52 protein-coding genes, 1 tRNA gene and 1 pseudogene (1 of these 54 running past the window's edge) are annotated in these 57671 nt (G+C 42.5%); 33 read left to right on the top strand and 21 right to left on the bottom strand.

Features of this window, described 5'->3' with window-relative positions; translation table 11 throughout:
- Nucleotides 1-156: 156 nt before the first annotated feature.
- On the top strand, nt 157-1659 hold the full coding sequence (locus tag IT970_RS14820; RefSeq protein ID WP_118844718.1) for a S41 family peptidase: 1503 nt from the start codon (nt 157-159) through the stop codon (nt 1657-1659).
- Between the two features lie 65 nt (nt 1660-1724).
- On the opposite strand, the gene groL is transcribed toward IT970_RS14820, so the two are convergent.
- From groL to IT970_RS14805, 3 genes are all read right to left on the bottom strand, one after another.
- Complete coding sequence (groL, locus tag IT970_RS14815; RefSeq protein WP_075594292.1) at nt 1725-3371, bottom strand: chaperonin GroEL; 1647 nt, start codon at nt 3369-3371, stop codon at nt 1725-1727.
- 51 nt (nt 3372-3422) lie between these two features.
- On the bottom strand, nt 3423-3710 hold the full coding sequence (locus IT970_RS14810) for a co-chaperone GroES (protein WP_036973362.1): 288 nt from the start codon (nt 3708-3710) through the stop codon (nt 3423-3425).
- A 143-nt stretch (nt 3711-3853) separates the two neighbouring features.
- Nucleotides 3854-4330, bottom strand: coding sequence for an FxsA family protein (locus IT970_RS14805; protein WP_036973751.1), 477 nt, complete (start codon nt 4328-4330; stop codon nt 3854-3856).
- 161 nt (nt 4331-4491) lie between these two features.
- Here IT970_RS14805 and cutA point away from each other — a divergent pair, with 161 nt between their 5' ends.
- The 15 genes from cutA to IT970_RS14730 all read left to right on the top strand — a co-directional run bounded on the left by cutA (nt 4492) and on the right by IT970_RS14730 (nt 20158).
- Entirely contained in the window at nt 4492-4812 is a 321-nt protein-coding gene (gene cutA, locus IT970_RS14800) for a divalent-cation tolerance protein CutA (protein ID WP_036973361.1), read from the top strand.
- On the top strand, nt 4812-6653 hold the full coding sequence (locus tag IT970_RS14795; RefSeq protein ID WP_118844717.1) for a protein-disulfide reductase DsbD: 1842 nt from the start codon (nt 4812-4814) through the stop codon (nt 6651-6653). The genes cutA and IT970_RS14795 overlap by 1 nt, the downstream gene beginning before the upstream one ends.
- 350 nt (nt 6654-7003) lie before the next feature.
- Nucleotides 7004-7456, top strand: coding sequence for a type II 3-dehydroquinate dehydratase (aroQ, locus tag IT970_RS14790; RefSeq protein WP_036973359.1), 453 nt, complete (start codon nt 7004-7006; stop codon nt 7454-7456).
- Between the two features lie 30 nt (nt 7457-7486).
- Nucleotides 7487-7948: an acetyl-CoA carboxylase biotin carboxyl carrier protein gene (gene accB / locus IT970_RS14785; protein WP_036973358.1), complete on the top strand. Its 462-nt coding sequence runs from the start codon at nt 7487-7489 to the stop codon at nt 7946-7948.
- A 23-nt stretch (nt 7949-7971) separates the two neighbouring features.
- Complete coding sequence (accC, locus tag IT970_RS14780) at nt 7972-9312, top strand: acetyl-CoA carboxylase biotin carboxylase subunit (RefSeq protein WP_036973357.1); 1341 nt, start codon at nt 7972-7974, stop codon at nt 9310-9312.
- A 143-nt stretch (nt 9313-9455) separates the two neighbouring features.
- On the top strand, nt 9456-9926 hold the full coding sequence (gene tsaE, locus IT970_RS14775) for a tRNA (adenosine(37)-N6)-threonylcarbamoyltransferase complex ATPase subunit type 1 TsaE (protein ID WP_196857463.1): 471 nt from the start codon (nt 9456-9458) through the stop codon (nt 9924-9926).
- Nucleotides 9927-9961: 35 nt separating this feature from the next.
- Nucleotides 9962-11305: an N-acetylmuramoyl-L-alanine amidase gene (locus IT970_RS14770; RefSeq protein ID WP_196857462.1), complete on the top strand. Its 1344-nt coding sequence runs from the start codon at nt 9962-9964 to the stop codon at nt 11303-11305.
- A 23-nt stretch (nt 11306-11328) separates the two neighbouring features.
- A complete protein-coding gene (gene mutL, locus IT970_RS14765) occupies nt 11329-13182 on the top strand; it encodes a DNA mismatch repair endonuclease MutL (protein WP_196857461.1) in 1854 nt (617 codons plus the stop codon).
- Between the two features lie 6 nt (nt 13183-13188).
- The gene (gene miaA, locus IT970_RS14760; protein WP_036973353.1) at nt 13189-14106 is read left to right on the top strand and encodes a tRNA (adenosine(37)-N6)-dimethylallyltransferase MiaA; all 918 of its coding nucleotides are present in this window, start codon (nt 13189-13191) and stop codon (nt 14104-14106) included.
- Between the two features lie 80 nt (nt 14107-14186).
- Nucleotides 14187-14450, top strand: coding sequence for an RNA chaperone Hfq (hfq, locus tag IT970_RS14755; protein ID WP_036973352.1), 264 nt, complete (start codon nt 14187-14189; stop codon nt 14448-14450).
- Between the two features lie 17 nt (nt 14451-14467).
- The gene (gene hflX / locus IT970_RS14750; protein ID WP_196857460.1) at nt 14468-15757 is read left to right on the top strand and encodes a ribosome rescue GTPase HflX; all 1290 of its coding nucleotides are present in this window, start codon (nt 14468-14470) and stop codon (nt 15755-15757) included.
- 91 nt (nt 15758-15848) lie between these two features.
- Complete coding sequence (gene hflK / locus IT970_RS14745; protein WP_036973350.1) at nt 15849-17015, top strand: FtsH protease activity modulator HflK; 1167 nt, start codon at nt 15849-15851, stop codon at nt 17013-17015.
- A gap of 5 nt (nt 17016-17020) precedes the next feature.
- Nucleotides 17021-17899 carry a protease modulator HflC gene (hflC, locus tag IT970_RS14740; protein ID WP_036973349.1) on the top strand — a complete coding sequence of 293 codons (879 nt, stop codon included), beginning with the start codon at nt 17021-17023 and terminating at the stop codon, nt 17897-17899.
- 225 nt (nt 17900-18124) lie between these two features.
- Nucleotides 18125-19438, top strand: coding sequence for an adenylosuccinate synthase (locus IT970_RS14735; protein ID WP_036973348.1), 1314 nt, complete (start codon nt 18125-18127; stop codon nt 19436-19438).
- 111 nt (nt 19439-19549) lie between these two features.
- On the top strand, nt 19550-20158 hold the full coding sequence (locus IT970_RS14730) for a tetratricopeptide repeat protein (RefSeq protein WP_036973347.1): 609 nt from the start codon (nt 19550-19552) through the stop codon (nt 20156-20158).
- A gap of 35 nt (nt 20159-20193) precedes the next feature.
- Here the strand turns inward: IT970_RS14730 and IT970_RS14725 are convergent, their stop codons facing one another.
- Nucleotides 20194-22050, bottom strand: coding sequence for a cation:proton antiporter (locus IT970_RS14725; protein ID WP_036973346.1), 1857 nt, complete (start codon nt 22048-22050; stop codon nt 20194-20196).
- 921 nt (nt 22051-22971) lie between these two features.
- On the opposite strand from IT970_RS14725, the pseudogene proB reads away from it, so the two are divergent.
- Both proB and IT970_RS14715 read left to right on the top strand, forming a co-directional pair.
- A pseudogene (proB, locus tag IT970_RS14720) lies at nt 22972-24079 on the top strand (glutamate 5-kinase).
- Complete coding sequence (locus IT970_RS14715; protein WP_036973344.1) at nt 24076-25323, top strand: glutamate-5-semialdehyde dehydrogenase; 1248 nt, start codon at nt 24076-24078, stop codon at nt 25321-25323. Before proB ends, IT970_RS14715 begins: the two are co-directional and overlap by 4 nt.
- 155 nt (nt 25324-25478) lie before the next feature.
- On the opposite strand, the gene IT970_RS14710 is transcribed toward IT970_RS14715, so the two are convergent.
- A tRNA-Ala gene (locus IT970_RS14710) sits at nt 25479-25554 on the bottom strand.
- Between the two features lie 165 nt (nt 25555-25719).
- Between IT970_RS14710 and IT970_RS14705 the strand changes: the two genes are divergently transcribed.
- Together IT970_RS14705 and IT970_RS14700 are read left to right on the top strand one after the other, a co-directional pair.
- Nucleotides 25720-26106: a hypothetical protein gene (locus IT970_RS14705; protein WP_036973343.1), complete on the top strand. Its 387-nt coding sequence runs from the start codon at nt 25720-25722 to the stop codon at nt 26104-26106.
- On the top strand, nt 26107-26607 hold the full coding sequence (locus IT970_RS14700) for a prolyl-tRNA synthetase associated domain-containing protein (RefSeq protein WP_036973342.1): 501 nt from the start codon (nt 26107-26109) through the stop codon (nt 26605-26607).
- Here IT970_RS14700 and IT970_RS14695 read toward each other — a convergent pair.
- Nucleotides 26574-27710, bottom strand: a complete 1137-nt coding sequence (locus IT970_RS14695) for an MFS transporter (RefSeq protein WP_036973341.1) — start codon at nt 27708-27710, stop codon at nt 26574-26576. The two genes, IT970_RS14700 and IT970_RS14695, sit on opposite strands and share 34 nt — an antisense overlap.
- Before the next feature lie 233 nt (nt 27711-27943).
- Here IT970_RS14695 and IT970_RS14690 point away from each other — a divergent pair, with 233 nt between their 5' ends.
- From IT970_RS14690 to IT970_RS14675, 4 genes are all read left to right on the top strand, one after another.
- A complete protein-coding gene (locus IT970_RS14690; protein ID WP_036973340.1) occupies nt 27944-28483 on the top strand; it encodes a DUF2058 domain-containing protein in 540 nt (179 codons plus the stop codon).
- A gap of 127 nt (nt 28484-28610) precedes the next feature.
- Complete coding sequence (locus tag IT970_RS14685; protein ID WP_196857459.1) at nt 28611-28934, top strand: c-type cytochrome; 324 nt, start codon at nt 28611-28613, stop codon at nt 28932-28934.
- A 129-nt stretch (nt 28935-29063) separates the two neighbouring features.
- Nucleotides 29064-29831: a class II aldolase/adducin family protein gene (locus IT970_RS14680; protein WP_036973338.1), complete on the top strand. Its 768-nt coding sequence runs from the start codon at nt 29064-29066 to the stop codon at nt 29829-29831.
- Between the two features lie 9 nt (nt 29832-29840).
- Nucleotides 29841-31016: a mandelate racemase/muconate lactonizing enzyme family protein gene (locus IT970_RS14675; protein WP_036973337.1), complete on the top strand. Its 1176-nt coding sequence runs from the start codon at nt 29841-29843 to the stop codon at nt 31014-31016.
- 64 nt (nt 31017-31080) lie between these two features.
- On the opposite strand, the gene IT970_RS14670 is transcribed toward IT970_RS14675, so the two are convergent.
- From IT970_RS14670 to zapB, 9 genes are all read right to left on the bottom strand, one after another.
- Entirely contained in the window at nt 31081-31455 is a 375-nt protein-coding gene (locus tag IT970_RS14670; RefSeq protein WP_036973335.1) for a hypothetical protein, read from the bottom strand.
- Nucleotides 31456-31463: 8 nt separating this feature from the next.
- Nucleotides 31464-33011: a S41 family peptidase gene (locus IT970_RS14665; RefSeq protein WP_036973334.1), complete on the bottom strand. Its 1548-nt coding sequence runs from the start codon at nt 33009-33011 to the stop codon at nt 31464-31466.
- 46 nt (nt 33012-33057) lie between these two features.
- Nucleotides 33058-33900 carry an amidohydrolase family protein gene (locus tag IT970_RS14660; RefSeq protein ID WP_036973333.1) on the bottom strand — a complete coding sequence of 281 codons (843 nt, stop codon included), beginning with the start codon at nt 33898-33900 and terminating at the stop codon, nt 33058-33060.
- Nucleotides 33897-34622: an SDR family NAD(P)-dependent oxidoreductase gene (locus IT970_RS14655; RefSeq protein WP_036973332.1), complete on the bottom strand. Its 726-nt coding sequence runs from the start codon at nt 34620-34622 to the stop codon at nt 33897-33899. The genes IT970_RS14660 and IT970_RS14655 overlap by 4 nt, the downstream gene beginning before the upstream one ends.
- Nucleotides 34623-34631: 9 nt before the next feature.
- On the bottom strand, nt 34632-35120 hold the full coding sequence (locus IT970_RS14650; protein ID WP_036973331.1) for an FKBP-type peptidyl-prolyl cis-trans isomerase: 489 nt from the start codon (nt 35118-35120) through the stop codon (nt 34632-34634).
- Between the two features lie 64 nt (nt 35121-35184).
- Nucleotides 35185-36684 (bottom strand): transglycosylase SLT domain-containing protein, encoded by a 1500-nt coding sequence (locus IT970_RS14645; protein WP_178387099.1) that lies wholly within the window; start codon nt 36682-36684, stop codon nt 35185-35187.
- A gap of 28 nt (nt 36685-36712) precedes the next feature.
- A complete protein-coding gene (locus tag IT970_RS14640; protein WP_143474511.1) occupies nt 36713-37714 on the bottom strand; it encodes an MBL fold metallo-hydrolase in 1002 nt (333 codons plus the stop codon).
- Between the two features lie 92 nt (nt 37715-37806).
- A complete protein-coding gene (locus IT970_RS14635) occupies nt 37807-38106 on the bottom strand; it encodes a cell division protein ZapA (protein WP_065979385.1) in 300 nt (99 codons plus the stop codon).
- Nucleotides 38106-38336: a cell division protein ZapB gene (zapB, locus tag IT970_RS14630; protein WP_036973328.1), complete on the bottom strand. Its 231-nt coding sequence runs from the start codon at nt 38334-38336 to the stop codon at nt 38106-38108. The genes IT970_RS14635 and zapB overlap by 1 nt, the downstream gene beginning before the upstream one ends.
- Nucleotides 38337-38576: 240 nt before the next feature.
- On the opposite strand from zapB, the gene IT970_RS14625 reads away from it, so the two are divergent.
- Complete coding sequence (locus tag IT970_RS14625; RefSeq protein ID WP_065979384.1) at nt 38577-39416, top strand: 23S rRNA (adenine(2030)-N(6))-methyltransferase RlmJ; 840 nt, start codon at nt 38577-38579, stop codon at nt 39414-39416.
- An 82-nt stretch (nt 39417-39498) separates the two neighbouring features.
- Here IT970_RS14625 and IT970_RS14620 read toward each other — a convergent pair whose 3' ends face one another.
- From IT970_RS14620 to IT970_RS14610, 3 genes are all read right to left on the bottom strand, one after another.
- Nucleotides 39499-40308 (bottom strand): META domain-containing protein, encoded by an 810-nt coding sequence (locus IT970_RS14620; RefSeq protein ID WP_074989216.1) that lies wholly within the window; start codon nt 40306-40308, stop codon nt 39499-39501.
- 120 nt (nt 40309-40428) lie between these two features.
- Nucleotides 40429-40995, bottom strand: coding sequence for a PhnA domain-containing protein (locus tag IT970_RS14615; RefSeq protein WP_036973325.1), 567 nt, complete (start codon nt 40993-40995; stop codon nt 40429-40431).
- A 75-nt stretch (nt 40996-41070) separates the two neighbouring features.
- Nucleotides 41071-41841, bottom strand: a complete 771-nt coding sequence (locus IT970_RS14610; protein ID WP_065979580.1) for a substrate-binding periplasmic protein — start codon at nt 41839-41841, stop codon at nt 41071-41073.
- A 103-nt stretch (nt 41842-41944) separates the two neighbouring features.
- On the opposite strand from IT970_RS14610, the gene IT970_RS14605 reads away from it, so the two are divergent.
- The 7 genes from IT970_RS14605 (at nt 41945) to IT970_RS14575 (ending at nt 50860) form a co-directional block, all read left to right on the top strand.
- On the top strand, nt 41945-43222 hold the full coding sequence (locus tag IT970_RS14605; protein ID WP_065979574.1) for an EAL and HDOD domain-containing protein: 1278 nt from the start codon (nt 41945-41947) through the stop codon (nt 43220-43222).
- Between the two features lie 54 nt (nt 43223-43276).
- Nucleotides 43277-43882: a paraquat-inducible protein A gene (locus IT970_RS14600; protein WP_074989218.1), complete on the top strand. Its 606-nt coding sequence runs from the start codon at nt 43277-43279 to the stop codon at nt 43880-43882.
- Between the two features lie 52 nt (nt 43883-43934).
- On the top strand, nt 43935-44288 hold the full coding sequence (locus IT970_RS14595) for a hypothetical protein (RefSeq protein ID WP_196857458.1): 354 nt from the start codon (nt 43935-43937) through the stop codon (nt 44286-44288).
- Between the two features lie 163 nt (nt 44289-44451).
- Nucleotides 44452-45714: a TolC family protein gene (locus IT970_RS14590; RefSeq protein ID WP_405127518.1), complete on the top strand. Its 1263-nt coding sequence runs from the start codon at nt 44452-44454 to the stop codon at nt 45712-45714.
- A complete protein-coding gene (locus IT970_RS14585) occupies nt 45707-47161 on the top strand; it encodes an efflux RND transporter periplasmic adaptor subunit (protein WP_196857457.1) in 1455 nt (484 codons plus the stop codon). Before IT970_RS14590 ends, IT970_RS14585 begins: the two co-directional genes overlap by 8 nt.
- The gene (locus IT970_RS14580) at nt 47158-50262 is read left to right on the top strand and encodes an efflux RND transporter permease subunit (protein ID WP_196857456.1); all 3105 of its coding nucleotides are present in this window, start codon (nt 47158-47160) and stop codon (nt 50260-50262) included. The genes IT970_RS14585 and IT970_RS14580 overlap by 4 nt, the downstream gene beginning before the upstream one ends.
- Before the next feature lie 142 nt (nt 50263-50404).
- Nucleotides 50405-50860 (top strand): hypothetical protein, encoded by a 456-nt coding sequence (locus tag IT970_RS14575; protein WP_036973319.1) that lies wholly within the window; start codon nt 50405-50407, stop codon nt 50858-50860.
- Between the two features lie 212 nt (nt 50861-51072).
- Here the strand turns inward: IT970_RS14575 and ppx are convergent, their stop codons facing one another.
- The 3 genes from ppx to IT970_RS14560 all read right to left on the bottom strand — a co-directional run bounded on the left by ppx (nt 51073) and on the right by IT970_RS14560 (nt 55273).
- A complete protein-coding gene (ppx, locus tag IT970_RS14570) occupies nt 51073-52560 on the bottom strand; it encodes an exopolyphosphatase (RefSeq protein WP_196857455.1) in 1488 nt (495 codons plus the stop codon).
- Nucleotides 52553-54640: a polyphosphate kinase 1 gene (ppk1, locus tag IT970_RS14565; protein ID WP_075594511.1), complete on the bottom strand. Its 2088-nt coding sequence runs from the start codon at nt 54638-54640 to the stop codon at nt 52553-52555. The genes ppx and ppk1 overlap by 8 nt, the downstream gene beginning before the upstream one ends.
- A 126-nt stretch (nt 54641-54766) precedes the next feature.
- A complete protein-coding gene (locus tag IT970_RS14560) occupies nt 54767-55273 on the bottom strand; it encodes a glycine cleavage system protein R (RefSeq protein ID WP_036973316.1) in 507 nt (168 codons plus the stop codon).
- Between the two features lie 346 nt (nt 55274-55619).
- On the opposite strand from IT970_RS14560, the gene IT970_RS14555 reads away from it, so the two are divergent.
- Nucleotides 55620-57671 carry the 5' portion of an ABC transporter permease subunit gene (locus IT970_RS14555; protein ID WP_065979566.1) on the top strand. 183 nt of this gene lie beyond the right edge of the window, so only the first 2052 of its 2235 coding nucleotides appear in the window; its start codon is at nt 55620-55622; the stop codon falls past the right edge of the window.

Below are 57671 nucleotides of genomic sequence, written 5' to 3'. Positions count from 1 at the left end.
TCAGAGTGTTTCAAAATGATGGGCTCTTGTGTCGACAGTGTGGGTTTTATTTTTTAGTCATTAGTTATAAATTAAACAATATGTAGCACGGTTAATAGTCGCGTTGCTATTACATGTATACCCACTGTTTGGATTAAAATAATTAAAAGGATTTATATGAATAAAGCGGTTAATTTATACTTGCCTCTACTCGTGAGTGGCATAGCCTTAGTCACTGCAAGTGTGAGTGTGCAAGCTGACAGCTCTCACCCAGTACAACACTTTCCAAAAACAGCAACCCAGTGGAAAGCCACTACACAAAAAGATATTGAAGCTGCTTATCAGCAATCAGTCGATAATCACCCCGGCATGTTTGATAGCGATAACCCAGGGTTTCCACAATTACTGTTTAATGCCAAGCAACACGCTTTAATGCTTGCCGACCAAGTAGAAAATGCACAAGGTTACGCAGCCGCAATTGCACGTTTTAATTCGGTTTTGCAAGATGGTCACGCTGGGGCAGTTGCACTGTTACCTGACGACGTTAAGTTGCCACGACGCTGGCCCGGATTTTCTGCAGTATGGCGTGGTGATGGCTTAAAAGTGTATTACAGCGAGCATGATAAAGTAACGAAAGGGGATAAAATAGTGCGCTGTAATAACACGCCTATTGAACCCTTAATGCGCGATACCCTGTTTAAATTTTATGGTGAAGTTGATCAACCCGGTCATTGGTGGAACCAAGGATGGCGATTATTAGTGGATGATGGAAACCCATTTCTAACCCCCTTTAAAAGTTGTGATTTTGTGAAAGTCAGTGGCGCGACGTATAGCGTTAGACTTGAATGGTCTGAGCGACCAAAAAATGTTCGCCAGCACTTAGTAAATGCTTACAATGGTGATGAGCTCGAGGTAGGCCTACACTGGGCAACTCAAGAGATTGCTTGGGTAGCAATGCCTTCATTTTCACCAAATGAAGAACAAAAAGCACGTTACCGACAACTCTTCACTGATTTAGCCGAGCAGCGTGAACAGTTGCTAACGGCTAAAGCGGTGATATTAGATCTTCGCCATAATCAAGGCGGCTCAACATATTGGAGTATGAAAATTGCTGAGCAACTTTGGGGGCCGCAGCATGTGACATCGCGAAGAGAGCAGTTAGCTAAAAATACACGCGTTTGGTGGCGAGCATCCAAAGATAATACGCAATACCTTGAGTCATTAAAAACAAAAGTGCAAGACCAGCCCGAGGTCTTCGCTATAGTAAAACAAGTCTCAGCAGGTATGCAGACGGCGTTAGATATGGGTGAACCTTTTTATATTGAGAAGAAGCCAGCAACGACACCGGTCTTAGATGAAATATCTGAAAGCGATTTTAACACTAAAGCCATCGTTATAGTGCCCGGACAATGTGCCAGTGCGTGTCTAGATGCAATCGATACTTTTAAGTTATTTTCAAATACAGTGTTATTTGGTGCGCCGAGCAGTGCTGATTCAACCTATATGGATGTTCGATTTGTTGATACTCCCTCAGGATTAAGCAAAGTGATAATCCCTAACAAAGTTTATGTAAACAGAGCGCGCGGTAAGGGGGATTTTTACTGGCCTGATATTCCATACCATGGCGTTGACTGGACAACAGAGGTTTTATTAGAACACATTGAGCGTGTTATAAAGTAAAGTGATCTGTAGAGATAAAAAACCCAGCCGAAGCTGGGTTTTTTAAGCGAAGTGCTTGGAGTGGACTACATCATGCCGCCCATTCCACCCATGCCGCCCATGCCACCCATATCAGGGGCACCAGCGTCATCTTTTGGGATTTCAGCAACCATTGCTTCAGTTGTGATCATAAGACCCGCGATTGAAGCAGCGTACTGTAGTGCAGAACGCGTTACTTTAGTTGGGTCTAGGATACCCATTTCGATCATGTCGTTGTATTCGCCAGACGCTGCGTTATAACCGTAGTTACCTTCACCGCCTTTCACATTGTTAACAACAACAGATGCTTCGTCGCCTGCGTTTGTAACGATTTGACGCAGTGGTGCTTCCATCGCACGAAGTGCAACTTTAATACCGTGACTTTGGTCTTCATTGTCACCAATTAAGTCTACCAGCTTGTTTGCAGCGCGCACTAATGCAACACCACCACCCGGTACAACACCTTCTTCAACCGCTGCGCGAGTTGCGTGTAATGCATCTTCTACGCGGTCTTTCTTCTCTTTCATTTCGATTTCAGTTGCTGCGCCAACTTTGATTACTGCAACACCGCCAGCTAGTTTAGCCATACGCTCTTGTAGTTTTTCTTTATCGTAGTCAGACGTTGCTTCTTCGATTTGTGCTTTGATTTGTGCAACACGGCCATTGATACCGTCTTCTTCACCTGCGCCATCGATGATTGTTGTGTCATCTTTAGTGATCACAACGCGCTTCGCTGTACCGAGGTCTTCAACTGTTGCTTTTTCAAGTTCTAAACCGATTTCTTCAGAAATTACAGTACCACCCGTTAAGACTGCGATGTCTTGTAGCATTGCTTTACGACGGTCGCCAAAACCAGGTGCTTTAACTGCAGATACTTTAACGATACCGCGCATGTTGTTCACAACAAGCGTTGCAAGTGCTTCACCTTCAAGGTCTTCAGCAATAATTAATAAAGGCTTGCTTGCTTTAGCAACCGCTTCTAATGTAGGTAGTAACTCACGGATGTTAGATACTTTTTTATCTACAAGTAGAATGAATGGGTTATCAAGCTCTACAGCGCCTTTTTCTGCGTTGTTGATGAAGTAAGGAGACAGGTAACCGCGGTCAAACTGCATACCTTCAACAACGTCTAATTCGTTTTCTAGTGACTGACCTTCTTCAACAGTGATAACACCTGAATCACGACCCACTTTTTCCATTGCTTCAGCAATAATGTTACCAATTTCGCTATCAGAGTTAGCAGAAATAGTACCTACTTGGGCAATCGCTTTTGTGTCAGCACAAGGAACAGACAATGCTTTAAGCTCTTCAACAGCTGCTGTAACCGCTTTGTCGATACCGCGCTTAAGATCCATTGGGTTCATGCCTGCAGCAACTGCTTTTAAGCCTTCGTTTACGATAGCTTGCGCTAATACGGTTGCAGTTGTTGTACCGTCACCTGCAGCGTCATTCGCTTTTGACGCTACTTCTTTAACCATTTGTGCGCCCATGTTCTCGAACTTGTCTTCAAGCTCGATTTCTTTTGCAACAGACACACCATCTTTAGTGATGACTGGCGCACCGAATGATTTGTCTAAAACAACATTACGGCCTTTAGGGCCTAAAGTTACTCTTACTGCGTTTGCTAAAATATTTACGCCTGTTAGCATTTTGCCACGTGCGTCACTTGCAAAAAGTACTTCTTTTGCTGCCATGATTTAATTCCTCTTAAATTCTGTAAACGGGTTGCTAAACGAAAAGTAGGATTAACCTACAATGCCTAGAATGTTATCTTCACGCATGATCAGGTACTCTTGACCTTCGATCTTTTCAGCTTTTTCAACATAAGAGCCAAACAGCACAGTGTCACCGGCTTTTACTTCTAATGCTCTTACCTCACCGTTGTCTAATACACGGCCATTACCAACAGCGATAACTTCTCCGCGCGTTGATTTTTCAGCTGCAGAGCCAGTTAAAACAATACCGCCAGCAGACTTAGTTTCTTCTTCTAGACGCTTAACGATGACGCGATCATGTAAAGGACGAATGTTCATTTATTTAGTTCTCCTAACAGTTTCTGAACAGTACAGAAAAAATCTTGTGTTATGCAGGGGAGTGCTAAAGCCACCCGTTGCGTTTCATTGCCTTCAATAATGGGGGTGGCTTAAAAAAATCCAAGTATAAAAATTAAAAATTTTTAATCTTTTCGCTCAAATTCGCCATCAATGGTTGTTGGCTGGTGAGTTGGCTCTTCATGTTGGCTGGTTTTACTATGATATTGAAAGTGTGCAGCGCCTTGATTCATTTGTGAGCTCATACGCACAGTCGCTTGACTGGCAAGGCCTGCCGCCAATTTATTGCGCACTACTGGCGTTAATAATAAAAAGCCAAACACGTCGGTCATAATACCAGGGGTCATCAGTAAGACACCGGCGATAATCACACACAGACCGGTAAATAACTCTTTTGCAGGCATTTGCCCTTGCGCCATTTGCAGTTGTACGTTTTGAATAGCACCGATACCTTGCTGCTTTACAAGTTTTGCACCGACAATCGCGGTGACAATGACAAGCGCTATGGTTGCAAAGCCGCCAATGACTTCACTCACTTGAATGAGCAGTGCAATCTCAACAATCGGCACTAAAATAAATAATAAAAACAAAAATCTAAACATAACGCTCTCTAAAAATGTCGCTCTTTTTTGAGTCAGTGAAATATAAATATGGGTGATCAGGTCTTTTTTCAAGGTAGAACCAAGGATCATTGAGGCCGCTACACATTGTAGTGACTATCGGCTACTATGGTGCGACTCATGTAATCAAATAAAGGTTCCTTATGACTACGCATTTTCGACTAATTTTTACTACCTGTGCAAATGAGAATGAAGCGCGTCTGCTGGCTCAGCACCTAGTTAAAGAAAAGCTAGCGGCCTGTGTGAACATTTTGCCGACCATTGAATCTATTTACATGTGGGAAGGTGAAGTGACTCAAGCCAAAGAGAGTAAGTTACTGATCAAAACAAAATCAGAAAAAATGAATGAGGTGATCCAAACTATCAAGAAGTTGCATAGTTATGAGGTGCCAGAAATTCAGGTCGTTGATGTCGCAACAGGCAATTTAGCCTATTTTAATTGGATGGATGAGGTACTTAATTAATGCGATCGTTCTTTTTATTACTCTGCGCACTGTGGTTATTGCCAGCCAGTGCAAGTAATAGCAATTTACTCGGAAATTTACTGCAACAACCAGCAGAACACACTTTTCTTCCTGTGGATCAGGCCTTTGTTTTTGATTTTGATCAGCAAGGTAACACCCTCTTCATTGGCTGGGACATAGCGCCAGACTATTACTTATATAAAAAGAAAGTCGAAATAATTGCCAAAGGAGCTGATATTGAAATTCCAGACCTTGGCAAAGGTGAAATAATCGAAGATGAGTTTTTTGGCAGAACCGAGGTTTTTTTTGATTCCTTAAGTATCATCTCAAAATTAAGCAACGTGACAGAAGATGCCGTTGTAAAAGTGCGATTTCAGGGCTGTGCAGAGGCTGGCTTATGTTATCCGCCAGAAGTTAGAACCATCCCTCTTTCAGTCATCGCCGGTGAGCAGGTTACCGACAGTGCATCTGCGGGTAATGCATTAGCGGCATTAACAGCCAATACTGAGTCTTTAGAAAATGTAGAGCCTTCGAAAACAGAACAAAAAAATACATCTGCAGCTCCCAAGGGGGAGCAGTCTTATACAGATAAATTAGCCTCACAGGGATTACTGACTAATTTAGTGATTTTCTTCTTGGTGGGTGTGGGTCTGGCCTTTACGCCGTGTGTTTTTCCGATGTTTCCAATTTTATCGAGCTTAATAGCAGGCCAGCAAAACCTTTCAACGAAAAAAGCATTTTCATTATCTTTTGTCTATGTACAAGGTATGGCGGTGACATATGCTGCGTTAGGTTTGGTGGTTGCTTCACTGGGTGGACAAGTTCAAGGGTATTTACAGCACCCAACCGTACTGATTAGCTTTAGTATTTTGTTTGTATTGCTGGCCATGTCGATGTTTGGTTGGTACGAAATTAAATTGCCAAGCGGCATGATGAATAAGCTCACTCAGGTGAGTAACCAGCAAAAAGGCGGCAACTATGTTGGCGTGTTTATGATGGGGGTGTTGTCGGGTTTAATCGCGTCACCTTGTACCACGGCACCGTTATCAGCAGCCCTGCTTTATGTTGCACAAAGTGGCGACTACTTGGTAGGCGGCTTGACGCTTTATGTACTCAGCTTAGGTATGGGCTTACCGTTATTATTACTTGGCACGTCAGGTGGTAAATTACTTCCTAAAGCTGGCGGTTGGATGGAACAGGTTAAAATCTTGTTCGGCTTTATTATGTTGGTTGTGCCACTCATTTTATTAGAGCGAATTGTTGATATTGAAATCATTTGGTTGATGGCCGGTTTACTTGCACTTGCAACCGCGTTGTATTTACACCATTGGCAAAGTGGTCAGTCGCAAAGTAAGCTAAAAACGGTTTTATGGTTTGCGGCAACGTTATTAGTCATTACAGGGGCTTCGTTAACGAAAAACTACTTTTGGCCGACTAAAGCAGTGGTTACTAATGTGGCAGAGCAAAACCACGGCTTTACACAAGTGGCTAACCTAGCAGAGCTTAAAGATAAAATTAGTGATGCAAATAGCCAAGGCCGTTTAGTGATGGTGGACCTGTATGCCGATTGGTGTGTTGCGTGTAAAGAATTTGAGCATTACACCTTTCCAGATGCCAATGTGCAAAGTGAGTTTGCTCATTTTGAGTTAATTCAAATTGATTTAACCGAAAGTGATGCAAAAACCATTGAGTTAATGGAAGAGTACACGGTGTTTGGTTTACCAAGTATTTTGTTTTTTGATACCCAAGGTAACGAGTTAGCCGAGCAACGAGTCACGGGCTTTTTAAATGCGAAAGACTTTGCCGAACATTTAGCAAAAGTACGAAATAACGCAAAATAAACGGTTAATTGCATCGAACAAGCTGAACGCCACTCAATTGAGTGGCGTTTTTATTTTTAAAAGAGCACTTCATGTAAAATCTAATACATTAGGTTTAATTTTAAACGGTTTGAATAATTAATCACCCTAATAAAACAACAAGGATAACTTGTCGCAGCTCCTTGTCACACGTACGATGCGCCTTGTTTAAGAGTGATTAGACCAGTATTTTGCTGCTATTTACGTCGAAATATCTATAATAGGTGGTTAACGTGAGAAATAGTTGCTATTTTACATTTACCCTCTTAAGTTAAGCAGGGGTTTATGTTGAATATGTTTAAACTAGTTACTTAAAGGATATATCGCGTATTATGGCTGCAAAATTCAGACTTTTAGTTATAAATGGGCCAAATTTAAACATGCTTGGCAAGCGTGAACCTGAAAAGTATGGCACACAATCTCTTGACGAGATTATGGCTGAACTAAGCACGGTCGCGACGCGTTACCATGTTGATTTAACGCATTTTCAAAGTAACAGTGAAGCGGCGCTTATTGAGCGAATTCATGCAGCGTGGCAAGCGGTTGATTGTATTATTATCAACCCTGCAGCATTTACACATACAAGCGTTGCCTTACGAGATGCATTACTCAGTGTAAACATTCCCTTTTACGAGGTGCATTTAAGTAATGTACATGCACGTGAAGCATTTCGTCATCATTCGTATTTTTCGGATGTGGCACAAGGCGTTATCGTTGGATTAGGAGCAATGGGTTATAAAGTAGCACTTGAAGCTGCGGTTAATCGGTTGCAAAACACACATTAATTTTAAATAAACTAACAGGCGGGTCGTTTAATGGATATTCGCAAGATCAAAAAACTTATCGAACTAGTAGAAGAATCTGGTATTGCTGAATTAGAAATCACTGAAGGTGAAGAATCAGTACGCATTAACCGTAATAATATGAGTGCAGGTCCTGCAATGCATTATGCACCTCAACATTTTGCGGCACCAGCGCCGGCAGCAGCACCTGCTCCAGTTGCTGAAGCACCAGCGGCAGAAGCAGCACCAGCAGCACCAACCGGTCATCAAGTTAAATCACCAATGGTAGGTTCTTTCTACTCAGCAGCATCACCAGAAGCAGCGCCGTACGTAGAAGTAGGTTCAAAAGTAAATGTTGGCGATACACTGTGTATCGTTGAAGCAATGAAAATGATGAACCAAATCGAATCAGACAAAGCGGGCACAGTAAAAGCTATCTTAGTTGAAAACGGCGAGCCAGTAGAATTCGATCAACCTTTATTCATCATTGAATAATAGCGCAACAAAAGGCCAACTCTATGTTAGATAAAGTAGTCATTGCAAACCGAGGTGAAATTGCACTTCGTGTATTGCGCGCCTGCAAAGAGCTTGGGATCAAAACTGTTGCTGTGCACTCAACGGCAGACCGTGATCTTAAGCACGTGTTACTGGCAGACGAAACAATTTGTATTGGTAAACCTGCTGCGTCTGAAAGTTACTTAGATATTCCGCGCATTATTGCGGCGGCAGAAGTAACGGATGCGGTGGCGATTCACCCAGGTTATGGTTTTCTTTCTGAGAATGCAGACTTTGCTGATCAAGTAGAGCAAAGCGGCTTTGTATTTATCGGTCCAAGAGGCGACACAATTCGTCTAATGGGCGACAAAGTATCTGCAATTGAAGCAATGCGTAAAGCTGGCGTACCATGTGTACCAGGTTCTGATGGTCCATTAACGGCTGATAATGAACGCAATATTCAAATCGCTAAGCGCATTGGTTACCCTGTAATCATTAAAGCAGCAGGCGGCGGCGGTGGTCGTGGTATGCGTGTTGTGCGTAGCGAAAAAGAGTTAGTAGATTCAATCGCATTAACACAACAAGAAGCGAAGCAGTTCTTCGGTAATGGTATGGTTTACATGGAAAAATTCCTAGAAAACCCACGTCATATCGAAGTACAAGTATTAGCTGACGGCCAAGGTAACGCTGTTCACCTTGGTGAGCGTGACTGTTCAATGCAACGTCGTCACCAAAAAGTGGTTGAAGAAGCACCCGCACCGGGCATTACAGCTGAAATGCGTAAGTTCATCGGTGATCGCTGTACACGTGCATGTATCGAAATCGGTTATCGCGGTGCAGGTACTTTTGAGTTCTTATACGAAAACGGTGAGTTCTACTTCATTGAAATGAACACCCGTATTCAAGTTGAGCACCCTGTAACAGAGATGGTAACAGGTGTTGACTTAATTAAAGAACAGCTAAAAATTGCTGCGGGTCAACCATTATCATTCACACAAGAAGATGTGGTTATTCGTGGTCACGCCATTGAGTGTCGTATTAACGCAGAAGACCCTGAAACCTTCATTCCTTCACCGGGTAAAATCACACGATTCCACCCAGCTGGCGGTTTAGGTATTCGTTGGGACAGCCACATTTATGCTGATTACACTGTACCACCTCATTACGATTCAATGATTGGTAAGTTGATCTGTTACGGTGAAAACCGTGATGTAGCGATTGCGCGTTCACGTAATGCGTTAAACGAATTAGTTATCGACGGCATTAAGACCAACACCCCACTGCACAAGAAAATCTTGGCAGATGAAAACTTCCAAAACGGTGGTACTAATATCCACTACCTTGAGAAGAAACTCGGTCTTTAAACATAATAATGTTTACCTAAAACAAACCGGCAACTTTGCCGGTTTTTTTGTGTCAAATTCAAGGCATGGCTGATTCTCGCCTTACATAAATAATCTGGTATGATTAACAAAGTAGTGTGTTTTTAGTTTTTCATGAGGTAATAATGACCGACAGTGTTGGTTTTTCACTGGCTGATGAAGCTGCAACGGTAAACATGGGTAAGCAACTTGCGGCGTTAATGGAGCAAGGCGCGGTAATTTATTTGCACGGCGACTTAGGAGCCGGCAAAACGACTTTAACGCGTGGTATTGTTCAAGGTTTTGGTCATCAAGGTAAGGTTAAGAGTCCGACGTATACATTAGTAGAGCCTTATCAATTAACGAAAGCAGATGTCTATCACTTTGATTTATATCGTTTAGGTGACCCTGAAGAACTTGAGTATATGGGAATTCGTGACTATTTTTCACCACAGGCAATTTGTGTGGTTGAATGGCCCGAGAAAGGGGGCGAGTTTATCCCTACGCCCGATTTAGATGTCACGTTACGCTATGAAGGTGAGGCACGTGCTATTGAAATAAAGAGTTTAACTGAGCGTGGTCAGTCTATAGTTAGACAATTAAAGAGCGCGCAATAATAAAATAAATAACAATAAAAGGTGTGTTATCAAAAATGGGTCGTTGTACATTTAAACTATTAATTTTTTGGATGCTTTTGATTGTTAGTGACGTTGCGCTGGCACAAAATTCCATTAATAGCGTGCGTGTGTGGCCCTCTCCAGACAGTACTCGGGTTGTGTTTGATTTAAACGACAAACCCGATTACAGCTACTTTATGCTGAAAAATCCATCGCGTTTAGTGATTGATCTCAAAGACACCGATAAGTTAGATACACTGCCAAGTATTCCAAATAAACACCAAATAGTTTCTAAGCTGCGTTATTCGAAACCAAAAGACAGCAAAAGTGTGCGCTTTGTCTTTGAATTAACCCGAGCGACGAAGCCCGTGGTATTTGCATTATTACCTACTGACCCTTATAAGCATCGTTTAGTTGTTGACCTTGTTGATAAAACACCAAAAGCGGAGCCGATAGCGAGTACGAATAGCAGTGTCAAAAAGCGCGAGCTTAATCAAGAACGTGATATTGTGATTGCGATTGATGCAGGGCACGGTGGTGAAGACCCCGGTTCAATAGGGCCATCAGGCACCTATGAAAAAGACATCACGTTGCAAATCGCTAAACGCTTGGAGCGAATGATTGATGCTGAGCGCGGGATGATTTCACGTATGATCCGCCGCAGTGATTATTTTGTAAACCTGAATACGCGTACCAATATTGCACGCGAGAAAAAAGCAGACTTTTTTGTGTCTATTCATGCTGACGCCTTCACCAGTCCGCAACCGAATGGAGCCTCTGTGTGGGTGTTGTCGCTGCGCCGTGCAAACTCAGAAATTGGTAAATGGATTGAGGATAAAGAAAAGCATTCGGAGCTTTTAGGCGGTGCAGCTGGGGTGTTAAAAGACACCGCTAGTGAAAAGTATTTAGCGCAAGCATTGCTTGATATGTCGATGGACCACTCAATGAAAACGGGTTTTAACGTCGCTGAAGAGGTGGTTAGAGAGCTGAAAAAAGTGGCTAAATTACATAAAAAAGAACCACAAGCAGCGAGCCTTGCAGTGCTTAAATCGCCAGATATTCCTTCTATTTTGGTCGAAACAGGGTTTATCTCGAATCCGCGTGAAGAACGTTTACTAAAAACAGCCAATCACCAAGAGCGATTAGCTAAAGCAATCTTTAAATCAATTAAAAGCTATTATTTACAAAATCCACCTGATGACTCTTTATTTGCTAAATTAAAAGCGCAATACCCAACCAAGCATAAGGTACGCCCGGGTGAATCGCTAAGCATGTTGGCGAGTCGTTATGGCACATCTGTGAGCAAGCTTAAAACGGTAAATAACCTAAAATCGAACACTTTGTTTATCGGGCAAGAGCTTGATATTCCCCAAATCTAGTCAATTAGCGTGTTAGGAACACTATGAGTATAGAAATATTACCCGCGCGACTGGCTAACCAAATTGCAGCGGGTGAAGTGGTTGAGCGTCCCGCGTCAGTCGTTAAAGAGCTGGTTGAAAATAGTTTGGATGCCGGTGCGACGCGAATCCAAATAGATATTGAACGTGGCGGTCATAAGCTTATTCGAATTCGAGATAATGGCTCGGGTATTAATAAAGACGAGCTCACGTTGGCATTATCTCGCCACGCAACCAGTAAGTTAAAGTCACTCGATGATCTGGAGAATATTTGTTCGCTAGGTTTTCGTGGTGAAGCGTTGGCCTCGATCAGCTCAGTATCACGTTTGACATTGAGCTCGAAGCCAAAAGAGCAAGAGGCTGCATGGCAAGCGTTTGCTGAAGGCCGTGATATGGCGGTGCAAGTCAAGCCAACAGCCCACCCCGATGGCACTACCATTGAGGTGAAAGACTTATTTTTTAACACCCCAGCACGACGTAAATTTTTACGCACCGAAAAAACCGAGTTTTCGCATATTGATGAGCTCATTAAGCGAATCGCTTTAAGTCGCTTCGATGTGTCGATTACGTTAACGCATAATGCCAAGGTCGTGCGTCAGTACCGTGCTAAACCAAACCCTGAGGATGCGATTACCCGTGTTGCGCAAGTCGCTGGTAGAGCATTTAGCGAACACGCTTTACATATTCAATCTGGTGAAGCGGGGCTGATGCTGCGAGGTTGGGTTTTACCTGTAGGGTCAAGCAACAGTACGCAGTACACCTATGTAAATAATCGCATGATGCGCGATAAGTTGATTCTGCATGCAATTCGTCAGGCCTTTGAAGAGGTCGCAGGGTCTGAGGAGCTACCAGGCTTCGTTATTTATATTGATATTGACCCGCGCCAAGTTGACGTTAACGTGCACCCGGCCAAACACGAAGTGCGTTTTCACCAAGGGCGCTTGGTTCATGATTTTATTCTACAAGCGATTAAACAAGTGGTCGTGCCGCTTCAGCATGACGTCGATTTTGAGTCAGGTGCTAATAACACGCACTCTGTTGCAGACACGCCGCTTAATTTCACTCAATCAAGTACGTTGCCAGTGAGTCGCCCTGCTACAAGCTATTCTGAGCAGTATGATTACCCTAAGTCGGCATTACAGCCAACGCGTCACCCTTCGTATTCATCGTCGGGTGGGGCATCGCGTGCAGGGGGCAGTGCGCCAAGTGAGCCCCGAACTAAAACGACTCATCACGATGTTAATGCGTTTTATCAAGGAATTAGCGAGCAACACGCGGCACATTTTGACCATGTTAGCCCTGAGCCCAGTGTTGCAGCGGTAACCGACACACAACCCGCATTGACCCAGCTTATCCATGTGCAAGAGGGGCAGTGTGTATTTTGTGAAGATAACCAGTTATTTGCAGCTCACTTTAAGCACGCACTGAGCCTCGACTGGCACACTCAGGTTGAACAAGCAGGAAACCTTGAAGGCAAAGCATTGCTGTTGCCTGTGCGTGTTAATGTGAGTGATGATGACGTCAATGCGCTTAATGCGCAGCAATCTTGGTTTACGTTATTAGGGTTTGACCTCGTCATTGAAAAACATTTTGTGATGGTGAAAAAACTGCCGCCCTGTTTGTATTTATTAGATGTGAGTGATGCAATAGCACGACTTATTAGTGCCTGTCAGAGTGTTGATAGCACATTAGACGGTTGGCTTATTTGGCTTGATAGCCAAATACCGACCCGGTATTTTGCAAGCCAAGTCTTTTTGGAACAAATATCGCGACTAGAAAATAATCCACAAACAATGCAACGTTTGCGTGAAAAAGCAGTTAAAATAGAACTATCTCAGTTTTTAAACGAAGCAAGGTAATCAGGCTTGAATAACTTACCCGTCATTTTTTTAATGGGACCAACAGCTGCAGGGAAAACCGAACTGGCAATTGCATTGTGCGAGCACCTTAACACTGAAATTATCAGTGTTGACTCCGCACTTGTGTATAAAGATATGAATATTGGCACGGCTAAGCCCGATGCTGATGAATTAGCGCGAGCGCCACATCATTTGATTGATATTATTGATCCAGCAGAGAGTTATTCAGTCGCAGATTTTCGTCGCGATGCAATTGAAAAGATTGATCTATTTCATCAGCAAGGTAAAGTACCTGTACTGGTTGGCGGTACAATGATGTATTTTAAATCATTACTTGATGGCTTATCACCGCTACCAGAGGCATCACCCGAAGTACGTGCTGAGCTTGAAAAAGAAGCAAAGCAGTTTGGTTGGCCGCATTTGCACAAAGAGCTTATTAAAATTGATCCTGATGCTGCGAGCAAAATGAGTGAAAATGATTCACAACGCATTAATCGTGCGCTCGAAGTGTATCGTATAACAGGTAAAACAATGACAGAGCTGCAAAAACAAAAGCAGCCTGAGTTACCTTATACTTTCCATCAATTTGCGATTGCACCTGATGATCGCAGTGAATTGCATCAGCGAATTGAGAAAAGGTTTAAAATAATGCTCGACCAGGGGTTTGAAAATGAAGTTTCATCCCTATATAAACGTAAGGATTTACACCCCGATCTGCCATCAATTCGTTGCGTAGGTTATAGACAAATGTGGGATTACATTGCAGGCGAAACTGACTATGATGAAATGGTCTTTCGTGGTATTGCAGCCACACGGCAGTTAGCCAAGCGACAGCTAACTTGGTTAAGAGGTTGGCCAAATGTTACTTGGTTAACCACGGGTGATGAAGAAAACTTGCAACGTGTAGTAAGTTCGCTAAGCTAGTAGTAGTTGAAAAAAATTTAGCTTTGTTAAATGAGTTCAGCTACTTAATTATAATAACACCTAGAACGAAGGAAAATAACATGGCAAAAGGCCAGTCGTTACAAGACCCATTTTTGAATGCGTTACGTCGTGAGCGCATTCCAGTATCAATCTTTTTGGTTAATGGCATTAAACTTCAGGGTAAAATCCAGTCATTTGACCAATTTGTTATTTTACTAGAAAACACCGTAAATCAAATGGTGTATAAACACGCTATTTCTACCGTTGTTCCAGCGCGATCTGTTAACTTCCAAGGTGTACAAGGAAGTGATGATGCAGAAGAGCAAGAAGCTGGAAACTTTTAAATTTAGGAGCGTAATGCTTGTTTGACCGTTATGAAGCCGGCGAACAGGCAGTTTTAGTTCATATCGACTTACCTAAAGAGGGGGATCGCGAAGATCTTCACGAATTAGAGTTGTTGGTATCTTCTGCTGGTGTTAGTAGTTTGGCGATTGTGCAAGGCAGTCGTCAAGCACCACATCCGAAACTATTCGTCGGGACCGGAAAAGCAGAAGAAATCGCTGAAACTGTCAAAATCCACAATGCAGATGTCATCATTTTCAATCATCAACTTAGCCCGTCACAGGAGCGCAATTTAGAGCGCGTTTGCCAGTGTCGTGTACTTGATCGTACGAGTTTGATCTTGGATATTTTTGCGCAGCGAGCGCGTACCCACGAAGGTAAACTTCAAGTGGAGTTGGCTCAGCTTCGCCATATTTCTACTCGCTTGATCCGTGGTTGGACCCACCTTGAAAGACAAAAAGGCGGGATTGGTTTACGAGGACCGGGTGAAACTCAACTCGAGACAGATAGACGCTTACTGCGTGCAAGAATTAAGAATATTCGTGCCCGTTTAGATAAAGTCGCTGTTCAGCGTGAGCAGGGGCGACGTGCGCGTACTCGAAATGAAATCCCCACGGTGTCATTAGTTGGGTATACCAATGCGGGTAAGTCGACACTCTTTAACCGTATAACAAATTCTGATGTGTATGCAGCGGATCAGCTGTTTGCAACACTTGATCCAACGTTACGTAAGTTGGACATTGGAGACATTGGCCCCGTTATTTTGGCCGATACGGTGGGCTTTATTCGCCACTTACCACATGATTTAGTGGCTGCCTTTAAAGCAACATTAACAGAAACGCGTGAAGCCGATTTACAGCTTCATGTGATTGATGTGGCAGACCCCCGCCGTAAAGAAAATATTGAGCAGGTGCAATCGGTACTCAAAGAAATTGAGGCAGACGATGTGCCACAATTATTGGTTTATAACAAAATTGATGCGCTAGATGACGTTGCGCCACGTCTAGATAGAAACGACGAAGGGCAACCTATTCGCGTTTGGCTTTCGGCACGTACGGGGGTCGGTTGTGAGTTGTTGTCTGAGGCAATTAATGAGTTACTTGCCAAAAAAATGTTTGCCGATGAGCTTAAATTACCGCCACAACATGGGCGTATTCGTGCCGCATTATTTAATTTAAATGCTGTGCATGAAGAGCAATTTGATGAGCAAGGCAATTGGCTTTTGTCAGTCCGTTTGCCTATGGCGGAATGGAATCGTTTGAAAAAAGAAATGGGGCATGACCTCGATTCTTTTGTAGCGGCGAACTAAAAATCAGCAGCATTTGTCATTTTTAGTATGAGAAATGCTGTATATTTGATAGATTTAACCTAATTCATTTAGATAACAATGGAGTATAGCTATGGCCTGGAATGAACCGGGTAATAATGGCAATGATAAAGATCCGTGGAATAATAAAGGCGGTAAAGATCAAGGCCCACCTGATTTAGACGAGGTACTGCGTAAGTTCTCCGGCAAGTTTGGCGGTTTATTTGGTGGTAACAAACCAGGTAACAACGGCGGCGGACTTGGTGGCGCAGGCATTTCTTTCATTTTAATCATTGCCGTCATCGTATGGGCATTGAGTGGTATTTACACCGTAAAAGAAGCCGAGCGTGGTGTGGTTCTACAGTTTGGTCAATTTGACCGTATTGCTGAACCTGGCTTACGTTGGAAGATGACGTTCATCGAACGTGTTATTCCTGTTGATATTGAAGCTGTTCGTTCATTATCAGCAAAAGGGTTTATGCTCACCGAAGATGAAAACGTAGTTAATGTTGAGTTTGAAGTTCAGTACCGTGTAATTGACCCACATCTTTACAAGTTTAGTGTAACGGATGCTGATCACAGCTTACAACAGGCACTTGATAGTGCACTGCGTTATGTCATTGGTCATGTGAAAATGGACCAAGTACTCACAACAGGTCGTGAGGTAGTTCGTCAACAAACATGGGATGAACTAAACAAAATTATCGAGCCTTATAACCTCGGTATTATTGTCAGCGATGTGAACTTTAAAGACTCTCGTCCGCCGGGCGAAGTGAAAGATGCCTTTGATGATGCGATTGCAGCGCAAGAAGATGAAGAACGTTTTATTCGTGAAGCCGAAGCATATGCCCGTGAAATTGAACCGCGTGCACGTGGTCAAGTCACACGTATGACACAAGAAGCAGAAGCGTATCGCGAACGTATTACCCTTGAAGCTCAGGGTGAAGTGGCACGTTTTGAAAAGTTATTACCTGAGTACCAAGCAGCAAAAGAAGTCACGCGTCAGCGTTTATATATTGATGCAATGGAACAAGTGTTAGGTAACAGCTCTAAAGTGTTAGTCGATGTGAAAGGTGGCAATAACATGCTGTATTTACCACTTGATAAAATCATGGAAAAGCAAGGCACAGCAACGCGAGTTGCACTTCCAAGCTCAAGTGATATCAAGGACCTTCGCAATAAGATAAACACATCACGAAACAGCACTGTTAATCCAAGCGGTGATCGTTTCGCTACTGACCGTTTTAATGAGGGGAGATAAACAAGATGAAAAACTTTAGTTTAGTCATACTCGCCCTTGCTCTTGTATTGTCGTTCTCAGCAGTATTTGTTGTGCAAGAAGGCGAAAAGGCAATTGTGCTGTTATTCAGCAAAGTACAAAAAGACGACAGTGATAACGCGGTGGTGTATGGGCCTGGTTTACATCTTAAAGTCCCATTTTTTAGCCAAGTACGTCGCTTAGACGCACGTATTCAAACGCTAGATGGTGCACCAGACCGCTTTGTAACCAGCGAGAAGAAAGACTTAATTGTTGATTCGTACGTAAAATGGCGTATTAACGACTTTAGCGCTTTCTACTTGCGTGCTCGTGGTGATAAGCAATACGCTGAAACACTCCTAAAGCAAAAAGTTAATAACGGACTGCGTACTAACTTCGGTTCGCGCACTATCAGAGAAATTGTCTCTGGTGAGCGAAGTGAGCTGATGGAAGAAGCATTAGTACAAGCATCAGAAAGTGCGCAAGAGTTAGGTATCGAAGTACTTGATGTGCGTGTTAAACAAATTAACTTACCACAAGAAGTGAGTAGCTCTATTTTCCAACGTATGCGTGCTGAACGTACTGCAGTGGCAAAAGAGCACCGTTCTGAAGGTCAGGAAAAAGCGGAAACAATTCGTGCAGAAGTCGATCGCCGAGTCACCGTTATGCTTGCTGATGCAGAGCGAAATGCACGTACTGTGCGCGGTGAAGGTGATGCGAATGCCGCAGCTATCTACGCGAACGCATACAGTAAAGATGCTGAATTCTTTAGCTTTGTTCGTAGCTTAGAAGCATACAAAAATACCTTTAAAGATAAGCAAGACGTGATGGTTCTATCACCGGATAGCGATTTCTTTAATTACATGAAAGGTTCTAAAGCACAGTAATTTACTGTCGCTGTTAAAAGCCCCGCCTATTTTGCGGGGCTTTTTTGTTTCTGAGATTGCTTAAAACATAGACTGTCTGTTTTTATAAACCTCTGTTCTGCCTGTAATTGTGCTATTAAATAAGATGATAAAAATTCAGCCGCAGAAAAAATAAGCTAAACGGGGTGATCTTTCACCTCGTTTTCTGGTAAAATCTCGTCCTAATTTTTTCTAAGTGAATTTGCAATGGGTAAAAACGTTGTTGTACTAGGCACCCAATGGGGTGACGAAGGTAAGGGTAAGGTAGTTGACCTCCTTACAGACAAAGCATCTTTAGTAGTTCGTTATCAAGGTGGTCATAACGCAGGCCATACTTTGGTGATCAACGGTGAAAAGACGGTTTTACACCTTATTCCATCGGGTGTATTACGTGACAATGTTAAGTGTGTGATCGGTAATGGTGTTGTTTTATCACCAGAAGCATTAATGAAAGAAATCGGCATGCTAGAAGAGCGTGGCGTACCAGTACGTGAACGCTTATTAATCAGCGAAGCATGTCCGCTAATTTTACCTTTCCACATTGCATTAGATTTAGCCCGTGAAAAAGCACGTGGCGATAAGCCAATCGGTACGACAGGTCGTGGTATCGGTCCAGCTTATGAAGACAAAGTAGCACGTCGTGGTATACGTGTTGGTGACTTATTCAACCCTGAACAGTTTGCTAGTAAGCTTAAAGAAGTATTGGAATACCATAACTTCACGTTAGAGCATTACTACAAAGTAGAACCAGTTGACTTCCAAAAGACATTTGACGATGCAATGGCAATCGCTGATATCTTAAAAGCAATGGTTGTTGATGTTACTGAGCTTCTTGATCAAACACGTTTAGCGGGCGACAACATCTTATTTGAAGGTGCGCAAGGTACGTTACTTGATATCGACCACGGTACATACCCATACGTAACATCGTCTAACACCACTGCAGGTGGTGTAGCTACCGGTGCGGGCTTTGGTCCATTACACCTTGATTACGTATTAGGTATCATCAAAGCTTACACAACACGTGTAGGTTCAGGTCCATTCCCTACCGAGCTTTACGACGGTCTAGATAAACAAGACCCAGTAGGTAAGCACTTAGGTGAGAAAGGCCATGAGTTTGGTGCAACAACGGGCCGTTTACGTCGTACAGGTTGGTTAGATGCAGTGGCTATGCGCCGTGCAGTACAAATCAACAGCATCTCAGGTTTCTGTTTAACTAAACTAGACGTACTAGACGGTTTAGAAACACTGAAAATCTGTACTGGTTACCAGTTAGAAGATGGCACAGTAACGAACGTTACACCATTAGCTGCTGAAGGCTACGAGAAAGTAACACCAGTATACGAAGAGATGCCTGGTTGGTCTGAAAACACAGTCGGTGTTACTTCAGTTGAAGAGCTGCCAAAAGCAGCGATTGACTACATCAAACGTATCGAAGAAATCACTGGCGTGCCAGTTGATATCATCTCAACAGGTCCAGACCGTGTTGAAACAATGGTATTACGCAACCCGTTTGCATAATCACGATATGTTTAAAAAAGCTGCTTCGGCAGCTTTTTTTGTGCCTAAAATTTATTCTGGAATGAAAATTGTATATTATTTACTAAGACAGATTTTCATTAAGTGATTTTGATGCGTGTTTTATTGCCTTTAACATTCCTCTTTTCAAGCCTAGCCATGGCTGAAGAGCCTATTACAGCAGTCCCTTTGTATACTGAGAGCGAGTTAATTGGCTTAATTAATAAAAATGCACATTTGGCACGGGTAAAGGCTGATGATTGCCAGCTAGTACAAGATATTGAAGCGCGAGCCAATAAAATGGCGTTGCCATCGTATCAATTCCTGTATGGTGATATGTTAGCGTATGCGGTGTGTGTAGACCGCAATGTTGAGCTGGGTGTTTATTACATGCGCCAAGCCGCACAGCAAGGTTTCGCAGCGGCACTCGAGCAGCTTGGTCGTTACTATGATGTCGGCCAATTAGTACAGAAAGATAAAGCCATGGCGGTCACCTACCTCAGAGAAGCGTCGGCACAGGGAAACCTTAAAGCACAAATTCGCTTGGTTAACCTATTCAATCAAGGCTATGGCAGCCCTCGTGACTATGAAGACGCCTACCGTTGGTTATTTCACTCAATGGTGGCTGACAAAGCACAGCATAAAAAAGTAGAACAGTTACTGGCTAAATTGGCAGAAAAAATGCCCGACAGCGTTGTCGCCCGCGCCCGTCTACCTGAATAAACAAAGGCCAGCAAATGCTGGCCTTATCGTTATTATTAGTCTTCTTTTTTCTCTTTATTTTTACCGTTATTCGGATCTTTTAAAACAGAAAGTTTAGGAGGCTGTAGTGCCACGACTCGTTCACCAACTTGAGGTGTTTTTTCCATGTGGGTGGTGAAAGGGCGAAGACGTATAGGTGAATCATCGTCATCATCTTTTTCACCATTTAGAATAAACAATGGAATTGCTTCACTGTTGACTTCTTGGTACTGCTCCCAGCTAAACTCGTCAGAAATACGCGTTGCACTCACTTTACCCCCTTTCGCGATTAAGCTACTTAAACGAGCATAGGCCCCGTTATCACCAAATAAAATTTGTCGTGATAAGAACGTCGCACTGTCTTTATTCGCTTTAGCGTGGTTGGTTGATGAGCGCAGTGAAAATACATTTTTTTCATCCAATAGGTGAGAAAAATACTGTACGCCCAAGGCATTATGATGACGGTTTGGCGACAGTGCCAACACGTTTCTAATTGTGGTTAGGGGTAAGTAACGCTCAGCATGTTCTGATTGCGGGTTACCGTAATAACAGGGTAAACCATCCATGCGCGCCATGCGACAGTTTTCCCACGCGGGGTCAGATAAATGAACAGGAATGTTTTGTTCTTTTAAACCACAGGCGATAGCACGTGCAACATGGTTTGCACCTATGATAAGAATCGTATTAGGTGACGGCTGACGTACTTTTAATAATTTAGCTAAAGGCGTTGCCGTTAAACTCTGTAAAACCACTGTGACGATAATGACTGTGAAGATAAGTGGCACTATTTTTTCTGCATCCGCGATACCGGCTTCGACCATGCTTAGGGCAAACACAGAGCCTACTGCTGCCGCGACAATACCGCGTGGGGCTATCCACGATAAGACGAGACGAGATTTTAAGGGTAAATCACTTTTAAACGTCGAAATTGCGATACACGCAGGACGCGCCACAAATAAAACAATGGCTAAAAAGATAAACACGTCGCTGTGCAGCATCATTAAGTCGGATAGCTGCAAACGTGCAGCCAGTAAGATGAACAGGGATGAAATGAGAATCATCGACAGGTCTTCTTTAAATTCAAGCACAGAGTCTATTTCTAAGTCGTCCTGATTAGCAAGCCATATACCAAAGACGGTAACAGCAAGTAGTCCTGATTCATGGCTTAAGTGGTTAGAAACCGTGAAACTAATGAGCACTAAGGCTAGTATGCCAAACTTATGTAGTTCGAACGGTAACCACTCTCGGCGAATAAGTAGGGTTGTTAACCAGCCAGCGACGACACCGATTGTTAAACCAACGCCTAAGGTCTTGAATAAAGCAATGATCGTGTGGCTGAGTACTTCGCCCTGACCAACAAGCATGACGGCTTCAAATACAAGCACTGCAAACAAGGCACCAATGGGGTCAATAACAATACCTTCCCAGCGTAATATACGGTCGATATCTTGCGTAGGCCGCATTGAGTTTAATAAAGGGGCAATAACCGTAGGGCCGGTAACCACTAATACTGCCCCCAGAACTGCTGCAACACGCCAGTTTAGTTCTAAAATCCAATAGGCACTGAGGCTTATAATTAAACAGGTGGTGATCATACCGATGGAGCATAGGTTTCGAACAACTTTGCCTATGCCTTTTAACTCTCGAAAATGAAGCGTTAAGGAGCCTTCAAAAAGGATCACTGCAACACTCAATGACACGACAGGGAAAAGCAAGTCGCCGAGTAAGGCATCGGGGTTTAAAATGCCGCTAAATGGGCCAAGTAATAAACCCGTTAGTAGTAAAAATAAAATAGCGGGTACACGAAACGCCCAGGCTATCCACTGTGCTAACACAGAGCACAAGGCGATCCCTGCTATATAAATTGCTGACATAGAATAAAGTATCCTTTAGTTACTACTATTTAAAAACACCAACGAGATAGGTAATCGCGTTTGAAAACGATAAACAGTCGTTAACTTTTAAATAAAATTGCTTACCTATTAAAGCCTACTCACCGTCATAGACACAAGCAAACTTGTTGCTTCACATACGATTTTAGTCGTTATTACTACTTTTTGGGCTGCTTTCGACAACAAAATCCTTAAAAGTTGATAAAAAATCATTAATTGATAAATGCTAGGTCTTAACTTTTTGTTATTTGAGCTCTATTTTTCAAGGTTATGGTAAGTATAAAAGGTATGATTGCTTTTCAGACTTGATCTTACCCCCATGTTTACCGTATTATATTTCGTGTTCAAACAATTTGATATCTAAATGATTGGTAACGAAAACCCTTTCTACTTAGAGCTTAAGCTCTATTTAATCAATTGTTTGGCGAGCTAAGTGTGTATTTTACACTTTGTTTTCTAATTAAATAGAAATGAGCTTGGTCCTATTCAGTGTGTATTTATTACGTGTTGAATAGAATATAAGTTCATTGTCTGGTCAATGTTTAGTTCCCATCGTGGCTGCTAAATCTCGGTCATACAGTCTACACCCTATCTGTTGGTGTACCAGACTGTATAGGCTCTATGTATGTTGTTATTAATAAAAGCCGCACACAGCTTTTTACAGCGATACATAAACAACACTTATCTTTTTATAACAACTTATGGTTTATAACCGTTTGGTCTACTGACTGAATAAAAGTTGTGCTATATCTAATCGCATTACTTGCGTGGCTTAGCTGTGTGCTCAGATAAGTGGTTTGACAGATTAATTATGATCAGTGCGTTTAGCTCGGCTAAACGTGAGTCTTTTAATCAGTGGCATTTTGACACTGAACAGATAGTAAAATGGAAAGTTGAACAGTTATGCAAAAGTTTAAATGGCAACGTATAGTACTAAAAGTTGGTAGCGCCTTAATCGCACCTGATCAAGATGGGTGTCGTTCTCGCTATTTACTGACCATTGCACAGTTCATCGTTCGTTGTCGAGCGCAAGGTATCGAAGTTATTTTAGTATCGTCAGGTTCGGTGGCTGCTGGTTCGCATTTATTCCCAGAGCAAGAGCAACGCTCTGTGACGATGAAAAAGGCAATGGCAGCGGCTGGCCAAACAGAAATGATGGCCATGTGGGATCGCTTTTTTTGATTTCCCATCGGCGCAAATTTTATTAACGCATGGTGATTTGCGAGACCGTGAACGCTATACAAGTATTAGAGAAACAGTATTTACTTTACTTGAGCACGGTGTATTGCCCATCATTAATGAAAATGACACGGTAACAACCGACGATTTAAAAGTAGGTGATAACGATAACTTATCAGCCATGGTTGCGGCTGCGGCAGATGCGGATGCCTTGATGATTTTCTCAGATGTCGATGGTTTATATGACAAGAACCCTAATTTACATGAGGACGCTGTCTTATTACCTGAAATCGAAAGCATCGATGAATCAATTTATGCTATGGCTGGGTGTGCAACCAGTGCTGTAGGTACTGGCGGTATGAAAACGAAAATAGAAGCAGCAGAAAAAGCGACTTCACATGGTATCACCACCTATATTTTAAACGGGTTTAAAGAAGAAACATTTAACCGTTTATTAGCAGGTGATAATCCAGGCACTATTTTCACCCCATACGAAAAACCAATGCAAGAAGCGGTGCATTGGATGACTCACACTGCCAATGAGCAAGGTGAAGTTGTGGTTGAAGGTTCAATTAATGAATCATCAAACCGAGAAAATGGGTGTATTCGCAGTGATGAAATTCTTGCGGTACACGGAGAATTTGGCGTAGGCGATACTATTTTAGTACGCAGTGACGATGGTACGCGCCTAGCAAAAGCAACAGCGAATTACAGTAGCTGTTTATTAAGTTTTATAGCTGACAACGAGCAAAGTGAATTTAGCGAGAAAATGCAGGATTCAATTGGCCCCGTTGTTTCAGAGAAAGATATCGCATTATTGGAGAAGTCATGAGTTTAATTACGGATATTTCGAGCCAAGCAGCACACGCTGCTACCCAGCTAGCCTTACTGGATACAGCCACTAAAAATCAGGTTTTAACTGAGATGGCACAGGCACTTCGTGAAAGTAAAGCGTTCATTATCAAAGAAAATGAAAGCGATTTAGCTGCGGCGCGTGATAATAATCTCCCTGGGTCAATGATTGATCGCTTAACGTTAAATGATGAGCGTATCGAAGCCATGGCTGAAGGGATTGAGGTAATTGTTAGCCTTGACGATCCTGTGGGTCAACTACGTGAAATTACTGAGCGCCCGAATGGCATTAAGATCAGTAAAATGCGTGTGCCTTTAGGTGTGGTGTGTATGATTTACGAAGCGCGTCCTAATGTAACAGCGGATGCGGGTGCATTGTGTTTCAAATCAGGTAACGGTGTCATATTACGCGGTGGTAAAGAAGCGCTTAAAAGCTCGCAAGCGATTGCCAGTGTGATGCACAAAGTATTAGAAAAGCATGGCCTGCCAACAGCGTTAATTTCGGTGATTCCAGACCCAGACCGCGGTTTACTCATGGAGCTGATGCAGCAACGTGACACCATTGACTTAATCATTCCACGTGGTGGTGAAGGCCTAATTAACTTTGTAACAGAAAACAGTACGATTCCTGTTATTCAGCATTTTAAAGGCGTATGTCATCTTTATGTAGATAAAGACGCCGACTTAAATGTGGCTATTAATCTATTACTTAACGGTAAAACGCAGCGTACAGGCGTGTGTAATGCACTTGAAGGTTTAGTTGTTCACCAAGATATCGCTGATGAGTTTTTAAACTTATGTGCAGTGGTACTGCGTCAAGAAGGCGTAAAAGTGAATGCAGACGCAATAGCCGCAGCGTATTTTGACAACGCGACTGTACTGGGCGACGATGAGTTTGGTGAAGAGTACCTCGATTTAGAAATCGCGATTAAAGTTGTTCCTGATTTCGCGGGTGCGATTGACCACATTGCTAAATTCGGTTCTAACCACACAGAAGTGATCTGTACAAAAGACCAAGCTGCTGCGCAGTTATTCCAACGTAGTGTAGATGCTTCAGTGGTTATGGTTAATGCATCGTCTCGTTTTTCTGACGGCTCGCAATTAGGTTTAGGTGCAGAGATTGGTATTGCAACAACCAAGCTGCATGCTTATGGCCCAATGGGCTTAGAGTCACTCACGACAGAAAAATACCTAGTGAACGGCGAAGGTCAAATTCGCGAGTAATTATTTACAAAATAAAACATGAAAATGCCGGGCTCTGCTCGGCTTTTTTTTATGTGAATAAAATTAAGACGGCAAAAAATAACGGATAAACTAGATAATTTTTTTAGATAAGTTTGATATTAAATTTGGCAGAGTGCCTAAGAAAAGTAGGAAGGTGGTGGAGCTAAGCAGGATCGAACTGCTGACCTCCTGCGTGCAAGGCAGGCGCTCTCCCAGCTGAGCTATAGCCCCACATTCCTAAATACAGGATGCTTAAGTCTTACGTCTTAAGCGGGGTGAACTTTAATTATTTTTACATTCGCGGTCAAGTGTTTTTTAAAAAATGATCGAATTTTTACCCTCCGCTTTTATTTTTGATAGACTAGGTCGCATCTACTGTTCAAGGCTTATCCAATAATGAAAAAAATAGCATCGCTTTTGGTTGTTTTATTAGCTGGTTGCGCAAGCCAAGGGGACGCCCCTCCTTTTGAAATTAATAACAAACAGTTTTATGGAAAAAATGATGAGCAGGGAAATAAAATTTTTGCTTATGTTGTGTCAGTAAAAGCGCAAGGCCGAAAGCCTATTAATTTAGATAAGCCGATGACGCGTCGACAATTTAAAGATTTTGCCGAGCAAGAGTACTTTGAAGAGTCGAGCAACTTAAAATTACTCTTAGAAGATCAAGCTGTTGAATTATTAAATGAAGAACTCAAAGAGCGTTCGTATTGCGACGACAAACATGTAATTGACGAAGTATTATGGCGTGATTTGAGTGTGCAATTACGAGGACGTTGTTTGTAAATGTATGCCGATAAAACCAAGCTGGCAGCGGCACTTGCTCAGCTCGCTATTGAATACGAAGAAATAGAACACCCACCATTACATGGCAGCCTCGATGCTGATACGTTTATGGTTGATAGGCCTGGTACGCGACTGAAAAACTTATTTCTGCGTGATAACGAAGGTAAACGTCATTTTTTGGTGATAACAGCCCACGACAAACAGCTTGATTTAAAAGCGATTGCAAAGCAGCAAGGACTTTCGCGGATAGGTTTTGCCTCAGATGAGCGACTTGCACGTTATTTAAAAGTGCCGCCTGGCTGTGTGTCTATGCTGGCACTTTTAAACGACAAACAAAATAATGTCACGTTGTGGCTTGATCAAGAAATCTGGTTTAATGCGCTTTTTCATTGCCATCCGTTTGAGAACACCGCGACTTGGTTAATGAAAAAAGACGACTTAGAACGCTTCTTTGCCAGTACAGGGCATCAGCCTCGAGTCGTATTCCTTCCTGCTAAATAAACCAACGCGAGCCCTATTAAACATACCAGCAGCAGTACTGCCATAAAGGCAACTTGACCATGTTGCTGGTATATCAGCCCCGGTAACAGCGAACCAAGTGCACCACCACTGTAATAAAACGATACATAGCCGCCATTCGTCACACTGGCAGGGGCGGTGCTAATTTTATTAACCAATGGTGCGGCACTTGAATGAATCACAAACATAGCGCCACAAAAACCTGTAAATGCGATGACAAATAACAGCAGCTGTTGACTCATCAACAGCAACATTGTGAGGCTATAAAATAAAAATACCCCAGTGAGCAAGCGCCAAGGAGATGAAGACTTTCTCAGTAACCAAGGGGTGGCTATTGACGCAAGTGCACCGACTAAGTAGCCAGTATAAACAAGTCCGATTTCGCGCGTGTTAGTAATGGCAAAGCTATCTTGCAGAATAAAGGGCAAATAATTTAACAGCGCTGCAAAGCAAAAGAACATACAAAAAACCGCCCCATAGAGCTTCAAAACTAATGGGCTTTTTAATTGCTTTAAATATAAAAGGGGTGATTGTGGGGTATGAATTGCGGTTGTCTTTTGGGGTTTAGGGATAGCGAAGGCAAGACAGACTAAGCCAATCGCTATCACATAGTAAAAGCTTTGCCAGCTTAAAAAATCAGTAAATAAGGCCGCTAACATACGACCAAAATAACCACCAACAATCGTACTACCAATATACAAGGTCATATTACGCTGTAGTAGGTCGGCTTGGTAAGTGACACCAATATAACTGGTCATCGCGGTGAGTGCGGCTGGCAGCGTAATACCTTGAATAAAACGTATCAAAAGTAACACGTTAAAGCTCGGCGCAAAGGTAAAAATAACGCAGCTAATAGCCAGTATAACCATAGCGATTTTTAAAATAACCAGCGGGTTACGCTTTGCTAAAAATAACCCATACACTAATGGAGCGATTGCTAGCGGGAGCATTGTGGCTGTCATTAAACTGCCGGCGGCGGCTGGCGACACAGAAAAATGGCGAGCAAATAATCCAAGTAGGGGCTGGGGTGCGTATAAAACAAAGAAAATAAATACAGAGCAAAGTAACAAATGTCGCAGCTGCATTTTTAGCTCCGTGAAGAAAAAGTATTAGCTTATAGAGTGCGAGTAATTTTACAAGTATCATAATGATTAAAGTAAGAAATATTGCGTTAAATCAAAGTGTCATGATTTCATCGCGTGTTAATCTGCGTGTAATAATATAAATAGCAAAGATTCAAATGGGTTCAGTACTGTTATTTGTTTGCATAGCTGATTAAAATAGCCCTTATACGCATTTTAATTATTGGAATTTAGTGATGGGTTCATTACAAGATCAGCTACTTAAAGCTGGGCTCACTACCTCGCACCAAGCGAAAGTAGCTAAAACTGAAAAACGTAAGCAGCAAAAGAAAAAAAAGAAAGGGGCTACCAGTAACCCAAGTGATTTGCAAAAGCACATTGAGCAAACCAAGCTCGAGCAGCAGAAAAAAGCAGATGAACTAAATAAAGCGCGTTTGGAAGAGCAAAAACAACGTGAGCAAGTTGCTCGCGTTAAGCAAATTTTAGAGCATAATAATCAGGATGAGATCCGTGGCGATCGCACCTTTAATTTCACTTATGAAAATAAAGTGAAAGAGCTCGACGTAAATGAAAAAACACAAAAAGCGTTAGCGGGTGGTCGCTTAGCAATTTGTGTTTTAGAAGGCCAATTTTTTGTTCTGGAAGATGAACCAGCTCGAAAAGTCGCTGAAGTTAGCGAAGAATATATAGTGTTCCATGTCGAACCTGAAGATAAGCAAAAGGATGAAGATGATCCCTATGCTGATTTTGAAGTGCCTGATGATTTAATATGGTAACCCGCATAACTGCATAGCATTTAGGTTGCTGTAACAATTTTTCGGGGGCAATTTGGGTGCAATATTGTTAAATCATGGTCTACACTAAAGAAAATGTTTTCTAACCCGTTAAAAAGAGAAGATACAAATGAGCAAGATAACTAAAATTCTATGTGGGGCTGGCCTTGCAATGGCTGCAAGCCTATCTTTCAATACAATTGCTGCTGATGGCGCAACGCTATACACAGCAAAACTTTGCCAAACGTGCCACGGTGCAGAAGGTAAAGCACCCATTATGCCGCTATACCCTAAGCTAAATGGCCAAAATAAAGAATACTTACTTGCACAAATGAAAGACATTAAGTCTGGTGCACGTAATAACGGTATGGCTTCTGCGATGAAAGCAATGGTTGCGAACGTATCTGAAGAAGAAATGGCAGCAATTGCAGATTATTTATCACAAGTTAAATAATCCGCTACATTTAATAAAAAAGGCCACATCAATTGATGTGGCCTTTTTGTATCAGCTATTGATCATCGGTTAATAGTAATTTAGACTTCTATACATCTATTTATGCTTGTCGCATATACAAGGTTTTCCATGTTTGACTTACCAAAACTCGATTTAAAAAATAAAGTATCTGAACAAGAATGGCAGCTTCGCGTAGATTTGGCTGCATGCTATCGTTTGGTCGAGCATTTTCGTTGGGGTGATTTAATTTATACCCATTTATCTGCACGCTTACCGGGCACAAATCAGTATTTGGTCAATGCATTTGGTTTAAGCTTTGATGAAGTAACCGCGTCAAACTTAGTGAAGGTTGATTTAGAAGGGAATATTCTCGACGATACACCGTTTAAAATTAACCCTGCAGGTTTCACTATTCACAGTGCTATTCACGAAGTACGCGATGATGCGCATTGTGTTATCCACCTTCATACCAAAGAGACTATTGCAGTAGCAACGCAAGAAAAAGGTTTACAACCGTTAAGCCAATACTCGATGTTTTCATTGCCGTCACTGTCATACCATGGCTATGAAGGCTTAGCCGTGAACAAGGATGAAAAAAAACGCTTACAAGATGATTTAGGCACTACAAATCATATGCTTTTAGTAAATCATGGCGGTTTAACGGTGGGCCCAACGGTGGGGGATGCATTTATGCGCTTCTATGATTTACAGCGCGCCTGTGAAATTCAATTGGCGATTCAAGCCAGTGGTCAAACAGCTATTCCGGTGCCTCAACCTATTATCGATAATATTTATAATCAAGCGAATGTCGTGCATAGCGGCAGTACTGGAGGCCAATTAGCGTGGCCTGCGATGCTGCGTAAGGCTTATCGCCTTGATCCTAGTTTTGCTCAGTAAGGAGTAACCATGAAAGTTAATCGCGTCGAAGTGTTCGATATTCATTGTCCAGACAGACCTGCTTGGACACCTGTGTTTGTGCGTATTCATACAGATGAAGGTATTAGTGGCGTTGGTGAAGCCGGGCTTGCTTATGACTTAGGTCACAGTGCAGCCGCTGCGATGATCAAAGAAATGGCTGACGCTTTTTTAATAGGCCATGACCCGTTTCAAACTGAAAAGCTATGGTCACGAATGCTACGCGAGAGCTTTTGGGGGTTAGGCGGAGGACCAGTTGTCTACGCTGCGATGAGTGCGATTGATACTGCACTGTGGGACATCAAAGGAAAAGCATTAGGTTTACCTGTTTATCAATTGCTAGGGGGTAAAGTTAACGACAAACTTCGTACTTACGCATCGCAATTACAGTTTGACTGGGACAGCGAGTTTAAAGCACTTATTCACCCAGAAGAATATGCAGAAGCGGCATTAAAAGCGATTGCTGAAGGCTACGATGCAGTGAAAGTTGACCCTATCCAATACGATAAGCACGGCAATACTTATTATGACCGCACTAATATTATTTCTCGTGGTGAAATGAAGTTATACCGCGCGCGTATGCAGGCTATTCGTGAAGCGGTGGGTGATGAAGTTGATATTATTTTTGAATGTCATAGTTTGCCAGGGGCAACATCTGCAATTCAAATTGGTGAAATCGCCGAAGAATTCGATTGCATGTATTATGAAGAGCCAGTGAACTACCTAAACCATTCATTGCATGCCAAAGTCGCTGATAAAGTTGCAGTGCCCATAGCCGGTGGCGAGCGCTTGTATAATCGTTGGGGTGTACGTCCTTATCTTGAAGATCAAAGCATTGATGTGCTTCAGCCAGATCTTGGTTTATGTGGCGGTTTCACCGAGACGAAAAAGGTCTGTGATTACGCTGATATTTTTGATGTGCGTATTCAAGCGCATGTATGTGGCGGTCCAGTTGCAACAGCGGCATCATTGCATTTAGAAACAGCCATTCCTAACTTCTTAATTCATGAGCATCACACTTACGCGATTAAAAAGTGGAATCGTGAGTTATGTATTCAAGACCCACAACCTAAAAATGGCTTTTTCCAAGTATCCGAAGAACCCGGCATTGGTATTGAGTTAAACGATGATGTTGTGATGCGTTCGCAACGTGTCGAAATAAAATAAATAGATTCAGCAATAAAAAAGCCCGTAAGGGCTTTTTTTATAGGTGTTTAGGTATATGTGAGGCTTAGTTAACCGCTTTACACTTTACCAGCGGCAGTGGCTCTGTTGCTTTGCTGTCTAAATGACGAACAAAGCACATTTTATCTTTAATGAGTAATTCAAAGCGATCGGGCATAGAAAGCTGCTTTCCCATGATAGGATTGCCTTGCGCATCTGTGATGCCCATGCTGTCAGTAACGAGGATACTGCTATTGATAAAGGCATCATCGGCGACTGCAATAGGCTGACTGTGCATTAATCTGGCAATACCTTGTGCAATCAAGGTGCTTTGCGGTGTTGTTAACACCGCATGTTGTAGCTTAGGAGTCGGCTCTTGGCTTTGTGCACTACACCCAAGCAAAGTCACAAAGTATATTGCTGTGGCTACTTTAAAGTTCATACACGCCTCTAATACTCAAGTATTTTGTTTTGCTCAATAAGCGTTGTTGCTCGGTTGTCCTGTACTTTTGGTGTATCAGTGAACAGCGCTGGTGCAAAACCCTGTTTGCTGGTCATTGAGCTTGCTACAGGGCATGTGCCAGTCGCTCTGTATGCCAGTGCAGTACTAAGTAATGCTTCATTTTCGTCGCCTAGCTGATGGCTAAAGTCATCGGCGACTGCACAACCTGGAACTCGCACGGGTTGAAACTCACTGCCAGTGCTGTTTTGGGGGGCAAAACCATCGGCATATTCACCAAAGCCTTTATTGTTAACCCCTGTAAATTGAATGCTGAAGTAGGTCGTATCACAGTTATCGGTTGGGTAAAAACCATAGGGTTTACCACAGGTATTTTCCCCTATTTGAATGACCTCAATATTGGCCCCTCTTAAGCCATTAATTACGGCTTCACTGGCTGAACATGTACTGCCTGTTGTTAACACAAAAACACGTTTTAGGTCTAAACTAGGCAATGGTGTGCCAGGGTTGATTGCTGGGTTTTCTGCAAATCCGACAAATTCATCGGTAAACGGCACGGGCTCCAAACGCTCCCCAGTGATTGGGTTAAAGGTTGGGTGTTGATCGTTAAAGATAGTCTTTTCGAAAATTTTGCCGTCAGTATTTTCGGCGCCTGCAATCATATAAGCAACTTGACTTGCCATCTGTAGGAAACCGCCGGGGTTGTATCGCATGTCGATAATCAGGTCTTTTACATTACGTGCTGCTAATGTATTAAAAGCATCAAATAAGGGCTTTTCTGCAATCGCATTGTGGCGATTAAATTGGAAGTAACCGACTTCTCCATTTGCGAATGTTTTAATATTGCCTACAGCTTGTCCCGTAATAGTTTGGGCTGTCATGGTGACTTCGCGGGTTTCACTGGTGTTGATATCTTTAAACACAAAGGTCGTTACTTTCCCGGATTCAGAAGGAAAAAGACCCGCATTGAGTACGTCGACTTCAGCTTGGGTGCTGGCATTTACAAAGTCTACACCATCCACTTCTAACACTTCAAAACCACGCGCTAGGTTTTGTGTTGCCGCGGGTGAGTTGGGTTCGGTATAAGTTATAATGGCTTGACGTGGGGCGCTGGCACTTATTAAACGTATTTTAAAGCCATAGCCAAAGGTTTGTCCCGACTGGCTTTGTGCCCGCCATTCATCGGTGGGTAAACTGGAATGAAAGTTGTCTTTTTTAGCCCCTGACTCCGTGGTGTTTTCGGTTTTTAGTAACGCAAAATAATTGAGAACCCCATCAGTGAGGGCTGGATCACGGTCTATTATTTCATCGTACCAGAGGTATGTTTCATGGCTCCATGAACGCAGCCAGTGCTTTTCATTGAGTGCCTGACATTGTTGATCAAACTTACTCGATGGCTCAAACACACCTTGTGTCCACGTAATGGTGGCTGGGTCTAGATTGCCTGAATCGGAGTTGTCACTCCCACTGCCGCCACACCCAACAAGACTAAATACGCACGCACCTAAAATGGCCGCTTCTTTTGAAAAAATAAACATAACCACTAACCTAAACCGCTTTTATTTAACTAAATATAGCTAGTTTTTAATCAATTTGATAGATTTCGTGGGCGTTTTTGTAGCTTAGACGATGCCATACGCTGTGCTGGTTACACAATGAAAAGTAATGCTGCCAGCATGTCTCGTAGCGTGTATTTATTTGGCAAACAGGAAAATTACTGGCAAACATAATACGCTGCTCGCCAAAGTATTGCAGCAGTGTATCAAGCAGCCATTGGTGCTTACTTGCAGCCAGTTTGCTGAACTCTAAGCCTGAGAACTTAATCGCAATATTATCACAGCGGCTTAATTTAATAACCGCGTTTAGCCATTGTTGTTCATCGCATATAAAGCCTAAATGGTTAATTACGACTCGTAATGAGGGAAGGGCATGGCAGTATTTTATGAGCTGCTCGGTAATGTGTAGGTTTTCAATTTCAAACTGTGCTTCAAATCGCAAGTTTTGCGCAGCAAGATAGGCTAAGTTTTCAAGGCAATTAGGTGCGAGTAAACGAGTCGCATCTTTACCTTCAGTAATATCGCGAATACCCACAAGGTGTGAATGTGTTAGTGCCGAAAGCGCCAGACTAAATTCGTTCAAGGTAGCGTCTATTCGACAATAACTAATGGCTTTGTATTTGTAGCCGTTTAAATGCTGTGCTAGCCAGTTGAGCTCTTTAATAGGGTCATTATTATCGTACCCTGCCTCAATATGAACAAGTGCTTCTAATTGAAATGGGCATGCTGATTTTAGTTGCGCCATGCTAATAGGAGCTTTGATCTTATCGAGGTGAGGCCACGCAGGTGGTTTCTCGCCTTGCAACCAAGTGTATTGACCCTCAGTGAGGTTAAAAAAATGCACATGGGGGTCAATAATCTTGTCGCTCATTGCGTGGTATACCCACCATCAATACTGTGTAGGCTACCAGTGATAAAGCTTGCCTCAGGGCTAACTAAAAAATTAATCAATGCAGCCACTTCCTCTGGTTGACCTAAGCGCCCTAATGGTTGTAATGCAGCTTCTTCTGCGACGACGGCGGTTTTATCGGCGCCGCTTCGCTTGCAGTAAGCGTCAATTGCATTATGAAATAAAGGTGTTTCAATGGTGCCTGGGCAAATAGCGTTAGCGCGAATGTTAAATGCGGCATAATCCAGAGCGGTTGTTTTTGCCATTGAAGCAAGTGCATGCTTTGTTAAGTTGTAAGCAAAAGAATTGGGCTTACCAATAAGCGCTTGATCAGAGGCAATTAAAACAATACTACCTTGCCGTTTTGCTTTCATGCTGGGTAAAACTGCTTGAATTGCCGCATACGCGCCTTTTACGTTGAGCGCAAAAAGAGCATCAAACGTTGCCTCGTCAGTATCTTCAATGGTGGCACTTAAATGACGACCAGCATTAGAAATAAGCGCATCGATACGGCCTGTTTCTTGTGCTATATCAGCAATAACCGCTTTTACCTGCTCAACATTACTGACATCACAGTAGCGGTAGTGACCTTCTGATGGTGTAATATCAAGGTTATACACGATGTATGCTTCGCGCGCTAAGCGCTCAACAATAGCCTTACCAATCCCTTTACTGCCACCTGTGACAATTGCAACGTTTGTCATTATTTACCCTTAGTGGCTATGACCACAACCGCCTTCACCATGTACGTGACCGTGCGCTAATTCTTCACGTGTCGCTTCACGGACGTTGAGTACTTCAACGTCAAAAGTCAGTGTTTTACCTGCAAATGGGTGGTTTAAGTCACAATCTGCATTGAAACGACCTACTTTTACAATCGTCACTTGATGACGGCCTTGGTTTGAGTGAACAATCGCAGTCATACCCGGTTTCCACACTTTAGTGTTACCTTGTAAGTGCTTAAGTGGAATACGCTGAATAAGGTCATCAACACGCTCACCATAAGACTCGCTTGGCTCAAGTGTTACACTAAAGCTATCGCCAGCGCTTTTACCTTCAAGGGCTTTTTCAAGACCCGGTAGCATGCCTTCTGTACCATGGATATATGAAAGTGGCTCGCCATCTTTGCTTGATTCAATTTGCTCGCCTGCTTCACTTAATGTGTAGTGGAACTCAACGGCAGTGTCTTTGCTTATTTGCATGTTTTTTCTCTTGTAAACTTAGAATATAAACACTGATTTTACGCTAACCACAATGACACAGCAATCAAGGCTTTTTCAAAGAGCTTTCAATACCCGACAGCATAGCCTCGCTGGCGGATGTTTGAGGGGCTGGTGGCTTTGCTTGAGGGATATGCAAAGTTAGTATGGTGCCTGGTTTTAGTAGGCTAGACGCGCTGAGTTTATTCCAAATAGCCACGTCTTTATGAGGGACATCAAAAAGCTGACTAATGCTCCAAATAGAATCCCCCGGCTTTACTTGATAATCGACAGCAACAGTTGAAACAACGTCTTCTTGTTGCTCTAAATACGGGCTGATATTGTAATCAACTATTAACGATCCAGGCATCGTTTGAGGTTTACTTAGGCGCAATTGCTCACCCACTTTAATGAGATTCGAGGTTTTATTATTGAGCATTTTTAATTGGCTTATAGGCATATTAAAACGTCTTGCGATGCGATAAAGCGTATCGTCCTTTTGAACGGTGTACTCGCCAATAAAGTTATTACGAAATAGCTTACTCTGTAATAAAGTTCGCTGCTCTATTGGTAATATCAGCGTGTGGGGGCCATTAGGAGAGCTTTGATTCTTTAAATAGCCAGGGTTTAGTTTATGTAATTGGTTACGCCCAATCCCAGATAAACTCGCAATTACCGAAAAATCAAATTGCTGGCCGACATTAAACTCCGTTGTGAGCGGTTTATTAGCGAGTTTTGGGCGTTTTAGGCCTTTTTCAGGGTGTCTGATTAAGTGGCTGAGTGCTAATAATTTAGGGATATATTCAGCGGTTTCTTTTGGTAATGACAGCGACCAGTAATCGGTTTTCTTACCGAGTTTTTTATTCTTCTCGATGGCTTTCTTAACACGCCCTTCACCACTGTTATAGGCCGCGATTGCGTGTAACCAATCGCCATCAAAGCGTTTGTGCAAATAACTGAGGTACGCTAAGGCAGCATCGGTTGAGGCGAGAATATCTTGGCGGCCGTCATACCATTGGTCGCTCTGCACGCCAAAGTGATAGGCAGTTGCCCCAACTAACTGCCATATCCCCACAGCTTGCTCTGATGATTGAATAGTGGGTCTAAAGTCACTCTCTACGAAGGGGAGTAATGCAAGCTCCATCGGTAAATTCTGTTTTTCGACGCGTTTGACGATATGGTAAAGATACGGTGCAGCGCGTCGGTTCACTTTTTCAAGGTAGGCTGGTTGCTTTAAGTACCACTTTATCCGAGCTGTCGTATGCTTATTGGTTTGAAATACCAACGATAGATTATTTGCAATGTGTTGCCACAAATCAGCCGCTCGCGGTTTAGCGAGTGGCGTATCTTTATAAGGTTGAAGTTTTACAGGTTCAGCAGTCTTATCGGCTGTAGCAACAGGTTGCTCAGTCGGCTGTGTTTGTAAGCTTAAATCAGGCTTGAAATGGCTAAAAATCTCTGGCCGAGCCTGTTGCTCTTGTTGTGTATCTTGCTGAGTTGTTTGGCATCCTTGTAGGCCAATAAAAAAACTCAGCAATAGTAAATATTTCAAACGCATTAAAGCCATGTAATAAAATCCCTTTACTATTTTAGCGCTATTTTGACGATTTGGCCTGCTTAAGTCCAGCTTCTAGAAACATGACGAAAGCGCGTTGACCGACTTCATCAAGTTGATAGTCTTGTTTTATTTGCTCAGGAAACAGGGGAATTAACTCACCAATAGGCTTTTCGGGCTGTGCATTTGCAAGTGTCAAAATAGCAGATAAAAATGTTTTCGGCTGATTAAGTTCTGCAGGAGTTAGTTGTGCACCATGACCCGGTAAAATTGTTGTGATAGCACTATTTTGTTGAATTTCAGTTAACGCTGCGAGCCAATTATCTATTTGCCCATGCCCTGGGTAAGGTAACCAATCGGTTATATCTCCACCAAGTAATACCCGGCCATGATCGGCTGTTAATACTAAGTCGCCATGCGTGTGTGCTTGATACGGCATAACAGTAATCGGGTAATCACCAAGGTCGAGATGCGTTTCTTTAGCAATACGGATTGCGGGGGGGTTGAGTGTTAATTCGCGCCAACGAAACAGGCGTTTTTTAGCAAGTGATAGTTTTTCTCGCCAAACGGCTTGTTGTTCTTGTGGTTGGCTTGCTAAACGTTGATAACTTAGTTCTATGCTTTTTTCATAGCCATCAAGTTTATCGTTTAAGGCTTTTTGATAGTGGGTGAATTCATTCGCTAGTTGCTGATGAACAATCAATTTTGCATCAGGGAACGTGGCTTGTAACACTGCAAGACCCAGCAAGTGGTCATCATGATAATGACTCGCAACCAAGTAGCATAAAGGTGTTTTTAAGCGCTTTTTCAAACGCTGTGCGAGTTGCTCAACCGCGGCAAAATCACCGCTGGCATCAAACATAAGTGCACACGTTTTACCTTCAATAAGGACCTGGTTTGAATCGTAAAAGCGCAGCGATGCCTGTTGTTGTAAAAATTGAATCTCAGGGCTGATAGTCTGCCATGTAACCTTGGCTTTAGATGAGAAACTTGCTGTTAGTAGCGCTAAAAAAGCCCACATTGATAAAGCATATATGCGCATTCTAATTTGCTCGGTTATTATTCAGGTTGAGCATTGTAAACAAAAAAAGCGCAAGATGCGCTTTTTATATAACCAATACCACTCACGGCGTGTTAAGTCGAGTGAGTTTGGTCTAAGTACTGGCTAAGTTTATCGATTAAAGAGTCATGCTGTTGCTCTTGTTTTGCTTGTTGCGATTGTGCTTCGAGCAATTCATGGCTTAAGTGCAGCGCAGCCATTAATAACGCTTTTTGTTCATTACGAACAGAAGAGCGTTGTTTCATTTGGTCCACTAAGTCATTCAAATGTTGTGCAGCAGCAACTAGGGCGTTCTCTTGTCCCGGTGGGCAAGAGAACTCATGTTCTTTACCTAGTAACTCTACGGTGACCCGCTGACTTTGTGGGCTGCTCATTAGCTAGCCTGATGTACGCTTTGTAATTTCTCAAGCAGGCCAGTTAATGTGCTGCTTGCTTCTTTTTGTTTTTCTTCGCTATCGAGTACTTCAAGTTGAAGCGTTTCGTTCTCGTCTATTAATTTGGCAGTTTGATCTTTTAAGCTTTTCACTTCGCTTTCAAGTTCGCTGTTTCGGTGGATTAATTTGTCGATCAGTTGTTCGAGTTGGGAAAGGGTTTCGTTATTCATAAATGCGCTCATAAAACTGTGATTATTGTCATGCAAATGTAAAGGAAAGTGTGTTGATATGCCAGCATTTACGCCTGTTTTAGCGTATTTTTATTTAAAATTAAGGTGTAATTCAGCGTAGCTGCATTTTTATTCATTTATGGTTCACTCTGCGCTTAGATTTTAGGATTATTCACTATTTATCATGTACAATATCTTCATCTATTTTTCATGCAGCACTGCATTTAGCGATTTATAAATATGCTTAGTTACCGACACTCTTTTCATGCAGGCAATCCTGCTGATGTGCTTAAACATCTGGTTTTAGCTGAAGTTCTTAAATACCAAACAATTAAAGATAAGCCTCTCGATTATATTGATACCCATTCGGGGGCGGGCTTTTTTGAACTAGCGGGCAGTGATGCACAAAAAACACAAGAGTATTTAGATGGCATAGCAAAGCTTTGGCAGCACCAGAGTGAGCATGCACCGTTAAATGAGTATATAGAGCTGATTAAATCGTTTAACCAGAATGGCGAATTAGATTTCTATCCTGGCTCGCCAAAAATTGCTGAACACTTTTTGCGTCGCCAAGATAATGGCTGGTTTTTTGAGTTACATCCTCGCGACTTAGCATTACTTAAGCAGAATATGATAGGTAAACGCTCTATCCGTGTGCGTGGCGAAAATGGTTTTCAAGGGTTAGTTGGTCTGCTGCCACCGCCATCGCGTCGTGCATGTGTGCTGATTGACCCTCCATACGAAATTAAAGATGACTATGATACGGTGGTAAAAACCCTCGTTAAAGCGCACAAACGCTTTGCAACGGGTACGTACATGATTTGGTATCCGGTCGTTGATCGTGAGCGCATAGATAAAATGGAAGCAGGTTTAATCGCATCTGGCATGCGTAATATTCAATTATTTGAATTAGCCACCGAAGCAGATACTGAGGTACATGGTATGACGGCCTCAGGCATGATAGTGATCAACCCACCATGGAAACTAAAACAGACGATGGACGCGGTTTTACCTGAGCTTGTTTCTGTATTAAGTGACAGTAGTGGCTTTTATCGCAGTGAGCAATTAGTTGAAGAGTAATGCTGCAACAATGTGCCTATTTAATAAAGGGTATAAATAAAAAACGCCCCGCAATTGCGGGGCGTTTTCGTGTTAACTGTCATTAATTCATATAGGTTGCTGCAAATGTAGCAAGGGGTTCGCTGCTGCCATCTAATAGCGTAAGCTGCTCACCATTAATTGAAAATTGCGCTGTCGCAGTGAGTAGAGCTGACATTGCAGCTTCAATATCCATTTGCTCGATACACATCTTCTTAGTGCTGGCTAATGGGTTGAAGGTGAGTGATTGATTATTCACGTCATAGCTGCCTGAAAAGCTATTACAGCCAAGGAAACCATGCGTTGAGCCATCTTCTTTAAATTGAATGAAAGGCTCTTTTGTTTTTACTTTAACGGGTTCACCGTTAATCGTGACAGCTTTCCAATATGTATTAGTTAACGTTACATCGGGCTTTTTCGCCGACACTTTAGATACCGTCACTTTATACACATCATTCTGAGCACCTTCAGCAAACGGGTTGTTGTGAGTGGTGCTAATGTATAACAGCTTGCCTTGGTTTTCGATTCGAGCGCCGACGCTATAACGATGGCGATCAGCAATTTTACTTTCATCATACTCAAGTGCGACGTTATAAGGAGGCGCCCCTTTTAACGCAACTTCTTGTTCGCTGATCACGTCTGCTTTTGCATCCATTTTTGATACATCGGCTAACTGCACTTTCAATACAGAGCCCGGTGGCAGCATGCTACGGTCTAAATAAGTAATTTGCGTATTGAGCGTTTTCATTGTTGATTGCTCTGCTTGAGGCGCGGCAGAATCTTCGCCACAACCGGTAAGAACTAAGCTGCTTCCTAAGATCATTACGCTGCAAAGTGAAGCGCGTTTTAAAGATGAAAAGGTATCCGAAGCCATGATATTTTCCTTGCGTTTTTAGTGTTATACACTGAGATTATTGTATTAGCATAAAGTTCGCTGACTTAATCATAGCTTAATTGAGTCAAAGTGGGCGCAAGGCCCATTTTTAATAAGAAATTATTTTTTCACGTATTTTGTTAGAATAACGATACGTTGCCCATCGACACGTCCTTCAATGTGTTCAGGGTTACTGGTTAAACCAATATTTCTTACGGCGGTGCCGCGCTTAGCAACGAGGCTGCTCCCTTTTACATCGAGATCTTTGATTAGCGTTACTGTATCGCCCGCTTGCAGCACAACGCCATTACTGTCGATATGTTTAATGTCATCATCTTCAGCAAGGGCTGTTTGCGCCCACTTTAGCGTGTCTTCTTCAAGGTAAATCATGTCTAGAGCATCTTGTGCCCAGCCATTATCTGCCGCTAAACGTTTTAACATACGATACGCTACCACTTGAACAGCAGGCGTTTGACTCCACATGCTGTCATTTAGGCAATGCCAGTGAGTTGCAGTTAATTCCGCGTTATTTTCGATTTGGTCTTTGCAAGTCTGACAGACATAGATACATTTATCAGAGTGAGCTTCCGTGACAGGAGGGACTTCGTATACAGATAAATTCTCTGTTGCGGCGCACAGTTCACATTGGTTATTACTGCGTTCGATAAGGGCTTGTTCAATGCTCATAGGAGGCTCTTTTAAGTTAACAAGAAAAACAGCGCGCAGTATAGCAAATGTAGCCCTAAAGCGGAATATCCCTAATTATTGTGGGGGTATGTTTTTTGTGTATTTATTGATGATGGTATCAATCGTGCCATTATTTTTAAGTTGTTCAATAGCTGCATTTATATTCTTGAGGAGCGATTGGTGTTCTGCTCGGATACGAATTTTCAAATTACCTTGTGAATGAAGGGCGCCAAGCTGCGTATTGATATTGAACCAGTTTGACCAGTATATCGCAGAGAGCTTATCAATAATTGCCACCTCTATTCTGTTGAGTTGTAATGCTTTAACCAGTTCTTTTTCGGAGTGAAAATCAACGCGCGTGAAGCGCTCATCATCATAATAGTAATAGCCAAGTACCGTGCCAACAGGGTGCTTTTTTATTGCCTCTAAATCTTGCCATTTGTTGATATTTTTACTCAAGCTAACAAGGTATTCTTCGACGGTAAATAAATTATCTGAATAGCGGAACATGTCATTTTCTCGCTCTTTTTCACTGAGCCATTCAGGACTGATTACATCAAAATCGATGTGACCTAAATGAAGATACTTAACCGTACGTTTGGCTGGCAATTCAATGTGTTGTGCATCAATGTTGGACAGACTTAGCACATGTTGGATGATTTCTGGCAGGATACCGGGCGAGTTTTCGTCATCAATATAGTATGGGTAATAGCTTCCAGAGGCCGTAATATTATACTTTAACGCAGGGGGCGATGCCGCATGCGCAGAGCTAAAAATAGCACCGTATAAAATTATGAAAAATAACGAAAAAATTAAGTGCAATGGACTATGTTTAAAGTTATTCATAAATTTAGTTTGGTCGGGTTTTTCTTTTTTAGCAAGGAAAACATCTTTCACTATACTTATAACAATTGTAATGTGGCTTTAGTTACATTTAGTGAGAAGTAATATGTCAGAGTTAAATATGGAAGGTAAAAAAAGTCAAAACGTGACTCAGTATATAGCCAGGCAGCCAATATTTAATGCTGATAGAAGTGTGTATGCGTATGAATTGTTATACAGAGAATCGAGCGATAATGTTTTTCCGATAGGAACCAGTGATGGCCAAGCCACCGGACGACTCTTTTTTAATGCATTGATGTTAATGGGACTTGAAAAGCTTACAGGGTTTCAACCTGCGTTTATTAATTTATCGACCGATGCCATTCTTGATGATTTTCCGCGACTGCTCCAACCAAGCAGTGCAGTACTCGAAATAGTTGAGCGAACGACAAGTATCCCAAAAGTTGTAACACGTGTTAAACAGCTCAAAAAAGAGGGCTATTTTTTTGCCCTTGATGATTATGATGGCACTGAAAAATGGCAAGACATACTTCCTTTGATGGACTTCATCAAGTTAGAGGTTGAGCATCCTATTATTAAAACCAATATGATGATCAAAAAGCTAAAACGCAGTTACCCAGATGCAATCATAATTGTTGAACGCATCGAAAATTATGATGACTTTAAACAGTTAAAAGACGCGGGTTGTGATTTATTTCAAGGCTTCTTTTTTGCAAAGCCAGAAGTGCTTAGCTTTGGTAATGTTGAACCGTCGAAAATGGCAGTACTTGATTTACTAAGCTGTACAGCAAGGCCCGATATTGACTTTGATGCGGTGCAGCAACGCGTTGGTCGAGACCTTGGTTTAACAGCGCGTATTTTAAGATTGGTAAATGCACGCTCACCTAATTCACAACAAACGATAAAATCAATCTCACAAGCGGTTATTTATTTAGGTGAAGATGCGATTCGTCAGTTTGTCCGTGTTTTAGCATTAAGTGAATTGGGGAATGATAAACCACAAGAATTAACCAAGCTTGCGCTTACACGTGCAAAGTTTATTGCGCTGATGCTTGAACCCGGTGGTAAAGAGCTATCAGAGCAAGGTTATTTAGTCGGATTGCTGTCTGTGCTTGATGCCATTCTCGATATGGAATTAGATAGAGTTACAAAAGAGTTTTCACTCGGCGCAGAACTTTCCAGTGCATTGTTAAGCTTTAATGGTATGCAAGGTATTAGCCTGCGACTTGTAAAAGCAATCGAAGAAGAACAATGGCAAGACGTGCGGTCATTTTTAACCATGATTCGGCCAGCTTCACACATGGACGTTGTATTTAAAGCAATGTACAGCGCACGTGCTTACGCAGATGAAGTATTGACGACCTTGTCATCAATTGCAGACTAATGATATTGAGTTGGTTATTATGTTCGCACTGTTAGTGGATAAGGTTTTTATACCATGCGTTCAATATTTCCAATTGTGACGATTATTTTTGCCCTCGCTTTACTTGTCCCAGGGGTTACTCAGCCCGTTCTCACGTTAGAAGGTAAAATAGATAAATCTAAGTTAGCTAAAACAGGCATTGAAATGTTAGCAGATGAAGGTGACAGAAATACGCGCAGCGTATTGATGATGGCCTCCAGTATGTTAGGTCTTGATAAGCTTGAAGGCGAAATAGACGCGTACAAAAAAACGCGCAGTATTTGGGGCACTGTGAACGAGCTTGCTAACAATAAAAACTACTTAGTAGCGGTACTCGTTGCGGTGTTTTCGATTGTTATCCCGACAATAAAATTATTGATGCAGTTACTGTATTGTTTTCTTCCCGTGAATAAATTTAAGCAGTTACTCGGTCAACTTATTCAGCAACTCAGCAAATGGAGTATGGTTGATGTGTTTGTCATTGCATTAATCGTTGCTTATTTAGCAGGCAATGCCGATGGTCAAATGGGGGAGTTGATAAAAATGCACGCAGAGCTGGGGGTGGGTTTTTGGTATTTTACTGGCTACTGTTTATTTGCAATAGCCGCTAGTAGCAGTATAAAAATAGAGAAACCCTTGTAGTTGGCGTAATTTTCAGGCTACAATTTACACGATTAATATTTAAGGTATGTTGATGACGCGACTTTCAAGCTATATGTTAATAGCCATGATGCTGCTCACATTTGTGAGTCAGTCAGTTGCGTCTGTGTCAATGGTCTGCGACATGCCGCATGCTTCAATGGCTATGAATCATCATGCCGATATGGACAATGATAACGACATGTCTGACATGGACTGTTGTCATGAAGATACCATGGACAGTGACGATTGTGCGTGTCCATTTAATGCGTGTACTGCGCATTCACTCCTTCCTCTTAATAGCACAGTGATGAATGCTAACAAACAATCTGAAAAAGTACGTTTGTTTAATGTTAGCCAACGCAGCTACCCTATAAGTTCTTTATATCGCCCACCTATTACTGCTTAAGCAGGATAGGTCTGTCAAAAATTCAGCTAAGCGCTGCTTTACAACCCATTCTGCCCCTAACTCTATTGTTTTTTAACTTTCTAGAATTTTAGTGGAGCATGTGATGACTCACAGCAAATTTTTAAAGGCATTTTGCCTTGGTGTATTAGTAACGACTTCCAGTATGGTTCAGTCTAATCCATTGACACTGAATGGCGTGGTTGAATACGCACTGACGCATGAGCCTTGGCTACAAGCAAACAAATATCAGCAAGAGGCAATTGAAGCGCAAAGTATTGCCGCAGGCACCTTGCCAGATCCTGTTCTGACGGTAGGGCTAATGAATTTACCGACGGATGGTTTTGCCTTTGATCAAGAAGGCATGACGCAATTCAAAGTGGGTTTATCACAACAGTTTAGCCGCGGTGATAGCTTGGCATTACAGCAACAAGCGTTAAGGCAATCGGCCGAGCAATATCCATGGCAACGTGCTGACCGACAAGCGCAAGTCAAGGCTATTGTTACTGAAGCATGGTTAAATGCCTACCGAGCTCAGCAAAGTATCCAATTAATTAACCAAGATAAAGCGTTATTCAACCAATTGATTGATATCACAGAAGCAAGCTATGCAAATTCTTTAGGGACTACGCGCCAGCAAGATATCATTCGTGCTCAGTTAGAGCTTACACGCTTAGAAGATAAATTGGTGATGCTGGAGCAGCAATTCGATAGTGCGAAAAAGCGCTTAGCACAGTGGTTGCCAATTGACATGCTAAGTGGTCCTGTCAGCAGTGATAATGGTGATGTGGCGGCTTTAATGCCATACCAAAATATGCAACCAACAGGCGTGACCGAAGTGCTTATGGGGCATCCTGCTGTTGTGGCTATTGAGCATGCCTTACGTGCAAAAAGCACACAAATCGAAGTGGCAAAAGAAGCCTATAAGCCACAGTTTGGTATGAATGTTGGCTATGGTTATCGTGATGATACGCCGATGGGAAGTTCGCGCGCCGATTTATTCTCGATAGGGGTCAGTGTTGATTTACCATTATTTACAGATAACCGCCAAGATCAGCAAGTTAATGCGGCTATTGCAAGTGCTGAAGCAGTTAAAACCACAAAGCTGATCACGTTACAAAAACTGCAAGGTCAATACTTTAAAGAGCTTAGCCAGTTAAGTCGCCTAGCCCAACGTCGAGCGCTTTATGTCGAGCAGCTTTTACCACAAATGGCAGAGCAAGCCGAAGCCACATTAAATGCATATACCAATGATGATGGGGACTTTTCAGAAGTCATGCGTGCTCGTATCAGTGAGCTAAATGCAAAAATAGATGCCCTAAATATCGATATCGACACACAAATTACGCTGGCACGTTTAAATTATTACGCAGCAGCAAAAGACAGCCAAATTAATGCAGCACACAGCCAAGGAGCACATCATGAATAATACCGTTAAATTAGGAGTGGCCTTGGCAGTGGGTGCCGCTTTGGCAACCGTAGTAAATCAGCTTTCTACTGCTGATCATTCCGCTATGCCAAGTGCAGAAAAGAAACCTCTGTATTGGGTTGCTCCCATGGATAGCAACTACCGACGTGATGAGCCAGGATTGTCGCCAATGGGCATGGAGTTAGTCCCAGTGTATGAAGAAAACAGCGCCGAAGACAGCCCCGGAACAGTTAGAATATCACCTGCCGTTGTCAACAATTTAGGTGTTAGAACCGCACCGGTACGTTTTAAGTCACTGCAAACTACCGTTGATACCGTGGGCTACGTGCAATACGACCAAGATCAATTAGTGCATATTCATCCACGTGTTGAAGGCTGGATTGAAACGCTGTTCGTGAAAGCTGCGGGTGATCAAGTAAAGCAAGGTGAACCACTCTATACCTTGTATTCTCCACAGTTGGTGAATGCACAAGAAGAGTTACTACTTGCCCTAAAGCGCAATAATAGTGTGCTTATTCGTGCTGCCAAAGCGCGTTTGGCCTCATTAAATGTATCGAGTGATTTTATTGAGCGCTTAGAGCAAAGTCAGAAGGTCAGACAAAACATCACCTTTTATGCCAAGCAAAGTGGTGTACTGGATGAGCTAAACATTCGAGAAGGCTTTTATGTGAAGCCCGGCACAACCATGATGAGTATTGCTCACCTTGAAGAAGTATGGGTTGAAGCTGAAGTGTTCGAGCGCCAAGCAGGGCTTATCAGTAAAGGTTTGCCTGTAACAATGACCTTAGATTATTTACCGGGCCGTCAATGGCACGGCAAGGTTGATTATATTTATCCTACCCTCGATGAGAAAAACCGTACATTACGTGTGCGCCTCAGGTTTGTGAATGATGAGGGCTTATTAAAACCGAATATGTTTGCTGAGGTCAGTATTACGGCTAAGCCAACAGAGCCACAGATAGTGATAGCGAAAGAGGCGGTGATCCGCACAGGTAGCCAAGACCGAGTGGTGGTTGATTTAGGTGAAGGGCGCTTTAAGTCAGTCGCTGTGACCGTTGGGCGCAGTGATAATCACGACATTGAAATTTTATCAGGCTTACTAAAAGACGATAACGTGGTGACATCAGCGCAATTCTTGATTGACTCAGAATCAAGCAAAAGCTCTGACTTTATGCGTATGCAAGAGCCTGATAGCGAGAGTGCCATGGTCAATGGGGTGATCAACAGTATTGATCGCAAAGCCAGAACCGCGGTGATCAGCCGTGAAGCAATTCCAAAATGGGGCCGTGAGGCAGCAACCGTGGAGTTTCATTTTTCGCCGCGTATCGATTTATCACACCTACAGCCTAATGACGAAGTACATTTCACGTTTAAGCTGGTAGAGGGTGAATTTATGATTTTTGACATCATGACCTTAAGCCATCCAATGCAAGGAGAGATGAAATGATTGCAGCAGTCATTCGCTGGTCAGTCGGTAATCGTTTCTTTGTATTACTGCTGTCCGTCATGCTGGCAGGTTTTGGCATTTTTTCTTTGAAGAATACGCCAGTTGATGCGCTACCTGATTTATCTGACATACAGGTCATCGTTAAAACATCCTACCCTGGGCAAGCGCCACAAGTAGTGCAAGACCAAGTAACGTTTCCAATTACCACCGCTATGCTCTCGGTACCAGGGGCACAAACGGTCAGGGGCTTTTCATTTTTTGGCGATTCGTATGTTTACGTCATATTTAATGAAGACACCGATTTATACTGGGCACGCAGTCGGGTGCAAGAGTACTTAAGTCAAGTGAGTGCTCGCTTACCTGAGTCGGCTCGGCCAGAGCTTGGTCCCGATGCAACAGGGGTCGGTTGGATTTACCTTTATGCATTAGTTGATAAAACAGGAAAGCACGATATTAGTCAGCTACGTAGCTTACAAGATTGGTTTTTAAAGTTTGAATTGCAAACTGTACCAGGGGTGTCAGAAGTTGCATCGGTCGGTGGCATGGTTAAGCAATACCAAGTCAATGTAGACCCCGATAAACTGCGTGCTTATGGTATTCCTCTGAGCCTGATTCAAACGGCAATTAAGCAAGGTAACCAAGAGCGAGGTGCCTCTGTTGTTGAAATGGCCGAGGCGGAATACATGGTATCAAGCACTGGTTATATTAAAAGTGTGGCTGATTTAGAGGCTATCCCGTTGGGGACTAATGCCAACGGCACACCGCTGCAGCTTCGCGATGTTGCCGATATAAAATTAGGGCCGCAAATGCGTCGCGGTATTGCTGAGCTTAATGGTGAAGGCGAAGTAGCTGGGGGCGTTGTTGTGATGCGCTTTGGTGAAAATGCACAAGCCACAATTAAACAGGTTAAAGAAAAGTTAGACTCTTTGAAAAAAGGCTTACCCGAGGGCGTTGAAATTGTGCCTGTCTATGACCGCTCTAACTTAATCACCAAAGCGCTGGATAATTTGACCTCAAAACTGATTGAAGAATTGATCGTTGTAGCCTTGGTGTGTGTGGTGTTCTTGTTTCACATTCGGTCATCAATTGTGGCAATTATTACTTTACCAATGGGCATATTAACCGCATTTGTGGTTATGTATTGGCAAGGTATTAATGCCAATATCATGTCACTTGGGGGAATTGCGATTGCGATTGGCGCGATGACGGATGGCGCGATTGTTATGATCGAAAACATGCACAAGCACATGGAAAAAAAACCACTAACCGACGAAAACCGTTGGCAAGTGGTGATGGACTCGGCTTCAGAAGTGGGCCCTGCGTTATTCTTTAGTTTATTAATTATTACTGTCAGCTTTATGCCGGTGTTTATTCTTGAAGCACAAGAAGGGCGTATGTTCTCTCCGCTTGCTTACACCAAGACCTATGCCATGGCAGCCTCCGCTGGCTTAGCAATAACCTTAGTGCCGGTGTTAATGGGTTACTTTATTCGCGGAAAAGTTATTTCTGAGCAAAAGAACCCAGTCAACCGTTTACTTGTGGCAAGTTATAAGCCGTTATTAAATGCGGTTCTTAAAGCGCCAAAAACCACGCTAGTGATGGCTATCATTTTGGCTGTAGTCGGTTTTTATCCGGTTAATAAGATTGGCAGTGAGTTTATCCCTCCGCTTGATGAGGGGGATTTAATGTATATGCCCACAACCTATCCGGGTATTTCAATCGGTAAGGCCCGAGAACTCTTACAGCAGACCGATAAACTTATAGCCAGTGTGCCAGAAGTCGAGAGTGTCTTTGGTAAAGTAGGGCGGGCTGAAACAGCCACTGATCCCGCGCCACTCACCATGATTGAAACCTTTATTCAGCTTAAGCCTAAATCACAATGGCGTGAGGGAATCACAACCGAAAAGCTTAAAAAAGAGCTTGATAGCTTAGTGAAGTTCCCCGGCTTAACGAATGCGTGGGTTATGCCGATTAAAACGCGTATCGATATGCTTGCCACCGGTATTAAAACGCCAGTGGGTATTAAAGTAGCGGGCCCTAAGCTGAGTGAAATACAGAAAATTGGTGAGCAAATTGAAGTGATATTAAAAGACTTACCGGGTACTGCGTCTGTGTATTCAGAGCGAGTAGCGGGTGGGCGCTATATTAAAGTGGATATCAATCGCGACAAGGCTGCGCGTTATGGTCTTAACATTGCCGATGTACAACAGGTTGTGGCGACTGCAATTGGTGGTATGAATGTAACCGAAACGGTTGAAGGACAAGAGCGATACCCAGTTAATTTACGTTATCCACAAGATTACCGTGATTCGCCAGAAGAGCTCAAGCTGCTGCCTATTGTCACTGCAAGTGGGCAGCGAATTGCACTGGCTGATGTGGCTGATGTCTTTATCGAAGACGGTCCTCCGGGGATAAAGAGCGAAAATGCGCGAATCAATGGCTGGAGTTTAATTGATATTGAAGGCAGTGATATCGGCAGCTATGTTGAGCGTGCCCAAAAGGCACTGCATGAGCAGCTAGAGTTGCCTGCTGGTTACTCAATTACGTGGGCAGGTCAATACGAGTACATGGAGCGCGCTAAAGCTAAATTGAGTTATGTGCTACCGCTAACGCTCGCTATCATTGTGGTGCTGTTATACCTTAACTTTAGAAGCTTTATTGAAGTGGCGATGATCATGCTAACACTTCCTCTGGCGATGATTGGCGGTATTTGGCTGATGTATATTGAAGGTTTCAACTTCTCTGTTGCTGTCGGGGTTGGTTTTATTGCGCTTGCAGGGGTTGCCGTAGAAATAGGGGTGATCATGCTGGTGTATCTTAACCAAGCTTATCTCGAGGCTAAACAGCAAGCAGAGCACTTTGGTGTCGTTGAACTTCGCCAAGCAATCATCAATGGTGCAGGATTAAGGGTTAGACCTGTGATGATGACCGTAGCCACTATTATAATTGGTTTGTTACCGGTGCTTTACGGTACTGGCACCGGCAGTGAGGTAATGAGCCGAATTGCTGCGCCTATGGTCGGTGGGATGTTCAGTGCCGTGGTACTGACCTTACTGGTGCTACCTGCTTTGTATTTTATCTGGCGTAAACGAGACCTATAAATTTTACAGCCAGTGTGTAACTTGTACGCTCTTTTTGCGTACAGGTTACACATACCACAGTTTATTTATTGATTTAAAAGAGTTTTTAATCTGGATTGATTTATGCATTTATTTATTAAATTGACTTTAATAAGGAATGCACATGCAAGTTAAAACAATACAACAGGTTTATGATTGGACCGTTTTATTTCACACCCAAATGGCGGCCAACTTCCATAGTGTAAAAGACTTATTGGATGAACATAATCAAATGCTGGTGGAGTATTATCTCAACTATGAGAAAAAGCTCGCCGAAGATTTGGTTGGCTTTAAAGCCATTACCGAAATAAACACCCTTGATACTTACTGCTATGAATACTTTGCAGACAACCCTGAACTGATCACATTCAGTGACATCAGCACTGATCAGCAAATAGACGAAACAGCCATTCAAGTTTACCTATCAACTCAACATAAAAAGGTGATCGATTTATACGAGTACCTTGTTTCGCGAGCAGAAACCCAAGACACGATTGAAAAGCTTGAGCGCTTACTCGAACTTGAGCATCAAGGCTTAAAGCAAATGATGCAAAGTGCTAATCGTCATAGGGATATGTAATACCATTAATCCGCAATAATACTTAATCATTTTGGGTGATTAAACCAGTTGCTACCTGCGTTAAAAATGTCTGATTTACGACTGTATGTATGCAGGATGCAGAGCAATGCAGGAGCAATGGCCGAGAACAACTAAATAACGACATTTTAGCCTTGTTATCAACGCGGTTTTATTGCCTCAAAATAGACCACTAATTAAGCAGAGCGGTATCATTAATGAAAATCGAGCAAAAAGCCGACTTTTTTAAGGTATTTTTGTTCTTGCTGTAAATCGGCCAAAAGCAAAGTATGTTCCTTCAGCCACGTGTCGTTGAATTTTAAGAACATGCTATTTTGCTTGGCCGTTACCGTTAACGACACGCCTTGATCTGGTGTGCGTTTTTGATTTAAAAGCACGGCAAGACGCAAAATCACGATCAGCTGTAAAATTTGATGGTGTTGCACTGTGTGTAAAGTGGGAAATTGGTCTAAACGAACCTTTTTACGGTAAAAGCGGATCATACAGCTGAGTAGCGTTTGCTGTTGCTGTGTAAAGCCCGGAAGCTGACTATTTGCCACAATATAAGCACTGTGTTTATGTAAACCAGATGAGTTTATGCCCAGCCCTATTTCATGTAACTGTGCCGCCCAATTAAGTAAATTTAAAAAATCGGGATGGCTGAGCTGCCAAGGTGTTTTAACGTGTTCAAAAAACCATTCAGCGGTGCTAGATACGCGGTTTGCGTGTTCTTTGTCGATGGTATTGCGATCGCTTAAATTATGAATGGTATTGGTGCGAATATCTTTGTGTGCGAGTTTTTGCTGCATTTCATGCAAGAGCCCTTCACGCAGTGAAAAGTCACTGTATTGCATCGCATCGATGTCGAAAAGCGTAAAGAGTGCAATTAAAATCGCGAGCCCACCACAAATACTCTCTTGTCGCTCAGGTGTTAAACCTTCAATGTGTAAATTTTGAATCTGTTTAGCGGCAATAAATTGCGTTTTAAGCTCATGCAGTCTTTCAAGAGTAATCAGCTCTTGCTCTGCGTCATTTGCATTAATCATTGCCAAAATTGATTTTATTGTACCCGATGTCCCCACGACAGACTGCCAACCTGTGTTGATGTAGTTCGCAAAGATAACTTCAAGCTCTTGCTCTGCGCGTATTTGTGCTTTCGCGAAGCGTTTGGCATTAATTTGTCCATCAGCAAAAAACTGCTTTGTATAGCTGACACACCCCATGTTTCGGCTTGAAAGTAAGCGATGCTTAAAGTGTTTACCGATAATTAATTCGGTGCTTCCACCGCCGATATCAATGACTAAGCGATTATTATCATGATGAATGTAATGCGCGACACCTTGGTATATCAAGCGCGCTTCTTCTTGTCCTGAAATGACTTCAATCGGGTATGGAAAAACGTCACTGGCTTGGGTTAAAAACGAGTGAATGTTTTTGGCACGTCTTAGTGTATACGTGGCGGCAACCTTCACGTTCTCAAGTGGAAAGTCCTGTAATGTGGCTGCAAACTGCTTAAGGATAGCTAAAGCGCGTTCGATTGCCGCTTGGCTCAAATGATTTTTATCATCTAAGCCATCCGCTAAATATACCCGCTGCTTTTCTTTATGGAGTATTTGCAAAGAGCCATCGACTTCTCTTGCGACCACTAAATGAAAACTGTTTGAGCCTAAATCTACTGCAGCAATTGAAGGATAATCATTCATTATTATAGTTACTTTCCCATTTCTTTAAGTGATCGTAGATGGCAATTTGCGAGCGAATTTTCTTGCGATTACCTCGGCGAACATAGTGATTTTTCTGCTCACTGTCGATCAAACGTGCTTTAGTTCGGTCTTTAAACTGTAGCTCAAGAATATCAATAATGAGTTGCTTAAGTTTTGCGTCAAAAATAGGAACGGCCACTTCGACACGATGGTCTAAATTTCGGGTCATCCAATCGGCAGAGGAAATATAGACTTTTTCATCACCATTGTTATGGAACACCATCACTCTGGGATGTTCTAAAAATCGGTCAACAATGCTTATGATACGAATATTGTCATGCGCACTGGTGGTTGTAGGGACTAATGAGCACATACCGCGAACGATAATACGTATTTTAACACCGCGTCTTGCAGCAAAATAAAGGTGATCGACAAGCTGCTTATCAACTAAATTATTCACTTTTAAGGTAATACGGCCCTGTTTTCCACGCTCTACGAGGGCGATTTCATCATCAATGAGCGCCATAATCGTTTCGCGCGCATTCACAGGCGAAATCATTAAATGTTCAAAATGAAAAGGTCGGTAGCTACTTTCAATAAATTTGAACACGCTGTCACACTCTTCTGTGATCCCCTCGTGTTTGGTGAATAAGCTAAAGTCGGTATAAATTTTTGCGGTTTTTTCATGGAAATTCCCCGTCCCAATGTGAGCATACTTCACGACGGTGTTTTTTTCTTTACGGTGAATAACGCACAATTTACTGTGCACTTTTAATGCGGGAATACCAAAAATAACTTTAACCCCAGCATTACTAAGCGTTTTCGCCCACTCAATATTATTTTGCTCGTCAAAGCGCGCCTTTAACTCAACCATAACTGTGACATGCTTGCCATTTTTTGCAGCATTAATCAGCGTTGACACTAAGCGCGATTGGCTCGCAACGCGATATATATTTACTTTAATTTGCGTAACATCAGGGTCAAACGCAGCTTGGCGGACAAACTCTAATAAATGATTAAAGGTGTGATAGGGGTAGTAGAGTAAAATATCGTGTGCTGAAATCGCGTCAAACACACTTGAAAACTGATTAAATGCAGCACTTTTTAACGCCGCCAATGGTTTATTTTCTAAGTATTGGCGACCCACATTCGGAAAGGCGATAAAGTCTCTAAAATTGCGATAGCGTCCTGCAGGAATAAGCGCATCATGCTGGCTTATATTGAGGCGTTTTTTCATGACACTGAGCATGTCATCGGGCATGCTTTCATCATAAACAAGGCGTACAGGCTCGGCATAAATCCGCTGTTTTAGCCCCTTCGACATTTTATCGAGCAACCCTTCTTCAAGTTCATCATCTAGATTGTACTCAGCATCACGGGTTAATTTAATTGCATAGCACTGAATATCATCAAAGCTAAAAAAGCTGCTAAACACATCGCGAATAAAATAAGCGATGATGTCATCCAGCATCACAATGGTTTTATGGCGACGAGTTTTCTCTGGCGGCAAAATAATAAAACGCGGCACTCGGTCGGTAGGGACTTCAAGCATTGCGTAATGGCTTTTTTGCGTACTCATTTCGACAAAAAAGTAGGTCATTGTGTCGTTAATTTGATCGGAGTAGTCTTTTTTCTCTGTGATCAAAATAGGTAAAATATGTTGCAATACACTGTCGTGAAAGAATTTTTCTAGCCAGTTTAAATGGAATTCGCTTAACTTTTCGGGTAATTCAACATGAATATTGTGCTCATTTAAGTCGGCTAAAATATCCTTATGAATTTGATTAAATTTCTTACCTAGTTGCAGTACTTTTTTTTGTATTTGCTGTAACAGTATTTCGTCTTCTTCAAAATTCGCGTCAGGCAGTTTGTTAAGTAGAATACGACGCTTAACATCGGCGACACGCACACGGAAAAATTCGTCCATGTTGTTTGAATAAATCCCTAAAAAGCGCATTCGTTCGATGATTGGGTTCGACTTGTCTTTTGCTTCTTGCAGTACGCGCTCATTAAAAGACAGCCAACTAAGCTCTTTGGCAAAGTAAGTGACGGCGTGTGAAGAGGAGTGACTTGCGTTCATCTGTTTTTCCAACGTTTCTGGCTAGTTAGAATATAGAGGATGCAGATGACGGTTATGTGACATACGTGTCACTAATGTGACACGTCGTTAGGTATCAAGGGTTATTTGTGCCCTTATAGTCGTTGATTAAGCATCTTCTATATCAACAATAAGATCGGTGGTAATCGATTCAAGCGCACTGATGACTTCGTCTTTGTTCATCCCCACTGGTAGCGCAACGGTGGCCACCGCGCTAAAAATAGGCACTCCCCAATTTGGCGCACTCTGTTGTTTTGAATTGAGATGCGTAATGTTAGCGCCTTTGTGGCGAATGACACTGGCAAGCTCTTGCACGATGCCTGGTCTATCGTTACCGGTGATCACAAAATTAATTTCTTCAGAAGGCACGTCAGGTAAGGTATCAGTGCCGCGCTCAATCCTTACCTCTAAATGCGGTAAGCTGTGCAGCGCATCTTGCAATTCTTGCAAGTGTTCTTCAGGAACTGCGGCTTCAATAATGCCCGCAAAATGGCCCGCTAAATGACTTAAGTTACTGGTTAACCAATTGCCATGATGGCTTAAAATCGTGGCTGAAATATCTTCGACGAGGCCCGGTTTATCGGGACCTAAAATAGTAATTACTAACTGCTTCATATTTAATTCTCTATAAAAAGCCTCTGAAAAATGCAAAAAAGGAAGGAGGCGTTGGGTTAAGATGATTCTTATTATTGAAAAAAATAAGTCACATTGAGTATTAATGCTGATTTAACGTTTGTCCAATTTTTTCCATAGAGTAATAAAAAATTAGCGATAACAAATTGTTAGCTTAATTCCTTTGGCATTCTTAGAGTATTGTTTTTGGTAGTATTTTGGTCATGTTTTAGGGATAAACCCCGTATCTAAAATACCTGTTTTATTACACTGAAATATGACGTTTGTAACAATACTGTCATCTTGGTGAAATATAATGCGCCCAACGTTAAGATTTAAGGGTGTTTTGATGACTTCCAATCCGAATAAACCGACCTTTCATACGGATAGAAGCCGTCTATTTAAAGATCGGTTTGCCAAGTGGGGTATTTCCGCAGGTGGTGTAATGGTGCTTGTCGCGCTGTTACTAATTTTCTTTTACCTTCTTTATGTTGTTCAACCTATTTTTGAATCAGCAAAAGTAGAGACACGTAACAGTGTAAAACTACAAAATGCGTCAGAAATTGTTGGGCTCGGTATTGAAGAACAAACCGAAGTTGCCTTTTTACTAGGCGAAAAAGGCACGGTTGATTTTTACAATGTTGAAAAACAACACTTCGGTAAAAAAATCACCACTCTTAACACTGAACTCCCCAGTGATGTAAGCAGTTTTGCAAGCTCAGCTCCTTTTCAAGGGCAATACGCTTATGGCCTTGAAAACGGGTCTGTTATGGTTGTGGTGCCGAAGTTTTTGGTCACATTCCCTAACAATGAGCGTCAATTAACGCCTCGTTTAGATTACCCTCTGGGTAAAGTGGCGTTAGAAGTTGATGAGCAAGGCGCTGCCATTAAGAAGTTTGCATTTAGCCATTACGAAGATAAAACCGCGGTGGTTGCGTTAACTGCGGATAAACGTGTTTTATTTAGCAGCTTTTTAGCTGAAGAGAACATGTTCACTGGCGAAGTTGAATGGAGCGTTGAGCGCACAGAGCTTGATATTGATGGCCGTGTTGATGAGTTATTAATGTCGCCAGATACGACGCGCACCTTTATTCGCTCAGCTAACCAAATTTATGTTTACGATACGCGCTATCCGTCTGAGGTAGAGCTTATTCAAGTACTTGCTGCAAACGAAGAAAACGCAAACCTCGTTTCTACGCAATTACTTGCCGGTGCAAACTCATTGATGCTTGCCAATGATAATGGCGAAGTTTCGCAGTGGTTTGAGGTGAATACCGACGAAGGCCGTGAGTTTCAAAAAATTCGCGCGTTTGAAACCAGCAAACAATCAAAGTTAAGTATTTTCACTGAATTCTATCGCCGCACTTTCTTTACTGCGGGTGCCAATGGCGAACTAGGCATTTACTACACCACCAGTGAAGCAAAGCTGTGGCAAGGTAAAGTCAGTGACGGCCCAATTGATAATTTCGCAATTGCGCCGCGTTCAAATGCTGCACTTATTCTTGCTGATGATGCATTGAAAGTGATTGAAATCCATAATGAGCACCCAGAAGTAACGTGGTCTGCATTATGGCAAGAGGTTTGGTACGAAGGTTACCCTGAACCTGCATACATTTGGCAGTCAACTTCAGCGAGTGATGATTTTGAGTCTAAATTCTCGTTAGTGCCAATTTCATTCGGTACCATTAAAGCCGCACTATACGCGATGTTATTTGCGGTACCAATTGCCTTATCTGCGGCTATCTACACCGCATACTTCATGTCGAGTGAGCTGCGTAAAGTCGTAAAGCCAACCGTTGAAATCATGGAAGCGTTACCGACCGTTATTTTGGGTTTCTTAGCCGGTCTTTGGTTAGCGCCGTTAATTGAAGAGCATTTACCAGCGATTGTGGGCTTACTGCTGTTACTACCGATTGGTATCTTACTGACTGCATTTGGTTGGAATAAGCTGCCAGCTTCTATTCGTCACCGTGTGCCTGAAGGTTCGCACTCAATCTTATTGATTCCGGTTGTGCTGTTTATTGGTTGGTTGTCATTTGCGATGAGTGGCACAATTGAATCATGGGTATTCGATGGTAATGTTCGTCAGTACCTCACCAATGAATTAGGCATGACATTCGACCAACGTAACTCGCTCGTTGTCGGTATTGCGATGGGCTTTGCGGTTATCCCCACTATTTTCTCGATTGCAGAAGATGCGGTGTTCAGTGTTCCTAAACATTTATCGAATGGTTCACTGGCACTCGGTGCAACACAATGGCAAACACTGGTACGTGTGGTTCTTCTTACTGCAAGCCCAGGTATTTTCTCCGCAGTGATGATGGGTCTTGGCCGTGCAGTGGGTGAAACAATGATTGTACTTATGGCAACAGGTAACACGCCTATTATGGATTGGAGTATT

The sequence above is a fragment of the Pseudoalteromonas sp. A41-2 genome, from assembly GCF_015767615.1.
Lineage (GTDB): Bacteria > Pseudomonadota > Gammaproteobacteria > Enterobacterales > Alteromonadaceae > Pseudoalteromonas > Pseudoalteromonas lipolytica.
This window is presented reverse-complemented; position numbering and strand designations above follow the sequence as displayed.

Excerpts from the sequence above, each read along its gene's own strand:
- IT970_RS14820 (WP_118844718.1), top strand. The coding sequence starts at position 157 with ATGAATAAAGCGGTTAATTTATACTTGCCTCTACTCGTGAGTGGCATA.
- groL (WP_075594292.1), bottom strand. The coding sequence starts at position 3,371 with ATGGCAGCAAAAGAAGTACTTTTTGCAAGTGACGCACGTGGCAAAATG.
- IT970_RS14810 (WP_036973362.1), bottom strand. The coding sequence starts at position 3,710 with ATGAACATTCGTCCTTTACATGATCGCGTCATCGTTAAGCGTCTAGAA.
- IT970_RS14805 (WP_036973751.1), bottom strand. The coding sequence starts at position 4,330 with ATGTTTAGATTTTTGTTTTTATTATTTATTTTAGTGCCGATTGTTGAG.
- cutA (WP_036973361.1), top strand. The coding sequence starts at position 4,492 with ATGACTACGCATTTTCGACTAATTTTTACTACCTGTGCAAATGAGAAT.
- IT970_RS14795 (WP_118844717.1), top strand. The coding sequence starts at position 4,812 with ATGCGATCGTTCTTTTTATTACTCTGCGCACTGTGGTTATTGCCAGCC.
- aroQ (WP_036973359.1), top strand. The coding sequence starts at position 7,004 with ATGGCTGCAAAATTCAGACTTTTAGTTATAAATGGGCCAAATTTAAAC.
- accB (WP_036973358.1), top strand. The coding sequence starts at position 7,487 with ATGGATATTCGCAAGATCAAAAAACTTATCGAACTAGTAGAAGAATCT.
- accC (WP_036973357.1), top strand. The coding sequence starts at position 7,972 with ATGTTAGATAAAGTAGTCATTGCAAACCGAGGTGAAATTGCACTTCGT.
- tsaE (WP_196857463.1), top strand. The coding sequence starts at position 9,456 with ATGACCGACAGTGTTGGTTTTTCACTGGCTGATGAAGCTGCAACGGTA.
- IT970_RS14770 (WP_196857462.1), top strand. The coding sequence starts at position 9,962 with ATGGGTCGTTGTACATTTAAACTATTAATTTTTTGGATGCTTTTGATT.
- mutL (WP_196857461.1), top strand. The coding sequence starts at position 11,329 with ATGAGTATAGAAATATTACCCGCGCGACTGGCTAACCAAATTGCAGCG.
- hfq (WP_036973352.1), top strand. The coding sequence starts at position 14,187 with ATGGCAAAAGGCCAGTCGTTACAAGACCCATTTTTGAATGCGTTACGT.
- hflK (WP_036973350.1), top strand. The coding sequence starts at position 15,849 with ATGGCCTGGAATGAACCGGGTAATAATGGCAATGATAAAGATCCGTGG.
- hflC (WP_036973349.1), top strand. The coding sequence starts at position 17,021 with ATGAAAAACTTTAGTTTAGTCATACTCGCCCTTGCTCTTGTATTGTCG.
- IT970_RS14735 (WP_036973348.1), top strand. The coding sequence starts at position 18,125 with ATGGGTAAAAACGTTGTTGTACTAGGCACCCAATGGGGTGACGAAGGT.
- IT970_RS14730 (WP_036973347.1), top strand. The coding sequence starts at position 19,550 with ATGCGTGTTTTATTGCCTTTAACATTCCTCTTTTCAAGCCTAGCCATG.
- IT970_RS14725 (WP_036973346.1), bottom strand. The coding sequence starts at position 22,050 with ATGTCAGCAATTTATATAGCAGGGATCGCCTTGTGCTCTGTGTTAGCA.
- IT970_RS14715 (WP_036973344.1), top strand. The coding sequence starts at position 24,076 with ATGAGTTTAATTACGGATATTTCGAGCCAAGCAGCACACGCTGCTACC.
- IT970_RS14705 (WP_036973343.1), top strand. The coding sequence starts at position 25,720 with ATGAAAAAAATAGCATCGCTTTTGGTTGTTTTATTAGCTGGTTGCGCA.
- IT970_RS14700 (WP_036973342.1), top strand. The coding sequence starts at position 26,107 with ATGTATGCCGATAAAACCAAGCTGGCAGCGGCACTTGCTCAGCTCGCT.
- IT970_RS14695 (WP_036973341.1), bottom strand. The coding sequence starts at position 27,710 with ATGCAGCTGCGACATTTGTTACTTTGCTCTGTATTTATTTTCTTTGTT.
- IT970_RS14690 (WP_036973340.1), top strand. The coding sequence starts at position 27,944 with ATGGGTTCATTACAAGATCAGCTACTTAAAGCTGGGCTCACTACCTCG.
- IT970_RS14685 (WP_196857459.1), top strand. The coding sequence starts at position 28,611 with ATGAGCAAGATAACTAAAATTCTATGTGGGGCTGGCCTTGCAATGGCT.
- IT970_RS14680 (WP_036973338.1), top strand. The coding sequence starts at position 29,064 with ATGTTTGACTTACCAAAACTCGATTTAAAAAATAAAGTATCTGAACAA.
- IT970_RS14675 (WP_036973337.1), top strand. The coding sequence starts at position 29,841 with ATGAAAGTTAATCGCGTCGAAGTGTTCGATATTCATTGTCCAGACAGA.
- IT970_RS14670 (WP_036973335.1), bottom strand. The coding sequence starts at position 31,455 with ATGAACTTTAAAGTAGCCACAGCAATATACTTTGTGACTTTGCTTGGG.
- IT970_RS14665 (WP_036973334.1), bottom strand. The coding sequence starts at position 33,011 with ATGTTTATTTTTTCAAAAGAAGCGGCCATTTTAGGTGCGTGCGTATTT.
- IT970_RS14660 (WP_036973333.1), bottom strand. The coding sequence starts at position 33,900 with ATGAGCGACAAGATTATTGACCCCCATGTGCATTTTTTTAACCTCACT.
- IT970_RS14655 (WP_036973332.1), bottom strand. The coding sequence starts at position 34,622 with ATGACAAACGTTGCAATTGTCACAGGTGGCAGTAAAGGGATTGGTAAG.
- IT970_RS14650 (WP_036973331.1), bottom strand. The coding sequence starts at position 35,120 with ATGCAAATAAGCAAAGACACTGCCGTTGAGTTCCACTACACATTAAGT.
- IT970_RS14645 (WP_178387099.1), bottom strand. The coding sequence starts at position 36,684 with ATGGCTTTAATGCGTTTGAAATATTTACTATTGCTGAGTTTTTTTATT.
- IT970_RS14640 (WP_143474511.1), bottom strand. The coding sequence starts at position 37,714 with ATGCGCATATATGCTTTATCAATGTGGGCTTTTTTAGCGCTACTAACA.
- IT970_RS14635 (WP_065979385.1), bottom strand. The coding sequence starts at position 38,106 with ATGAGCAGCCCACAAAGTCAGCGGGTCACCGTAGAGTTACTAGGTAAA.
- zapB (WP_036973328.1), bottom strand. The coding sequence starts at position 38,336 with ATGAATAACGAAACCCTTTCCCAACTCGAACAACTGATCGACAAATTA.
- IT970_RS14625 (WP_065979384.1), top strand. The coding sequence starts at position 38,577 with ATGCTTAGTTACCGACACTCTTTTCATGCAGGCAATCCTGCTGATGTG.
- IT970_RS14620 (WP_074989216.1), bottom strand. The coding sequence starts at position 40,308 with ATGGCTTCGGATACCTTTTCATCTTTAAAACGCGCTTCACTTTGCAGC.
- IT970_RS14615 (WP_036973325.1), bottom strand. The coding sequence starts at position 40,995 with ATGAGCATTGAACAAGCCCTTATCGAACGCAGTAATAACCAATGTGAA.
- IT970_RS14610 (WP_065979580.1), bottom strand. The coding sequence starts at position 41,841 with ATGAATAACTTTAAACATAGTCCATTGCACTTAATTTTTTCGTTATTT.
- IT970_RS14605 (WP_065979574.1), top strand. The coding sequence starts at position 41,945 with ATGTCAGAGTTAAATATGGAAGGTAAAAAAAGTCAAAACGTGACTCAG.
- IT970_RS14600 (WP_074989218.1), top strand. The coding sequence starts at position 43,277 with ATGCGTTCAATATTTCCAATTGTGACGATTATTTTTGCCCTCGCTTTA.
- IT970_RS14595 (WP_196857458.1), top strand. The coding sequence starts at position 43,935 with ATGACGCGACTTTCAAGCTATATGTTAATAGCCATGATGCTGCTCACA.
- IT970_RS14590 (WP_405127518.1), top strand. The coding sequence starts at position 44,452 with ATGGTTCAGTCTAATCCATTGACACTGAATGGCGTGGTTGAATACGCA.
- IT970_RS14585 (WP_196857457.1), top strand. The coding sequence starts at position 45,707 with ATGAATAATACCGTTAAATTAGGAGTGGCCTTGGCAGTGGGTGCCGCT.
- IT970_RS14580 (WP_196857456.1), top strand. The coding sequence starts at position 47,158 with ATGATTGCAGCAGTCATTCGCTGGTCAGTCGGTAATCGTTTCTTTGTA.
- IT970_RS14575 (WP_036973319.1), top strand. The coding sequence starts at position 50,405 with ATGCAAGTTAAAACAATACAACAGGTTTATGATTGGACCGTTTTATTT.
- ppx (WP_196857455.1), bottom strand. The coding sequence starts at position 52,560 with ATGAATGATTATCCTTCAATTGCTGCAGTAGATTTAGGCTCAAACAGT.
- ppk1 (WP_075594511.1), bottom strand. The coding sequence starts at position 54,640 with ATGAACGCAAGTCACTCCTCTTCACACGCCGTCACTTACTTTGCCAAA.
- IT970_RS14560 (WP_036973316.1), bottom strand. The coding sequence starts at position 55,273 with ATGAAGCAGTTAGTAATTACTATTTTAGGTCCCGATAAACCGGGCCTC.